This is a genomic window from Acidobacteriota bacterium, from assembly GCA_004299485.1.
Classification (GTDB): domain Bacteria; phylum Acidobacteriota; class Terriglobia; order Terriglobales; family SCQP01; genus SCQP01.
Map to the genome: position 1 here is coordinate 1 of SCQP01000012.1, position 56,512 is coordinate 56,512.

The 56,512-nt window shown below is 66.0% G+C and carries 53 protein-coding genes; 32 read left to right on the top strand and 21 right to left on the bottom strand.

Annotation, left to right across the window (positions count from 1 at the left end):
• Positions 1-417 precede the first annotated feature (417 nt).
• From EPN33_08095 to EPN33_08125, 7 genes are all read left to right on the top strand, one after another.
• The gene (locus tag EPN33_08095) at positions 418-1,164 is read left to right on the top strand and encodes a hypothetical protein (GenBank protein ID TAN22221.1); all 747 of its coding nucleotides are present in this window, start codon (positions 418-420) and stop codon (positions 1,162-1,164) included.
• On the top strand, positions 1,161-2,198 hold the full coding sequence (gene rfbB / locus EPN33_08100) for a dTDP-glucose 4,6-dehydratase (protein ID TAN22222.1): 1,038 nt from the start codon (positions 1,161-1,163) through the stop codon (positions 2,196-2,198). Before EPN33_08095 ends, rfbB begins: the two co-directional genes overlap by 4 nt.
• Positions 2,140-2,721, top strand: a complete 582-nt coding sequence (locus tag EPN33_08105) for a dTDP-4-dehydrorhamnose 3,5-epimerase (protein ID TAN22223.1) — start codon at positions 2,140-2,142, stop codon at positions 2,719-2,721. The genes rfbB and EPN33_08105 overlap by 59 nt, the downstream gene beginning before the upstream one ends.
• A 106-nt stretch (positions 2,722-2,827) precedes the next feature.
• On the top strand, positions 2,828-3,547 hold the full coding sequence (locus EPN33_08110) for a spore coat protein (GenBank protein TAN22224.1): 720 nt from the start codon (positions 2,828-2,830) through the stop codon (positions 3,545-3,547).
• Between the two features lie 15 nt (positions 3,548-3,562).
• Positions 3,563-4,993 (top strand): undecaprenyl-phosphate glucose phosphotransferase, encoded by a 1,431-nt coding sequence (locus EPN33_08115; GenBank protein ID TAN22225.1) that lies wholly within the window; start codon positions 3,563-3,565, stop codon positions 4,991-4,993.
• Positions 4,983-5,561, top strand: a complete 579-nt coding sequence (locus tag EPN33_08120; GenBank protein TAN22226.1) for an SIS domain-containing protein — start codon at positions 4,983-4,985, stop codon at positions 5,559-5,561. Before EPN33_08115 ends, EPN33_08120 begins: the two co-directional genes overlap by 11 nt.
• Entirely contained in the window at positions 5,512-6,399 is an 888-nt protein-coding gene (locus tag EPN33_08125; protein TAN22227.1) for an NAD(P)-dependent oxidoreductase, read from the top strand. The genes EPN33_08120 and EPN33_08125 overlap by 50 nt, the downstream gene beginning before the upstream one ends.
• Here the strand turns inward: EPN33_08125 and EPN33_08130 are convergent.
• Together EPN33_08130 and EPN33_08135 are read right to left on the bottom strand one after the other, a co-directional pair.
• The gene (locus EPN33_08130) at positions 6,396-7,112 is read right to left on the bottom strand and encodes a hypothetical protein (GenBank protein ID TAN22228.1); all 717 of its coding nucleotides are present in this window, start codon (positions 7,110-7,112) and stop codon (positions 6,396-6,398) included. The genes EPN33_08125 and EPN33_08130 overlap by 4 nt on opposite strands.
• Before the next feature lie 30 nt (positions 7,113-7,142).
• The gene (locus EPN33_08135) at positions 7,143-8,180 is read right to left on the bottom strand and encodes a kinase (protein TAN22229.1); all 1,038 of its coding nucleotides are present in this window, start codon (positions 8,178-8,180) and stop codon (positions 7,143-7,145) included.
• 205 nt (positions 8,181-8,385) lie between these two features.
• On the opposite strand from EPN33_08135, the gene dnaK reads away from it, so the two are divergent.
• Genes dnaK through EPN33_08155 form a run of 4 tightly spaced genes read left to right on the top strand, consistent with a single transcriptional unit; the run spans position 8,386 to position 12,497 of the window.
• Positions 8,386-10,332, top strand: a complete 1,947-nt coding sequence (gene dnaK / locus EPN33_08140) for a molecular chaperone DnaK (GenBank protein TAN22230.1) — start codon at positions 8,386-8,388, stop codon at positions 10,330-10,332.
• 12 nt (positions 10,333-10,344) lie between these two features.
• Positions 10,345-11,553 carry a J domain-containing protein gene (locus tag EPN33_08145; GenBank protein TAN22231.1) on the top strand — a complete coding sequence of 403 codons (1,209 nt, stop codon included), beginning with the start codon at positions 10,345-10,347 and terminating at the stop codon, positions 11,551-11,553.
• A gap of 8 nt (positions 11,554-11,561) precedes the next feature.
• Positions 11,562-11,969 carry a MerR family transcriptional regulator gene (locus tag EPN33_08150; protein TAN22232.1) on the top strand — a complete coding sequence of 136 codons (408 nt, stop codon included), beginning with the start codon at positions 11,562-11,564 and terminating at the stop codon, positions 11,967-11,969.
• Between the two features lie 12 nt (positions 11,970-11,981).
• Positions 11,982-12,497, top strand: coding sequence for a phosphatidylglycerophosphatase A (locus EPN33_08155; protein TAN22233.1), 516 nt, complete (start codon positions 11,982-11,984; stop codon positions 12,495-12,497).
• Between the two features lie 89 nt (positions 12,498-12,586).
• On the opposite strand, the gene EPN33_08160 is transcribed toward EPN33_08155, so the two are convergent.
• From EPN33_08160 to EPN33_08175, 4 genes are all read right to left on the bottom strand, one after another.
• On the bottom strand, positions 12,587-13,630 hold the full coding sequence (locus EPN33_08160; protein ID TAN22234.1) for a hypothetical protein: 1,044 nt from the start codon (positions 13,628-13,630) through the stop codon (positions 12,587-12,589).
• Positions 13,627-14,064 (bottom strand): ImmA/IrrE family metallo-endopeptidase, encoded by a 438-nt coding sequence (locus EPN33_08165; GenBank protein TAN22235.1) that lies wholly within the window; start codon positions 14,062-14,064, stop codon positions 13,627-13,629. The genes EPN33_08160 and EPN33_08165 overlap by 4 nt, the downstream gene beginning before the upstream one ends.
• 3 nt (positions 14,065-14,067) lie before the next feature.
• Entirely contained in the window at positions 14,068-14,433 is a 366-nt protein-coding gene (locus EPN33_08170; GenBank protein ID TAN22236.1) for a hypothetical protein, read from the bottom strand.
• Between the two features lie 130 nt (positions 14,434-14,563).
• Positions 14,564-15,868: a radical SAM protein gene (locus EPN33_08175; GenBank protein ID TAN22237.1), complete on the bottom strand. Its 1,305-nt coding sequence runs from the start codon at positions 15,866-15,868 to the stop codon at positions 14,564-14,566.
• A gap of 57 nt (positions 15,869-15,925) precedes the next feature.
• On the opposite strand from EPN33_08175, the gene EPN33_08180 reads away from it, so the two are divergent.
• Positions 15,926-16,702, top strand: a complete 777-nt coding sequence (locus EPN33_08180) for an SDR family oxidoreductase (protein ID TAN22238.1) — start codon at positions 15,926-15,928, stop codon at positions 16,700-16,702.
• 199 nt (positions 16,703-16,901) lie between these two features.
• On the opposite strand, the gene EPN33_08185 is transcribed toward EPN33_08180, so the two are convergent.
• Genes EPN33_08185 through EPN33_08200 form a run of 4 tightly spaced genes read right to left on the bottom strand, consistent with a single transcriptional unit; the run spans position 16,902 to position 18,297 of the window.
• On the bottom strand, positions 16,902-17,138 hold the full coding sequence (locus EPN33_08185; GenBank protein TAN22239.1) for a hypothetical protein: 237 nt from the start codon (positions 17,136-17,138) through the stop codon (positions 16,902-16,904).
• A complete protein-coding gene (locus EPN33_08190; protein TAN22240.1) occupies positions 17,135-17,440 on the bottom strand; it encodes a BrnT family toxin in 306 nt (101 codons plus the stop codon). The genes EPN33_08185 and EPN33_08190 overlap by 4 nt, the downstream gene beginning before the upstream one ends.
• A 17-nt stretch (positions 17,441-17,457) precedes the next feature.
• Positions 17,458-18,084 carry a hypothetical protein gene (locus EPN33_08195; GenBank protein ID TAN22241.1) on the bottom strand — a complete coding sequence of 209 codons (627 nt, stop codon included), beginning with the start codon at positions 18,082-18,084 and terminating at the stop codon, positions 17,458-17,460.
• A gap of 18 nt (positions 18,085-18,102) precedes the next feature.
• On the bottom strand, positions 18,103-18,297 hold the full coding sequence (locus tag EPN33_08200; protein TAN22242.1) for a hypothetical protein: 195 nt from the start codon (positions 18,295-18,297) through the stop codon (positions 18,103-18,105).
• A gap of 87 nt (positions 18,298-18,384) precedes the next feature.
• Here EPN33_08200 and EPN33_08205 point away from each other — a divergent pair, with 87 nt between their 5' ends.
• Genes EPN33_08205 through EPN33_08215 form a run of 3 tightly spaced genes read left to right on the top strand, consistent with a single transcriptional unit; the run spans position 18,385 to position 20,298 of the window.
• Positions 18,385-19,011 carry a hypothetical protein gene (locus EPN33_08205; protein ID TAN22243.1) on the top strand — a complete coding sequence of 209 codons (627 nt, stop codon included), beginning with the start codon at positions 18,385-18,387 and terminating at the stop codon, positions 19,009-19,011.
• 4 nt (positions 19,012-19,015) lie between these two features.
• Positions 19,016-19,600, top strand: a complete 585-nt coding sequence (locus EPN33_08210; GenBank protein ID TAN22244.1) for a hypothetical protein — start codon at positions 19,016-19,018, stop codon at positions 19,598-19,600.
• Positions 19,601-19,626: 26 nt separating this feature from the next.
• A complete protein-coding gene (locus EPN33_08215) occupies positions 19,627-20,298 on the top strand; it encodes a hypothetical protein (GenBank protein ID TAN22245.1) in 672 nt (223 codons plus the stop codon).
• 30 nt (positions 20,299-20,328) lie between these two features.
• On the opposite strand, the gene cax is transcribed toward EPN33_08215, so the two are convergent.
• A complete protein-coding gene (gene cax, locus EPN33_08220) occupies positions 20,329-21,549 on the bottom strand; it encodes a calcium/proton exchanger (protein TAN22246.1) in 1,221 nt (406 codons plus the stop codon).
• Between cax and EPN33_08225 the strand changes: the two genes are divergently transcribed.
• Complete coding sequence (locus tag EPN33_08225; GenBank protein ID TAN22247.1) at positions 21,472-22,125, top strand: hypothetical protein; 654 nt, start codon at positions 21,472-21,474, stop codon at positions 22,123-22,125. The genes cax and EPN33_08225 overlap by 78 nt on opposite strands.
• A gap of 71 nt (positions 22,126-22,196) precedes the next feature.
• Here EPN33_08225 and EPN33_08230 read toward each other — a convergent pair whose 3' ends face one another.
• Positions 22,197-23,480 carry a hypothetical protein gene (locus tag EPN33_08230; protein TAN22248.1) on the bottom strand — a complete coding sequence of 428 codons (1,284 nt, stop codon included), beginning with the start codon at positions 23,478-23,480 and terminating at the stop codon, positions 22,197-22,199.
• Here EPN33_08230 and folP point away from each other — a divergent pair.
• Positions 23,479-24,927: a dihydropteroate synthase gene (gene folP, locus EPN33_08235; protein TAN22249.1), complete on the top strand. Its 1,449-nt coding sequence runs from the start codon at positions 23,479-23,481 to the stop codon at positions 24,925-24,927. The genes EPN33_08230 and folP overlap by 2 nt on opposite strands.
• 34 nt (positions 24,928-24,961) lie before the next feature.
• Entirely contained in the window at positions 24,962-26,641 is a 1,680-nt protein-coding gene (locus EPN33_08240) for a S1 RNA-binding domain-containing protein (GenBank protein ID TAN22357.1), read from the top strand.
• A 423-nt stretch (positions 26,642-27,064) separates the two neighbouring features.
• Here EPN33_08240 and EPN33_08245 read toward each other — a convergent pair whose 3' ends face one another.
• Positions 27,065-27,766, bottom strand: a complete 702-nt coding sequence (locus EPN33_08245) for a DUF433 domain-containing protein (GenBank protein TAN22250.1) — start codon at positions 27,764-27,766, stop codon at positions 27,065-27,067.
• 310 nt (positions 27,767-28,076) lie between these two features.
• Between EPN33_08245 and EPN33_08250 the strand changes: the two genes are divergently transcribed.
• Positions 28,077-31,301, top strand: a complete 3,225-nt coding sequence (locus EPN33_08250; protein ID TAN22251.1) for a glycosyl hydrolase — start codon at positions 28,077-28,079, stop codon at positions 31,299-31,301.
• 45 nt (positions 31,302-31,346) lie between these two features.
• Here EPN33_08250 and EPN33_08255 read toward each other — a convergent pair whose 3' ends face one another.
• The 3 genes from EPN33_08255 to EPN33_08265 form a co-directional block, all read right to left on the bottom strand.
• Complete coding sequence (locus EPN33_08255) at positions 31,347-32,003, bottom strand: hypothetical protein (protein TAN22252.1); 657 nt, start codon at positions 32,001-32,003, stop codon at positions 31,347-31,349.
• On the bottom strand, positions 31,987-33,429 hold the full coding sequence (locus EPN33_08260) for an NAD(P)/FAD-dependent oxidoreductase (protein TAN22358.1): 1,443 nt from the start codon (positions 33,427-33,429) through the stop codon (positions 31,987-31,989). The genes EPN33_08255 and EPN33_08260 overlap by 17 nt, the downstream gene beginning before the upstream one ends.
• Before the next feature lie 175 nt (positions 33,430-33,604).
• Entirely contained in the window at positions 33,605-36,763 is a 3,159-nt protein-coding gene (locus EPN33_08265) for a hypothetical protein (protein TAN22253.1), read from the bottom strand.
• Positions 36,764-36,974: 211 nt separating this feature from the next.
• Here EPN33_08265 and EPN33_08270 point away from each other — a divergent pair, with 211 nt between their 5' ends.
• Entirely contained in the window at positions 36,975-37,646 is a 672-nt protein-coding gene (locus EPN33_08270; GenBank protein TAN22254.1) for a GntR family transcriptional regulator, read from the top strand.
• A gap of 109 nt (positions 37,647-37,755) precedes the next feature.
• On the opposite strand, the gene EPN33_08275 is transcribed toward EPN33_08270, so the two are convergent.
• Both EPN33_08275 and EPN33_08280 read right to left on the bottom strand, forming a co-directional pair.
• The gene (locus EPN33_08275; GenBank protein TAN22255.1) at positions 37,756-39,276 is read right to left on the bottom strand and encodes an aldehyde dehydrogenase (NADP(+)); all 1,521 of its coding nucleotides are present in this window, start codon (positions 39,274-39,276) and stop codon (positions 37,756-37,758) included.
• Entirely contained in the window at positions 39,276-40,184 is a 909-nt protein-coding gene (locus EPN33_08280) for a dihydrodipicolinate synthase family protein (GenBank protein ID TAN22256.1), read from the bottom strand. The genes EPN33_08275 and EPN33_08280 overlap by 1 nt, the downstream gene beginning before the upstream one ends.
• A 175-nt stretch (positions 40,185-40,359) precedes the next feature.
• Between EPN33_08280 and EPN33_08285 the strand changes: the two genes are divergently transcribed.
• From EPN33_08285 to EPN33_08315, 7 genes are all read left to right on the top strand, one after another.
• Positions 40,360-41,301 carry a hydroxyproline-2-epimerase gene (locus EPN33_08285; GenBank protein ID TAN22257.1) on the top strand — a complete coding sequence of 314 codons (942 nt, stop codon included), beginning with the start codon at positions 40,360-40,362 and terminating at the stop codon, positions 41,299-41,301.
• Between the two features lie 3 nt (positions 41,302-41,304).
• Positions 41,305-42,429 (top strand): FAD-binding oxidoreductase, encoded by a 1,125-nt coding sequence (locus EPN33_08290; GenBank protein ID TAN22258.1) that lies wholly within the window; start codon positions 41,305-41,307, stop codon positions 42,427-42,429.
• A complete protein-coding gene (locus EPN33_08295) occupies positions 42,413-43,876 on the top strand; it encodes an FAD-dependent oxidoreductase (GenBank protein ID TAN22259.1) in 1,464 nt (487 codons plus the stop codon). Before EPN33_08290 ends, EPN33_08295 begins: the two co-directional genes overlap by 17 nt.
• A gap of 165 nt (positions 43,877-44,041) precedes the next feature.
• On the top strand, positions 44,042-44,434 hold the full coding sequence (locus EPN33_08300; protein TAN22260.1) for a hypothetical protein: 393 nt from the start codon (positions 44,042-44,044) through the stop codon (positions 44,432-44,434).
• 93 nt (positions 44,435-44,527) lie between these two features.
• Complete coding sequence (locus EPN33_08305; protein TAN22261.1) at positions 44,528-44,914, top strand: hypothetical protein; 387 nt, start codon at positions 44,528-44,530, stop codon at positions 44,912-44,914.
• Between the two features lie 7 nt (positions 44,915-44,921).
• On the top strand, positions 44,922-45,170 hold the full coding sequence (locus EPN33_08310; GenBank protein ID TAN22262.1) for a hypothetical protein: 249 nt from the start codon (positions 44,922-44,924) through the stop codon (positions 45,168-45,170).
• Positions 45,167-45,736, top strand: coding sequence for a hypothetical protein (locus EPN33_08315; GenBank protein ID TAN22263.1), 570 nt, complete (start codon positions 45,167-45,169; stop codon positions 45,734-45,736). The genes EPN33_08310 and EPN33_08315 overlap by 4 nt, the downstream gene beginning before the upstream one ends.
• A 6-nt stretch (positions 45,737-45,742) precedes the next feature.
• On the opposite strand, the gene EPN33_08320 is transcribed toward EPN33_08315, so the two are convergent.
• The gene (locus EPN33_08320) at positions 45,743-48,115 is read right to left on the bottom strand and encodes an FtsX-like permease family protein (GenBank protein ID TAN22264.1); all 2,373 of its coding nucleotides are present in this window, start codon (positions 48,113-48,115) and stop codon (positions 45,743-45,745) included.
• A gap of 41 nt (positions 48,116-48,156) precedes the next feature.
• Here EPN33_08320 and EPN33_08325 point away from each other — a divergent pair, with 41 nt between their 5' ends.
• Genes EPN33_08325 through EPN33_08335 form a run of 3 tightly spaced genes read left to right on the top strand, consistent with a single transcriptional unit; the run spans position 48,157 to position 51,525 of the window.
• Complete coding sequence (locus tag EPN33_08325) at positions 48,157-50,802, top strand: serine/threonine protein kinase (GenBank protein TAN22265.1); 2,646 nt, start codon at positions 48,157-48,159, stop codon at positions 50,800-50,802.
• A 22-nt stretch (positions 50,803-50,824) separates the two neighbouring features.
• Entirely contained in the window at positions 50,825-51,100 is a 276-nt protein-coding gene (locus EPN33_08330) for a plasmid stabilization protein (protein ID TAN22266.1), read from the top strand.
• Positions 51,100-51,525, top strand: a complete 426-nt coding sequence (locus EPN33_08335) for a type II toxin-antitoxin system VapC family toxin (protein TAN22267.1) — start codon at positions 51,100-51,102, stop codon at positions 51,523-51,525. The genes EPN33_08330 and EPN33_08335 overlap by 1 nt, the downstream gene beginning before the upstream one ends.
• A 6-nt stretch (positions 51,526-51,531) precedes the next feature.
• Here the strand turns inward: EPN33_08335 and EPN33_08340 are convergent, their stop codons facing one another.
• Positions 51,532-54,702, bottom strand: coding sequence for a glycosyl hydrolase (locus EPN33_08340; GenBank protein ID TAN22268.1), 3,171 nt, complete (start codon positions 54,700-54,702; stop codon positions 51,532-51,534).
• Between the two features lie 389 nt (positions 54,703-55,091).
• On the opposite strand from EPN33_08340, the gene EPN33_08345 reads away from it, so the two are divergent.
• A complete protein-coding gene (locus tag EPN33_08345) occupies positions 55,092-55,394 on the top strand; it encodes a type II toxin-antitoxin system Phd/YefM family antitoxin (protein ID TAN22269.1) in 303 nt (100 codons plus the stop codon).
• The gene (locus EPN33_08350; protein ID TAN22270.1) at positions 55,318-55,680 is read left to right on the top strand and encodes a type II toxin-antitoxin system RelE/ParE family toxin; all 363 of its coding nucleotides are present in this window, start codon (positions 55,318-55,320) and stop codon (positions 55,678-55,680) included. The genes EPN33_08345 and EPN33_08350 overlap by 77 nt, the downstream gene beginning before the upstream one ends.
• Positions 55,681-55,747: 67 nt before the next feature.
• Here the strand turns inward: EPN33_08350 and EPN33_08355 are convergent, their stop codons facing one another.
• Entirely contained in the window at positions 55,748-56,245 is a 498-nt protein-coding gene (locus EPN33_08355; protein TAN22271.1) for a hypothetical protein, read from the bottom strand.
• Positions 56,246-56,512 lie beyond the last annotated feature (267 nt).

A 56,512-nucleotide genomic window follows, 5' to 3' on the forward strand; every position in this document is an offset into this window, starting at 1 on the left:
TACAACGATTGTGGGAAGAGGTCGCGACAGTGGCTCGCCGTCAAGAAGCTGTACAACCGTACGCCGGGACTGTTACGACCGCTGATCCTATATCCGATTGCCGGCGCGAAGCGCCTGAATTACATCCGCAAGCGGTCGGCAAGACGCGAGCAAGGCGCCGCAGAAGCGAAAATCGCACGGGGCATGTCCTGGTGGTACGACACTCGTGACTGGATCGGCGGTTATCCCTACGAGTTCGCCTCGCCGGCCGCCATCGAAGAGTTTTTGACCGGACGCGGATTCAGCATGCGCGAATTAGTCGCGCGCAATGGCAAGGGCTGCAACGAGTTTCTGTTTGTCAATACCGGATTGGCCGGAGTGCGGGGAGAATAGCGCGGGCAGGCCGGAATCAACGCTGTGGTTGGTGGAAGGGGGCGCATGCGTACCATCGGCAAGTACCACTCGCCGCCACCAAACTCTCCCATGTCCGACGTGCTCGAGCTGGATGCCGCCATACTGTGCGGAGGACTGGGCACGCGGCTGCGCGGGGCGCTGCCGGGGCTGCCCAAAAGTCTCGCACCCATCGCCGGCGAGCCGTTTCTGGACCGGCTGCTGGAGCAGCTTGCGAGCGCCGGCTGCCGGCAGGTGGTGTTGTGCACCGGCTATAAATCAGAGGAGATTGAGAGGCAGTATGGGCGGGCGGCGGGCGGATGCGAGATTGTGTTTTCGCCGGAGCCGGCACCGCTGGGGACGGGCGGGGCGCTGGGGCTGGCGCGGAAGCTCTTGCGTACCGATCCGGTGCTGGTGATGAACGGGGACAGCATTGTGCCGGGACTGGATTTTGCGGCTTTGCGGCGGGCGGCAGTGGGCGCGGCGGGGGCGCTGGTGGTCGTAGCGGCGGACGGGAGGGGCGATACCGGGGCGATCACGCTCGATGCTACTGGACGGGTGCGGGGATTTGCGGAAAAACCGGCAGCGGGAGTGACGGGGTACCAAAGCGCCGGGGTGTACCTGCTGACGCGGCGGCTGCTGGGGGAGATTCCCGAGGGCGAGGCGTCGTCGCTGGAACGGGATTGGTTTCCGCGCTGGGTTGGGGCGGGGCTTGCCGGCTATTTGCACGCCGGAGCGCTTATCGATATTGGGACGCCGGAGCGGTGGCAGCGGGCGCAGGAGGAGTTGCGATGAGGCGCTGGCTGGTGACAGGCGGCTGCGGGTTTATCGGGTCGCATTTTGTGCGATTGCTGCTGCGCGAACGGCCGGAGGCGGCGGTGCTGAACCTCGATGCGCTGACTTATGCCGGCAGGCCGGAGAATGTGGCGGATTGCGCTGGCGACGCACGCTACCGGTTTGTGCGGGCCGACATTGCCGAGCACGCGGCGGTGGCGAGCGCGTTTGCGGAGTTTCAGCCCGAGGTGGTGGTGCATTTCGCGGCGGAGAGCCATGTGGACCGGAGCATCCTGAACGCCGACGCGTTTTTGCGCGCCAACGTGCTGGGGACGCAGGTGTTGCTCGAGGCGGCGCGGCGCGGGGTCGTAGGGCGGTTTGTGCAGGTGTCGAGCGATGAGGTCTACGGCAGCATCGCGGCGCCGGGGCGGGCGAGCGAAGAGGCGGCTCTGGCGCCGAACTCGCCGTATGCGGCCTCGAAGGCGGCGGCGGACCTGCTGGCACGCGCGGCCATGCAGACCTACGGGCTGGCGGTGGTCATCACGCGCGGAAGCAATACCTACGGACCGAATCAGTACCCGGAAAAGCTGATTCCGCTAGCGATCACGAACGCGCTGGCGGGGCAGGCGATTCCGCTCTATGGCGATGGCGGGCAGGCACGCAGCTGGCTGCATGTCGAAGACCACTGCCGGGGAGTGCTGGCGGCGGCGGAGCGGGGCACGCCGGGAGGAATCTACAACCTGGGGAGCGAGGAAGAGACGACCAACCGGGCGCTGCTAGGGGAGTTACTGAAGCTTATGGGGCTGCCGCGGGAGTTGATCCAGAGGGTGGCGGACCGGCCGGGGCATGACCGGCGTTATGCGCTGGATAGCGGGCGGGCGCGGCGGGAACTGGGGTGGCAACCACGCTGGTCACTGGCCGAAGGCCTGCCGCAAACCCTAGAATGGTATGGCACGCACGCGGACTGGGTAGCTGCGGCGCGCGCGCAGGACTTTGATGCCTACTACCGCCGCCAATACGGATCCGCGTCGTCTGCGCCCACTGCCGGGGGCTGAGGGCGGACTGCGGCTGGCGGTCTGTGCGCGGGCGCAGCGGGATGTTGGGGTGGTCATTGCCGCGCCTGGCGGCGAGGGGCTGATTGCGGGCGTCGCCATCACCGAAGGCAAGCTCTGGCCGGATGACCGCGGGTTTTTTACCGAGCTATTTCGGCTGCCGGGCGGGGCCGGCGTGACGCAAGTTTCTGCGGCGCTGAGTTATCCACAGGTGGTGAAGGGGGTTCACTACCATCGCGTACAAACGGATTGCTGGGCGCCGGTGCGGGGCGAGTTTCAACTGGCATTGTTTGACCTGAGGTGCGATTCGCCCACGTTTGGCGCGGTGAACACGCTGTTTGCGGGGGAGTGGCGGCCGTGGCGCATCCGAATTCCTCCCGGCGTGGGGCATGGGTACAAGGTGCTGGGCAGCGAGCCGGGACTGATGGTGTACGCCACGGACCGGTACTACGATCCGGAAGATGAGGGCCGGATTGCGTTTGACGACAGCGGACTGAACTACGCCTGGGAGACCCAATACCGGTGATGTGGCTCGCCACTTATTTCGGGACGCTCGCTTTCGCTCGCTACTCCGTGCTGCGCTTGCCGGCAAGGCACGCCCACAAGCACGCAGATCGTGTCCGGGGTACCGCGTGCGGGGGGTGATTCTGGCGGGGGGGCTGGGAACGCGGCTGTACCCGCTCACGAAGGTGACGAACAAGCACCTGCTGCCAGTGTATGACCGGCCGATGATTTTTTATCCGCTAAAGACTTTAGTGACGGCGGGGATTACCGAGATTCTGCTGGTGACCGGCGGGCAACACGCCGGGGACTTTCTGCGATTGCTGGAAAACGGGGAGGAATTTGGTTGCTCGCTACGATATGCTTATCAGCACGGAGAGGGAGGCATTGCGGCGGCGCTGCGATTGGCGCGGGAGTTTGCCGCAGGCGAGAAACTGGCAGTGATTCTGGGCGACAACCTGTTTGAGCGCGGAATTGGCGACGGCTGCCGGGCGTTTGCGGCGCAGGCACAGGGAGCACGGCTGCTGCTGAAGCAGGTGCCGGACCCGGAGCGGTTCGGGGTGGCGACGCTGGAAGGCGGCCGCATCACGGGCATTGAGGAAAAGCCGGCGGCGGCGCGCTCGGACTGGGCGGTAACGGGCTGCTACTTTTACGACGGCACGGTGTTCGACAAGATTGACCGCTGCCGACCGTCGGGGCGGCAGGAACTGGAAATTACCGACGTGAATAACTTGTATCTGCAGGAAGGCACGCTGGAGCACTCCACGGTTGAGGGCTGGTGGACCGACGCGGGGACGTTTGCGTCGCTGCATCGGGCCTCGGCGCTGATCGAGGAGGCGTCGCGACGGTAAGGAGGCGATAGGGAGATGTCTGCCGCTGCCCCCCAAGTGGCGCCCGAGGCAAGCCGGCCGGCGCGGCCGAGGCGGAGCCGTGCGGCGGTGTGGATGCGGGTGGGGGGACAGATCCTCACGCCGGCGATTGTGTTTGGCAGTTTATGGCTGTCGGTGCAGCTGCGCGGGCTGGAATTTGGGCGCGGCTACGAGGCACTGGGGATTATTGCCTGCCTGGTATGCGTGCTGGTGTTTCAGGGGTTCGGCATCAGCCACGCGCGCTGGCGCACCGGGAGCCTGATGGATCTGGGGTCGCTGTCGCTGGCGTGGATCGTCTCCATCGCGATGTTGCTGGCGCTGGGCTACCTGACCAAGACCACCGATCAGTATTCGCGTATTGCGCTGACGACGTGGTTCGTGCTGGGGCTATTGCTGCTGTGCCTGCTGCACTTGTTGTTGTGGTCGTACTTTGGCTGGCTGCGGGAGCGCGGCATCGGGGCGGTTTCGGCGGTGATCGGGCCGCCGACGTCGGCGGCGCAGCGGCTGGCGGCGACGTTTCAGGCGGATGCGAGTCTGGGAGTGCAGCTTTGCGGCTATTTTGGGGAGCTCGGCCAGTGTGGAATCGAGGGCCTGCCGCGGCTGGGCGCGCTGCATGATCTGGCGGCCTACGTGCGGCTCAAGGGAGTCGATGCGGCCTATTTGTCGCTGGAACACTCCGGGGCGCAGCTACCGGATCTGATGCAAGCGTTGCAGGGCGGACGCACGTCGGTATTTCTGATCCCCAATGTCTTTGCGTTTGATTTGCTGCAATCCGAACTGCAGAGCGTGAACGGCATCCCGGTGCTGGCGGTGGGCGGCGCGGAGATGAGTCCGCTGGGAGGCGCCGTCAAGCGACTTATGGATCTGACGCTCTCCGGGCTGGCGCTGTTGGTGCTGTCGCCGCTGCTGTTGGTGATCGCGGCGGCGATCAAGCTGGACTCGCCCGGGCCCGTAATCTTCCGGCAGCGGCGCTACGGCATACACAGCGAAGAAATTGAGGTGTGGAAGTTCCGCTCGATGCGGACACTGGATAACGACCGGGGGGCGATCGCGCAAGCGGTGCGCGGCGACTGGCGGGTTACGCGCGTGGGCGCCTGGCTGCGGAAGACATCGCTGGATGAACTGCCGCAGTTTTGGAATGTGTTGCGCGGCGCCATGTCGCTGGTGGGCCCGCGGCCACACGCGGTAGCGCACAACGAGCTCTATCGGGACAAGCTGCGGGGATACATGCTGCGCCATCGGGCGCGGCCGGGCATGACCGGCTGGGCGCAGGTTAACGGCTGCCGGGGCGAGACCGACACGATCGAGAAGATGCAGCGGCGGCTGGATTATGATTTGGAGTACATCCGGCGGTGGTCGCCGGTGCTGGATGTGTGGATTTTGCTGCGCACGATCCCGGCGCTGCTGCTGAACCGCGATGTCTACTGAAGAACTGTTTCGCTCGAATTTTGCCGGATCGCAGGCGGTGGCGCAGGCCACGCTGGGGGCGTGCGGCGGGGCGCTGACGCGCGCGGCGGACGTGCTGGTCGCTTGCTACCGCGCGGGCGGGAAGGCGCTGTTTTGCGGCAACGGAGGGAGCGCGGCACAGGCGCAGCATCTGGCGGCGGAGTTTGTGGGGCGGTATTTGCGGGAGCGGCGGCCGCTGGCGGCGCTGGCGCTGCACAGCAACAGCTCGACGTTGACAGCGATTGGGAACGACTACGGCTACGAGCAGAGTTTTGCGCGGCCGGTGGAGGCGTTTGCGCGACGGGGTGACGTGATTGTGGGGCTGAGCACGTCGGGCAATTCACCGAATGTGGTGGAGGCGCTGCGGCGGGGGCGCGAATTGGACTGCACGGCGATTGCGCTGACGGGCGAGGGTGGCGGGAAGATGGCGGCGGAGGCAGACATTTTGATTGCGGTGCCGAGCCGGGAGACGCCGCGGATTCAGGAGTGCCATCTGCTGATTGGGCACTGCCTGTGCCAGGCGGTGGAAGAGGCGCTGTTTGGGCGCTGAATTTGCCGTCGTCGGCTCGCGGGGGCAGTTGGGGCAGGAGTTTCTGCGGGTGCTGGGGCGGCGGGCGGTGGGGCTGGAGCGTCGGCAGCTTGACGTTGCTGATGCCGAGGCGTGCGCGCGGGTGCTGGGGGAGCTAGGGCCGCGGGTGGTGATCAACTGCGCGGCGTTCAACCAGGTGGATTGGGCGGAGACGCGGCACGCGGCGGCGCTGGCAGCGAATGCCGAGGGGCCGGGACACTTGGCGGCGTTGGCGGCGGCGCGGGGTTTCCGATTGGTGCATTTCAGCACCGATTACGTATTTGGCGGGGATGGGTTGACGCGGCCGCGGACGGAAAATGATGCGCCCGCGCCGGTGAATTTTTACGGCTACAGCAAGCTGCTGGGCGAGGAGGCGGTGCTGCGGACGTGTCCCAGCGCGCTGGTGCTGCGGGTGGCGCATTTGTACGGTGGGCGGTCGCGGTCGCCGGGACGCGCCAGTTTGGTGGAGAGATTCGTGGAGCGGGCGCGGGCGGGCGAGGCGATTGCGGTGACGCGCGGGCAGTGGTTGAATCCGACTTCGGTGCGCGACATTGTGGCGGCGACACTGCGGCTGCTGCCCATGGGCGCGCACGGGCTGTTTCACCTGACCGGCGAAGGCGCCTGCGAGGCGGATACGTTCGCGCGGGAAGTGTGCCGGCGGGCGGGGCTGCGGCCGAAGCTGCGCTACGTCACGCACGATGAGCGGCCGGCGCGGCGAGCGGCGCACACGGTGCTGGCCAACGCGCGCTGGGCGGCGCTGGGGCTGGGGCCGCTGCCGGACTGGCGCACATCGCTTGCAGGCGGCGACGCAGCGCGCTAAGCGAGCCGCTGGAACGCGACTTGACGATAGAGCGGCGTCGACCCGAGAAGCGAGAAGCCGGCTCCGGTCCTGGCCACGAACTCGCTGAAGGCACGGAATTCGTGCTGGGGGCTGGAGAATTCATCCAGGTAGACATAGGTTCCCGGCTTGATCCAGGGATGCAGGACTCCGAGGATCAGCGCGGTGGAGGAGTACAGATCCGCATCGAGGTTGAGAACCAGCACGTCGTGAACGGGCGGCTCATACTGGGGCAGGGTGTCCTGGAACCGGCCCTTGAAAAACTTGACGCGCGGGTCGTCGACCTGCGGGATTTTGCCGTCCTGCGAGAAGGTTCCCTTCGGCATTGTTCCCCATTTTTCTGGCAGGCCTTCGAAGCTATCGAAGCCGTGCAAGTTGCTCGCCGGATTTCTGAGGAGGCGTGACCAGTAGCGCGTTGCGGCGCCTGCGGCCACGCCAAATTCCAAATACAGCACGTTCTGGTCGCGGACCGATTGGCCGATCTGTTCCCAGAGATCCTCCCTGACCTTCGCACCGTGCCCGGGGCCGAAATTGTTTTCACGTAACCAGCGGCCGACCTCCAAGTAACCAGTCACGTTTTGCAACTTGCGGGCAAAGCCGCCGGGGAGCCAGCGGCCGGTATGAATGAGTGAGCCGCGAAGGGGATCCAGCGGTGGCACGTCCACAAGACTAGCGGAAGCGCCCACGGAATAAATACCCCGCCGATGGGGGGGCCCGGGGCCGCGTCAGGCGGCGATGCGGTAGCTGCGGCGGAGGGGCTCGGCGGCGGGGACGAAGACGTCTTCGCTGGCGAGGACCAGCTCGCTGCCCTGGGCGGGAAACGAGAAGGGGACGTGCATGAGCGGCGCCATGCGCTCGTGGAACGCGGCGGCGCGTTCAGGCGGGACGAAGAAAAGGAAAAAACCGCCGCCACCGGCGCCGAGGAGCTTGCCGCCGAGGGCGCCGGCAGCACGGGCGCGGTCGTAGATGGCGTCCATGTCAGGGTTAGAGATGCGGTTGCTGAGGCGGCGCTTGCACATCCAGGCCTGATGCAGCAGGGCGCCGAATTCGGCCAGCGGCGCGTCGCCGCTGAGGAGGCGCTCGCCTTCCTCAACCATGGCCTGCATGGCCTGCAGCTCGGCGGTGCGGGCGGGAATGTTGGCGATCTGCTCGCCAGCAATCTCGGAGGCGGTGCGGGCGAAGCCGGTGAAGTAGAGGTGCAGATGCGCGCGCAGCGCGGCGAGGCGCTCGGGCGGGACGGCGACGGGCTCGAGCTGGAAGCGGCCGTCGGGATGGAAGCGAATCAACTGCAGGCCGCCGAAGGCGGCGGCGATCTGATCCTGAGCGCCGACGTTTTCGCCCAGCTCCTGCTGCTCGATGCGGATGGCGGCCCGCGCCAGCGCGGCGGGCTCGCGCGGCTGCTGGCAGAGGGCGTTGAGGGCGTGCAGCAGGCCGACGACGAAGGTGGAGCTGGTGCCGAGGCCGGTGCGCGCGGGCAGGTCGGCATCATGGTGGATTTCAACCCCGTCGGTGATGCCGAGCGAGCGCAGGCAGGCGCGCACGGCGGGGTGCTCGATGCGGGCGTTGTCGGGCACGTTTTCCACGCGGGTGTAGATAATCCGACTGTGGTGCTCGAAAAACGGCGGCAGGTAGCGGCAGGTGATGTAGCAGTACTTGTCGATCGCCGTGGTCAACACCGCGCCGCCGTGCTCGCGGTACCAGGCCGGATAGTCCGTGCCCCCGCCGAAAAAGGAAATGCGGAAGGGGGTGCGGGTGACGATCATGACAGACTCCTTCGGGCGGTCGTGAATGTGCTCTGAGCAGAGATGGCGGCCAGCTCGGATTGGGGCAGCCTGTCGAAATGGGGAATCTGCGGGACGGCAGTCAGCTTGTCAGCGCACGGGCAAGCGGAGATGTTGATAATGCCAGACTAAGATTTTGGTTGACAGCAACATACTCATCTTGTAGGCTGTGGGAGGCAGGCAAATCATGGCAAAGATTATCGGAATTGACCTTGGCACCACCAACAGCGTGGTTGCCGTCATGGAAAACGGCGAACCCAAAGTGATCGCCAACGCCGAAGGCGGGCGGACGACGCCGTCGGTGGTGGCGTTCACCAAGAATGGCGAGCGGCTGGTGGGCCAGGTGGCCAAGCGGCAGGCGATTACCAACCCGGATGGGACGGTGTATTCGATCAAGCGCTTCATGGGGCGGCGCTACAACGAAGTCAGCGAAGAGATGAAGATGGTGCCCTACAAGGTGGTGCAGCAGGGCGACCACGTGGCGGTGGAGGTGCAGGGGAAGACGTATACGCCGCCGGAGATTTCGGCGTTCATTCTGCAGAAGCTGAAACAGGCGGCGGACGATTACCTGGGCGAAAAAGTTACCGAAGCGGTGATCACCGTGCCGGCGTACTTTAACGACGCGCAGCGGCAGGCGACGAAGGACGCGGGGCGGATTGCGGGCCTGGACGTCAAGCGCATTGTGAACGAGCCGACGGCGGCGGCGCTGGCGTATGGCCTCGACAAGCAGAAGGAAGAGACCATCGCCATTTATGACTTTGGCGGCGGAACGTTCGACATTTCAATTCTGGAAGTGGGCGAGGGCGTGGTCGAGGTGAAATCGACCAACGGGGACACGCACCTGGGCGGCGACAACATCGACCAGCGGCTGGTGGACTGGCTGGTGGACGACTTCAAGAAAGACGAAGGCATCGACCTGCGCGGGCGCGGCAACGAGATGGCGCTGCAGCGGCTGAAGGACGCGGCGGAGAAGGCCAAGATGGAGCTGTCGACGACGATGGAGACGGAGATCAACCTGCCCTTCATCACCGCCGACGCCAGCGGGCCGAAACACCTGCTGAAAAAGCTGTCACGCTCGCAGTTTGAGCGCATGGTGGAAGAGATTTTGCAGCGCTCGGTGGCGCCCTGCCAGCAGGCGCTCAAAGACGCCGGCCTCACCGCGGACAAGATCAACGAAGTGGTGCTGGTGGGCGGCTCGACGCGCATTCCGCGGGTGCAGCAGATCGTGAAGGACCTGTTCCACAAGGAGCCGCACAAGGGCGTGAATCCGGACGAAGTGGTGGCGGTGGGGGCGGCGGTGCAGGCGGGCGTGCTGGCGGGCGAGGTGAAAGACCTGCTGCTGCTGGACGTGACGCCGCTGTCGCTGGGCATCGAGACTCTGGGCGGGGTGAACACGGTGCTGATCCAGCGCAACACCACGATTCCGACGCGGAAGAGCGAGACGTTTTCGACCGCGGCCGACAACCAGACGTCGGTTGAGGTACACGTGCTGCAAGGCGAGCGGCCGATGGCGGCGCAGAACCGGACGCTGGGGAAGTTCCATCTGGTGGGTCTGCCGGCGGCGCCGCGCGGGATTCCGCAAATTGAGGTGACGTTCGACATTGACGCCAACGGCATCGTGAACGTGAGCGCCAAGGATCTGGGCACGAGCAAGGAGCAGAAGATCACCATCACCAGCTCCAGCGGCTTGTCGAAGGACGAGATCGACCGCATGACCAAGGAGGCCGAGGCGCACTCGGACGAGGACAAGCAGCGGCGCGAAGAGGTGGAGGCGCGCAATCAGCTCGACAGCCTGGTGTACAACACCGACAAGATGCTGAAGGAGAACCGGGAGAAGGTTCCGGCGAGCGATGCGCAGGCGGTGGACGCGGCGCTGGCGGACGGGCGCAAGGCCCTGGAAGGCGGCGATACGGCGGCGATGGTGGCGGCCAAGGATGCGCTGACCGCGGCCACGCACAAGCTGGCGGAGGCGCTGTACAAGAACGCCAGCGCGCAGCCGGGCGGGCAGGCGCCGCCGAGCGAGCCGGAGCCGGGCGCGGGCGCGGCGCCGGGTACGGGCAATGGCGAGGCGAAGCCGGGGGACGTGATCGACGCCGAATATGTGGATGCCGACGGCGACGGCAAGAAGGGCTAACATTCCCTTAACGTGCCCACGGCCACCAAAGACTACTACGCCGTATTAGGAATCAAGCGGGGCGCCACGGCGGACGAGATCCGCAAGGCGTACCGGCGGCTGGCGCGCAAGCTGCACCCGGACGTCAACCCGGGCAACAAGACGGCGGAAGACCGCTTTAAGCAGGTACAGGAAGCCTACGACATCCTGAGCGACGCGAAGAAGCGGGATTTTTTCGACAAAACCGGTTTCTACAACGACCAGGCGTTTCAGCAGGGCGCGGACGTGTTTACGGGCGCGGCGCAGGGCGCGGCGGCCGGCGGTGCGCGCGGAGAAGGACGCTGGACGGGAGCGCCGCCGCCGGGATTTGATTTTTCCGGCTTCGATTTCTCGGGCTTTGAGCCGGGGGCGGCGGGCGCGGGGCGCAAGACGGCGGGCGGAGGGTCGTTCCGCGATATTTTTTCGAGCATCTTCAACCGCCAGGGCGCGCCCGCGGAGACGACCGGGAGCGATCTGGAGTATCAGGTGACGGTCGGGTTCTGGGATGCGATCCGGGGCTCGGTGCTGCGGCTGAATGTGCCGCGCCAGGACCGCTGCCCGCAGTGCAACGGCACGGGCACGGGCGGACGCGGGGGAGTGTGTCCGGAGTGCGGCGGTAAGGGGCAGGTTTCGCAGACCGTCAATGGGATGAAGTTCAACCTGCGCTGCGGCACCTGCGGCGGAACGGGCAAGGCGGGCGCGGCTTGTCCGCGCTGTCACGGCCAGGGCAGGGTGCAGCAGACCGAATCGCTGCAGGTGCAACTCAAGCCGGGCACGCGCGAAGGGGCGCGGCTGCGGATCCCGGGCAAGGGCAATTGGGGATCGGAAGGCAGCGGCGATCTGTACGTGATCGTGCGCATCAAGCCGCATGCGCTGTTCCAGCGGCAGGCGGACGACATTTACGTGAAGGTGCCGATCAGCATTACGGAGGCGGCGCTGGGGGCCAAGATCGGCGTGCCCACGATCGAGGGCAAGGCGCTGCTGAATATTCCGGCGGGGACGCAGTCGGGGCAGAAGTTCCGGATGCGCGAGCGCGGCGTCGCCAACGCGCAGCACGGCGAGGTGCGCGGGGATGAATACGTGGAAGTGCAGGTGGTGGTGCCGCACCTGCGCGACGAGCAGAGCCGCGAGCTGCTGCGCGAGTTCGCGCGGCTCAATCCCGAAGACGCGCGCGAGGCGGTTCTGAAGCAGGCGCAAGGGTAGGGGGCAGGATGGTCCGCAAAAAAGGCCGCGCTGCGTACATGATTTCCGCTGTCGCCGAGCAGTACGGCGTGCATCCGCAGACACTGCGGCTGTACGAGCGCGAAGGGCTGCTGAAGCCGTCACGCACGGAAGGCAACACGCGGCTGTACACGGAGGAGGACCTGCAGCGGCTGGAGGTGATTCTGTCGCTGACGCGCGACATGGGGGTGAATCTGGCGGGGGTTGAGGTGATCCTGAATCTGCGCGAGCGCATGCAGCAGATGCAGCAGCAGATGCAGGAGTTCGTGGACTTTGTGCAGCACGATCTGGTGAACCGCGGGATGGGTCTCGGCGGGACGAGCGAGGCGCTGGTGCCGGTGCGGCAGGGGCCGGGAGGCAGGGGTCAGGGGTCAGGGGCCAGGGGCCAGGGCCGCTAGGGCGGGTACATCATGGCGGTGCGGTCCAAGCCGTATGGGTTGAGCGTGCCGGTTGCCTTGCCGGAGCAGGGGACGGCGTGGGAGCGGGCGCAGCACTGGCTGGCGATTGGCGGCCCGATCGGACTGATTCCCTGGGTGCCGGCGACGATTGCCTCCGCCATCGTTGCGGCGGTGTGCTGGTGGCGGCCGCCGGCGTGGGCATTTATCGTGCCCGCCGTCATCGTGCTGTTCATCGCCGGCGGGTTTGCGGGGACGACGTCGGAGCGATTGCTGGGCGTCGAAGACCCGCGCAATGTGGTGCTCGACGAAATTGCCGGGCAGTTGCTGACGTTCGTCTTTGTACTGCCGACCAGCGCCGCGGCGGCGATTGCGGGCTTCGTGCTGTTCCGCATCTTCGATGTCATCAAGCCGCCGCCGGCACGCGCGGCCGAGCGGCTGCGCGGCGGCTGGGGGATCATGGCCGACGATCTGGTCGGGGGGCTGTATGCGGCGGTGATTCTGTGGCTGCTGGCGCGGGTGTTGCGCTAGGGTGGGAGCCGCGAGGCGGGCTATCGATCTGGGCTATCCGCCATCAGCGGCCAGCCATCAGCTCGACTGGTGCGGCGCCCGGCTCCTGGTCATGCGCGGGCCGCAGGCGTAAACAGGACGCGGCTGCTGAGGGGGATTTCGCGCAGCTTGGCTACCTGCCAGCCGGATTGCGACGCGAGCGCGGCGAAGGCGGAGGCGGTGCGGGGATGGGTGGCGGCGCCGCGGTCCTGCCGCAGCTTGCGCGAGAGGTCGTCGTCGCTGGTGAAGGTGCCGGCGACGGCAAGCACATTGCCGGCGCGCGCCAGCACCGCCAGATTCGCCGCGATCGTGGCATCGTCGCCGTACTCGAATAAGCCGCCTTCGGAGGAGGCAACCGTGATCGTGGCCGACGCGCGGGCTGACAAGGCTGATTGCAGCGATGCCGTGTCGCGCCAGTCGTAGGGGATGTGGCGAAACGAAATGGCCAGACCGGCGAGGGGTGCACCTGGCGCGCAGAGCGCGGCGAGGGCCGCGCGGCCGAAGGCGGGGCCGGCGTCGTCCTGATCGAAGACGTCGATGGCGATCGGGCGGTGCTCGAGTAGTGCGGGCGCGTGCTGGTGGAGGAGCAGAAGCGCATTCCAGGTGTCGGCGGCCGGGCCGCCGGCGATGTCCACAAACTGGAGCGGAGCCTGCGGGTTGGCCGCCAGCACCGGGCCGAGAACATCCGCCAGGTAGTGCGCCATATCGTGCAGGCGCAGTCGCATGGCGAGGAGCGACGGCCCCTGTGCGAAGTGACGGTCGAGGGGCTGGGCGTAGGTGGCGCCGAGCATGTCGGGACCGAGCTTCATGAGGTAGGTGCTCGTGCCGCTGACGAATGAGTTGCGCGACTCGAGCAAGCAGCGGCCCACGAGCGAGCGGCGCATCATGCGCTGGAACAGCAGGGAGCGCAGAAACCGGGGCAGGCGGCGAAAGGGACTGCGCTCGAGGAAGCGGGTAAAGCGCTCCTGCAGCTCGGCGTCGCTGAGGGCCGGTTCGGCGAAGGCGGGATGAGTGATGTCGATGACCGGCAGCTCGAGGCCGTCGGGCGTGAGTGCGTAGCAGACGCCAAGTTTCTTGTTGGCTTCGAGGCGCGCGGGGGCGGGCGGCGGCGTCACGGCTTCAGCCGCAGGCGCGCCAGATGGATTTCAACTGCTTTCGCGCTCACCGAGAATTGCTTGCTGAGCGGTTCGGCCGCATAAGAGTTGAAGGTGGGCGCGTCGACGCCTGCGCCGAGCCCCGCCGCGTGCTTAACCTGGGTTGAGTACGCAGCCTCGATTGCTTTGGGCGGCATGAGCACGCAGCCTGCGAAGTTGTTGGCGTCTGCTTCCCACGCGTCCAGGCTCTGCGTGGGCAAAGCCGCCAAAAACGCGCGGTACTCTTCGATCGACGACATGCGCTTTTCTGCGTAGACGTCCGCATGCAGCACGCGGTGCCCGATTTCGTGCGCCAGGGTAAAGCGATAGCGCTCCGAGTAGGTGCTCATCATGTAGTCATCTACATAAATTGCGGAAAAATCGCTCGCCAGAAACCCGTCCACGTAGGCAAGCATTGCTTAGCTGCTGCGAATCTTCTCGATCAGCGCATCCATGTGCTTGCCGTCCAGACCGTTGTTGCGAATGGTCCGGAACAGAAGCGGCAACCGGGCCACCACTTCCTCCTCTGAGGTCATATACGCAGGCATCGTACCAGCCCCGGCTGCCGCCAGGTCGAAGAACTCGTACCACTCCGGCGAGGCCTCTTTCAACCGAAGATCGGCTGCGTACTGCTCCAGCTTCGCCCGCGCGTCAGGCGGCGGCAGCAGCCCGCGCTCCAGTTTGCTGATATTGCCAGGATCGTAGCCATGCTGCACACAGAATTCGCGCAACCCCTCGCCGTTGCGCAGACGGCACTCTTTGAAAAAGCTGCCAAAGCTCTTCATGGCTGTCCCCCTCCCTTCTCCGGGGCCTCCGTTGTATTAGTATACAACGCGCGTACCACGGTGCGACCTAGTTCCCGCTTGACGTTAGTTATTCAGCGAGGCGAGCGAACTGCTCGCCGGTGGGTTCGGCTCAACAGAACCAGGGTTCGTCGAGGTAGGGGATGGTCGCGCGAACGGGCGCCGCGGCGGGGAGATGCACGCCGCCGACCAGGTTGGCGATTGCGGCGAAGATTTCGGGGCGGGGGCGCTGGGTTTTGGTGGCGTGGGCAACCGTGTCTTGCACAGCGGAGCAGAGATCGTCGGCGGTGGGGTCGAGCGGGCGCCAGAGGTAGCTGAGGGCGGCGGGGTCGAAGTCGCCGAGCCATTCGGCGGCGCCGGGCAGGTTGAGCATCAGCGAGCCTTGGGGGATCAACAGGCGGATGCCGAACTGGACGGGGGCGATCTGGGTGACGAGATCATGCGCGGCGAGGGCGTCGAGCATGGCGCGGAAGCTGGCGGGCGTCGTCCAGGGGGTGAAGCTGACGAAGGTGGGGTTGAGCGGGAGGCCGAGGCTGCGCGTCAGCTCCAGGGCGCGGAAGAAGTCGGCGGCGGTGTGGCCTTTGTCGAGCCGGGCGAGAACGGCGTCGTCAAACGACTCGACGGCGGTGGTGATGAGGGCGCAGCCGGCGTCGCGCAGGCGCGGCAACAGCGCGGCGTGCTGGAGCAGGTGCTCAACCTTGATGGTGGCGTCGAAGCTGAGGGTAGGAAATTCGCGGTGGAGGGCGTCGACGATGCGCAGGGCGTGGGTGGGACCGTTGAGGAAATCGGGGTCGCCGAAGGTGATGTGCTGGGCGCCGGCGGCGACTTGCTGGCGGATATCGGCGAGCACCACATCGGGCGCGACGATGCGGAAGCGGCCCTGGTAAATCGGCACGATGGGGCAGTGGCGGCAGTGATGCTTGCAGCCGCGCGAGGCTTCGGTGTAGCCGGCGATGCGGCGCGCGCCATCGGGCAGGTGCAGATGCGCATATTCACTGAGGGGCGGCAGATCGCGGCGGTCGGGCACAGCAAAGGTCAGGCGCGCAAGGCCGGGCGCGGGTTCGGTGGCGCCGGCGGCCAAGTCGGCCTCGAACTCCGGTCCGAGGATGGTGTCCACGCCGGCATCGCGCAGTAGACTGGCGTTCATGGGCGCGTAAAGGCCGAAAGCGACGATGCGCGCACGGGACGCAAGCTGACGCAGGCGCGGCAGAAGAGCCAGCACGAGGCGCGTGGCGGTGTGCATGGGCAGGTAGAGGCCGACGAGGTCCGCGGCCGCGAGGGCGTGCTCGTCGAGCTGCTGGCGCGAGAGGTCGGCGCAGGTGACGTCCCAGCCGGCGCGGCGGAGCCAGGCGGCGGGCGAGGCCAGGCCGAAGGGCTGGCGCCCCATCTCGTAGGTCCCGATCAGTACTGCCCGCATAGTCTCATGATAGCGAGCTGCCATTTTGTGCCATGCTGAATGGTTCTAGGAGGGGCGATGCGGATTGCGGTGGTGACGGGGGCGGCGCAGGGGATTGGACGCACAACGGCGGAGGTGCTGGCGGAGCGGGGCTATGCGCTGGCGCTGTTTGACCTGCAAGGGTCGGAGGCGACGGCCAAGGCGGTGCGCGGGATGGGGACGCCGGAGCCGCCGCTCGATGTCCGCGGCGATGTCAGCGACGCGGGTGCGGTTGCCGCGCTGGCGGCGGCGGTGCAGCAGCGCTGGGGACGCGCGGATGTGCTGGTCAATAACGCCGGCATCAGCTTTATTGAGCCGGCCGAGGATCTGGACGCGGCGCGGGCGCGGAAGGTGCTGGAAGTGAACCTGCTGGGGCCGATGCTGCTGTCGCAGGCCTTCGGGCGGATGATGCTGGCAGCGGCGAGCGGCAGCATCATCAACGTCGCCTCGGTCGCCGGGCTTAAGGGGATCGCGGACCGCAGCGTGTACAACGCCACCAAGCACGGCCTGATTGGCTATACGCGGACGCTGGCGGTGGAGTGGGGCGGGCGCGGCGTGCGCGTCAATGCGGTCTGCCCGGGATGGGTCAAGACGGACATGGACGACACGGCGCAGGCGTCGGGACTGTATTCCGACAGCGACATCACCAACCACGTGCCCATGGGCCGCTTCGCGCTGCCGGAAGACGTCGCGCGCGCGATCGCGTTTCTGGCTGACCCGGTGGAGAGCAGCTTCATCAATGGCGTGGCGCTGCCGGTGGACGGCGGATGGACGGCGGATGGAAGCTGGCAGAAGTTGCGCCTGTCGAAGCGGTAGCGAGTTTCGTGGCACAGCCACCTTTTGCTGGAGCCGCCCTCCCACTGCCACCCCAAGCCGCCTGCGGCTTGGGGGCCCAGGCGCTGGTCGGGCTGTGGCTGGGCTTCGCTCCCCGGCAAACGCCCGCAGGTGCTCATGGCGTCTCCAAGTTGCCGCGAATTGACTGGCGCGGGGCCTGGCGTGGCTGCGGCCACCGCGTTCAGCGGACGCGCTGGGAGGCGCGAATCTCTCGTTGTAGGATGGCGGTCACAAACTCTGAGAGCGTGACGCCGCTAGCGGTGGCCTGAGCGGCGAGGAGGTCCCAAACCTCCTTGTCGACGGAAATCGGCAAGAGCACACGTTTTTCCGCGGGGATGTAGTGCAGCCCGCGCGTGCCACGGCGGAAGTCGATCTCGCCTGGCATTTCGCCGGCATGCTCGGATTTTCCCTGGCTCATAAGCGCTCTTCGTACTGTTCGCGTTCGGCTCGGCTCGCCCGCCGAGCCGATATCAGTCTAATCCTAATTATCGCCGGCTCTTGCGCCGTCCAGGAGTAGGCGACGGCGAGGAGCGCGCCGTTGCGGGCCATGCCGAGGGAAAACCACCGCTCCTCGGTCGCGCTGTGCTCGAGATCTGCGGTGGTCAAAAGATGGGGGTCGTGAAAAATGGAAGCGGCCATAGCGAGTGAAACGCCGTGCTTGCGGCGGTTGCGGGCCGCTTTCGCCTCGTCCCACTCGAATGTAAACGTCTGCACCGGCATGCCTGGCTATGCACGGGTTAGCGGCGCCGGTCGAAGTGGGGAAGGATGAGCATGGCGAGGAAGAGGAGGGCGAGGACGTAGAGGCCGACTTCGGGGTGGACGCCGACGGAGGATTGTAACTGGGGCGGAAGTTTGAGCGAGAGGCCACGGAGAAGGCCGGATAGGCCGTGCTGGAGGTGGGCGAGGAGGCGGGTGATTTCGGCCTGGGCGGCGCGGGTGAGGAGCCAGCTTACGACGATGGCGTAGGCGCAGGAGAGCAGGCCGATTAGGGCGTCGAGCCAATAGAGCCAGCCGAGGCGCAGGGCGAGCCAGAGAAAGCTAAGAAGGGCGCAAAGACCGGCGATCACAGCGGCGGTTGGAATCAGAGCTGCCAGGGTGATGGCGCGTTCGAGACGTGGAGAGGGTTGACCGCCTCCGAACTCACGATTGAGCTGCTGCGCCTGGTGGATGATTTCGCGCAGGGAGGGGCGGCCGGGCCGGCGCGGTGCGGTGGCAAGATGCACGGCCTCTGTGGCGAGCTGGGCGACGGTCCACTTACGCGGGGTGGTGAGGGGCGATTGGGCGGTGAGCGCGGGCAAAAAGATGATCGCCAGAAGCGCGAGGATTGACGCAGACCATTGACTGGCGTGGCGCAGAGCCCTCATAGGGCCATAGGATAAAGCCTAACTGCTCCTTTGGAGATTGCGGAGCTTGATCACTTCGGTGCGGGTGCGATCGAGCACGGCCATGGCTTCCTGGAGTTTGCGCTCGGCATCCTGACGGCGCTGGATGGAATAGACGTGGCGCGCGAGCTCGATTTGCAGCGCTTCCACTTTCCGGTAGGCAGACCGGTAGGCACGTTCCTGAGGTGATTCCACGCTGAAGCTCTCCCGGTGGCACAGCCACCTCTTGTTGGTGAATTGGATGCAGAAATCTCCATTTGGGACAGCCGCTAGACTAATGGGATGAGTGATCGGATTCGGCTCAGCCTATGGTTCGAGAGCCAGACGAAGGCACAAATGCTGCCGCGGCTGGCGCTGGCGGCGGAAACGCTGCCGCAGGAGGCCGTCGAGCGCGGGGTGCAGCAGTTTGCCGTCACCGCGATGGACTGGAACGAAGCACCGTTAGTCGATGAACGAGCCCAGCCGGGCGTGGTGATAAGCGAGGCGCTGGAGGCGATGCGCGAATTTGCGCAAGACGATTGCGCCTGCGAAATCGAGATGATGTGGTCGTTATGGACATATGGTGGGGGCAAATGGAACCAAAGCCCGCAGGCGCTGCGTCTGACCAGTATGGGCGCCGCATTCGGAGACGCGAACCTACGGGATGACGGGGATTTAACTGTCGATTTCGGCATGGACGAGGCTTTTCTCGCCGAGCTGGCGCCTTGGAACCGCGAAACCCGACAACACTTGCAGGCCAACATTGTGCAGTTGCTGGTCTACTGCCGGCGGCTGGAAGAAATGCTCAAGCCGATGCAACGGCGGTTGTGGTCAGAGGATGAAGAGGGCGACTGGACGGAAAAGCTGAAGCAGCGGTTGGAGATGGCCTCGTCGGAAGCCGGAGAAGGGTCGGAAAGGCTTGTCCAATAAGTTTGTGGCACAGCCACCTTTGGCGGTGTTTTCGTGTGTGGCTTTACTAGCCATGCTGGTGTGCAGCGCACGCGCGCAGGATCCGGCGGACAGCTACGATCATCCGGCGGGGAACGTCAATGAGCTCACGCTGGCGGGACTGCGGCCGGGGCAGAGCAGGATTGCACAGGCCGAGGCGCTGTGGGGCAAACAATGGCATCATCCGTCGCGCGATGAGGATGATGTTTACGTCTGGTGCGACGCGCGCAGCCACCTCCAGCTCAGTCTTGAAGCCACCCGCGAAGGCCTGATCCGCGTAGTGACGGTAAGCCGCATGCGACCGGCGCCGGCGGCAGGCGGCTGCACCGCCGTGCTTGGGGATGGAGCGGCGAAAACCGGGCGCGGCGTGCGGCTGGGCGATTCGCCGCAGCGGCTCAAACACGTGTATGGCAAGCCATTCTTCACCGGCCCTTCCAGTTGGAGGGGCCGGGATGTGAACATGGTCGTCTTCAACTTTTCCTGGGCGGGGACGAGCAAGCCCCAGATTCTGGAATCCTCGTTTGCGGGCGGCAAGCTGGTGAAGATGACGCTTTCCGCCGAGTATTACTAGTGGCCACCGCCGCCAGCATCTGAGTAATCGTGCTGCCCACAGGGAATGGCTGGCTAGCCGGGCTTTTTTACTTTTTCGTGGGCCTGGGCGCGCCCGGACTGTTTCTGCTGGGGGTGCTGGATTCCAGCTTTCTGACGCTGCCGTTTGCCAACGACATCGCGGTGATCGTGCTGGTGTCGCTGCACCACGAGCGCCTGCTGCAGTACGTGATTGCGGCAACGGCGGGCTCGGTCGCGGGCTGCTGGATCATGTTCTGCATCGGGGAAAAGGGCGGGGAGAGCTTTATCCGCTCGCACATGTCGCCGCAGCGGTTCGAACGGCTGCACGCCGCGATCGGGAAAAAGGGGCCGGTGCTGCTGGCCATGCCGGCGCTGATACCGCCGCCGTTTCCCTTCACCGCGTTCGTGCTGGGGGCGGGGGCGCTGGAGGTGAAACGCACGCCGTTTTTCCTGATGCTGACGGCGATGCGCCTTGCGCGCTTTTTGGCCGAGGGCATCGCGGCGATCTATTTTGGCCGGGGCATCGTGAAGTGGCTGGATACGCCGGGCTTCCACCTGTTCATTCAGATCCTGATGGGGATCGCCATTCTGGCGAGTGCGTACTCAATTCTCCGGCTGGTGAAGGCGTCGCGGACACGGCCGATCACCGATCCGCAGCGGCAGATCGAAGAGGGAAAAGGGAAGAGGGAAAAGGGGTAAGGGAAAAGGGGGGAGGGAAAAGGGGAGGCGTTATAAGGGGACGAAATAGAAGCCGACGACCAGGATGATGTAGACGGCGACGAGCTGCGAGCCTTCGAGCCAGTTGGTTTCGCCATCGGCGGCGATCATGCCCACCATCACCGTCGACAACACCACCGCCACCACCTCGATGCCGGTGAAGACCAGGGTCATGGGATGGCCGAGCAGCAGCGAAATGAAGACCAGCGCGGGGGCCAGCAGGAGGGCGATTTGCAGGCTGGAACCGGCTCCGATGGCCATGGCGAGATCCATGTCGTTGTGCAAGGCGGCGATGACGGCGACACCGTGCTCGGCGGCGTTGCCGATGAGCGCAAACACAACTCCGCCCCAAAACAAATCAGTGCCGTGGAAGGCCGCTTGTGCGATATGAAGCTCGTGCACCAGCAATTCGCTGAGCAGCGCGATCAGGATGACGGCCGCGAGCAACTGCACGGCAACGCCGCCGCGGCGGCCGGAGGCCTGGACGCGGCCGGTGCGGCGCGCCAGCCGCAACTGGAAACACAGGCTGATGCCGTAGAGCACGATCAGCACGCCGGCGGTCCAGAGGCTGAGGTGTTCGATGCCGGCGGCGGCGCCGGGCGCGCCGCCCACACTCCAGGCAAAGACAGCAGGCACGACCAGGCCCACGGCGGCGAGGAAGAGCATGGTGGCATTGCTGGCGGCGATGGATTTGTTCACCGTCTGGCGCTCGAACCTCAGACCGCCAAACAGCATCGCGAGGCCGAGCACCAGCAGCAGGTTGCTGATGATGCTGCCGGTGAGGGAGGCTTTGACGATTTCGAGCAGACCGGCACGCAGCGCCACGATGGCCAGGATGAGTTCACTGGCGTTGCCCAGAGTGGATTGCAGGATGCCTGCGGCGAGCGGTCCCAGGCGCTCGGCCAGCAGATCGGTGGCGGCGCCGAGCACGGCAGCGAGAGGAATCAGCCCCAGTGCGGAGAGAATGAAAATCCACAGCGGGCTGCCGCCCGCGAGCGCCAGCACAACGGCCGCCACGACGGCCAGCAGCAACAGGTCCAGCAGCCGCGAACCAGTGAGGATGATGTTGCTTTTGCTCACACCAGCATTCACGGTACACTGAAAATAATTTTTGGTGGTAGCCGCCTGATGACCTGTCGCCTTTTGCCCTCCCTCTTGCTGCTTGCCGGACTGCTGAGTCCTGCGGGTGCGCAACTGCCGTTTTTCCGGCACGACAATGCTTCCGGTTTCCACAGCTACGGAAAAATCACCTCCTTTCTGCTGAACTCGCCGCTGTCGTCACCGCCGCTGGCCTCGCTAGAGCAGTTTCCGCTGAAGGATTTCACCTACGTCCTCTATCCCACGGCAGCTTCGGGCGCAGACGGGATGATCCCGGGCAATACGGTGACGGGCGAGCCGGTGATGATCACGGTGCAGAACGGCCTCTACGATCACCACCAGGACACCGACCACCCGCTGGAATTTCAGGTCATCAAGGATCAGACGGCGAAGCTGCCGCACGCGCCGGGCAAACAGGGTCTGCTGGTGTATAGCGTGCTCTATACCGGGGCGAAGCTTGCCAACTGCACCGGCATTGTACAGGTGCTGGAGATGAAGAAGGGCAAGCTGCTGCTGGCGGATCAGTTCAGTTACGATTGCCGCGGCGGCGCGGGAGCGGAATGGAACGCCGAGAAGCGCCAGCTCACCCTGCGCGCGGCGCGCTACTCATTTGGTGACAAGCCGTGCTGCCCCAGCCGCTATGACAGCGTTGTGTTCAAGCTGGACGGGCGGTCGATCGGGACGGGGGACAAGGTGATTGGGGATCAGTGAGGGCAGGGGGATAAGGGAAAAGGGATAAGGGAAGAGGGAATCAGCGGCCGTGCCCTCTTCCCTCTTCCCTTTTAGTTCGCCGGTTTCGGGAGCTCGAGAGGGTGGTCGAGGCGGACGGCGATGGTTTCGCCGGCGCGGAGGGTGATGTCCTTTTTGTGAGAGATGAGGACGCCGGCGGTGCCGACCGCGGCGCCGGCAATGGCGCCGCGCGCCAGGCCGCCGTAGCCGCCGAAAATGCCGCCCAATACGGCACCGATGGCGGCACCGGTGCCTGCTTTTTTGGCGGTATCGGCGCCCTGGCCGTTGACCGTGCCTTCCTGGCCATTCACCGTTTGCGCGCTGTTGCCGACGCCGTTGGTCGTGGCGTTCAGCGGAATGGGGGCCTGGCCGGGAACGATGAGGTTGTTGTACTGCAATTGCAATTGGGCGTGGCCGCTGAGCTTGCCGCCGCGCTGGACGGATTGCACGATACCGGAAATCTTTGAGCCCGCGGGAATCGCCGCCACCGCACCGACCCAGACGGGGACGGTGGTGGTGAGGGTGAAGGCTTCGCCGGCGTACGCGTCCTTGGTGTCGAGCTCTTTGTCGAGCTGGGTCCGGATGACGGTGCCCTGGGCGACTAGAATGCCGTTGTCATAAACGCCGCTGGGGCGGGTGGCGGCATCGGTGGCGCTTAGGGGAAGATCATTCGCGCCAGCCGCCGCTGCGGGCGCCGCCGTGGTGCGGGCGCCGATGGCGGAGTTGTAGAGGTGGTGGTTGAAGCCGTCATCGTAGCCTTGGGTGAATCCGCGACGGAAGGCGGTCTGGTAATCGGTGCTGCTGCCGAGGGAGGCGGTGTAACCGACGAGGCCTTGCTTGTATTCGTTGCTGGCGGTGGAATTGTAGACGGCGTTGGAGTTGGCGTCGGATTGGCCGATGTTGTAGCCCTCGCGGTAGCCGCTGGCTTTAGCGTTCGTGGCTTCGGGTGGCTGCCCTGCTTCGCGCGGTGCGCTACGCAGGGCGCCAGCGCCGCGCGGCGGCGCTGGCGGCGGGGCGAGGAGGGCGCGCTCGCGGCCGTTGTAGCCGTCGAAGTAGCCATCGGAAAAGCCATTCTGGAAGCGGGTGCGGTAGGTTTGTCTGGAGCCGTAGGCCGCGGTGTAGCCTGCGGAGCCGTCTTCGTAGGCGGTGAATTTGCGGGCGTTGGCGCCGGCGCCGGCGGCCTTATCCTTTACCCCCAGAGCATAGGCGGCGTTGTAGCCGGCGGCATAGGCGGTGTCAACGCCGGTGTTGGTTTGCGCGGCCAGTGCCACCGTCATGGCTGCCGACACGATCAGTGCCAGGATGGGCGCCCCAGTATGCAATATCCTCTCCCGCATGCGAGTACCTCCTAGATCTTTCGACGCTGCACCCCGGGCCGGGGTTTCGGCTGGGATAATTGAAGTTGTGAACTATCTTAGGCCGAATCGGGCGTGGCGCTGCGGTGAACGGATTTATACGCTGGGCGCGCGGACGTGGGTGATGGCGATTGTCAACCTCACGCCGGATTCATTTTATGCCGCCAGCCGGCTGGCGCCGGGCGAGCCGGAGGCGGTGGTGCGGCGCTGCAGCGAGGCGCTGGAGGCGGGCGCGGACATTGTGGAATTGGGCGCGGAATCGACCCGGCCGGGATCGAGGCCCTTGAGCTCCGAAGAAGAACAGGCGCGCCTGCTGCCAGCGCTCGTCGCGGTGCGGCGGGCGCTGCCCGAGGCGCTGCTTTCGGTGGATACGCGGCATGCGAAAACGGCGGCGGCGGCGCTCGACGCGGGCGCAGACATTATCAATGACGTAGTCGGCGGCGGCGACCGGGAAATGCTGCCGCGGCTGGCGCGCACCCGGTGCGGCATAGTGCTGATGCATGCGCGCGGGGAGTTTGCCACGATGCAAAAGCTGCCGCGGCTGGAGGATCCGCTGGCGACGGTCGCGGCGGGACTGGCCGCGATTGCAAAGCGGGCGGCCGATGCTGGAATCGGGGGAGAGCGCGTCATGCTCGACCCTGGGTTTGGTTTTGGGAAGAACCTGGACGAGAACTTTCCGCTGCTGGCGGGACTCGACCGGCTGCACGCACTCGGGCACGCGCTGCTGGTGGGGGTTTCGCGGAAATCCTTCCTGCAACGCGCGCGGGAATCGGGGCCGGAAACGCGGTTGGCGGCGAGTCTGGCGGCGGCGACGGCGGCGGTGCTCGCGGGCGCGCATATGCTGCGGGTGCATGATGTCCCGGCCACGGTGGAAGCGGCGCGGATTGCCGACCGGGTGTTGATCACGATCCGGCGGGCGGCGACGAGGGACGTAGAGGCGATTGCGGCGCTGCTGGGAGCCAGCGCGCACGAACATGGAGGCGAGCTGACCGGACCGTTCCGGGAGTCGCGGGTGGCGAAATGGGTTGCGGGTTCCTTGCCGGTTCTCGTCGCGGAACAAGCAGGCGAGTTACAAGGCGTGCTGGTGACCAGCGAGCCGCACGCGCGCAGCTCACGCGCCGTGGCGGCGATGCTGGCGGCTTATCCGGCGCGCGACGGAGCTTACGTGTATGGGCCGGTTTGTCTGGCGGCGGGCGCGCGCGGGCACGGCATCGCCGCGGCACTCTACACCGAAGTCCAGCGGCTGCTGCCGGGCCGCGAGGCCATACTGTTCATCCGCGAGGACAATGCGCGCTCGCTGCGGGCGCACGAAAAGCTGGGGATGGGGCGCGTGGCCGGGTTTCAGTATGACGGCGCGGGGTTTGCGGTGTTCAGCGACATTGACTCGACTGAGGGGCGCGGGGCCGGGCGGGGACGCAAACCGTTGTAAAATGAGCCTCAGCCTGCCCGAGGATTTCCCGTTCATGTCGGATTCCGCTTTTTCCCAACCTGAAAGCCCTGCTGTCGCCACCGATAGCGCCTCCTTTGCCCAGCTTCTGGCGCAGTTCGATAAAGAAAACGAATCGGCGGGACCGGCCATCGGCGAGCGCCGCACCGGCCACGTGGTGAACCTGCGCGAGGACGTGGCCCTGGTGGACATTGGCGCCAAGGCGGAGGGCGTATTGCCGCTGGATGTCTGGCGCGAGCAGGGGCCGGGCGGCGAGCTGACACCGGGCGTGGCGATTGAGGTCGTGGTCGAAGGGCGCGACCCGGAGGGCAGCTTCAAGCTCAGCCCGTTTTCGCCGGACCGGCCGCGCTCGCTGGCGGATGCGCGAGTGGCATTCGCCGAAGGGCGGGTGCTGCGGGGCAAGGTGACGGGCGTGGTCAAGGGCGGACTGACGGTGGATGTCGGACTGCATGGGTTTATCCCGCAATCGAAAAGCGGGGTGCGCAATCCCGATGACATGCACAAGCTGGTGGGGCAGGAAGTGTTTTGCCGCATCACGCGGGAGCCGGAAGAGAAGCGGCTGGTGCTCGACCGGCGCAGTCTGCTCGAGGAACAGCAGGCGACGCAGCAGCAGCAGACGCTGGAGCGGATTCAGCAAGGCGACGAGCTGCCGGGGACAGTGACGAGCCTGGCGACGTACGGCGCGTTTGTGGATATCGGCGGCGTCGATGCCCTGCTGCACGTCTCCGACATGAGCTGGACGCGGGTGGCCGAGCCGGCGCAGGCACTGACGCTGGGGCAGGCGCTGACGGTGAAGGTGCTGAAGATCGACCGCGAGAAGAAGCGCATCTCGGTGGGGCTGAAGCAGCTCTCGCCCGATCCGTGGGCGGGCGTGCCGGAGCGGTATCCCGAGGGCACGCGCGTGCGCGGGGTGGTAACGCGGACGGCGGATTTTGGGGCGTTCGTCGAGCTCGAGCCGGGCATTGAGGGGCTGGTGCATATCAGCGAAATGTCCTGGTCGCGGCGCGTGCACAAGCCCACCGATGTGGTGCAAGTGGGCGAGATGGTGGAGACCGTGGTGCTGGGCGTGCACCGCAAAGAACGGCGGATTTCACTGGGGCTGAAGCAGGCGCTGGGCGATCCGTGGGCCGAGGCGGAGACCAAATTCAAGGTCGGCACGGTGGTCGAGGGCAAGGTGCGCAATCTGCAGCAGTTCGGCGCGTTTCTGGAAATTGCCGAAGGCGTGGACGGCATGGTACACATCGGCGACATCAGCAACGAACGCCTGCAGCACCCCAGCGCGGTGCTCAAGGTGGGCGACGTGGTGCGGGCGCAGGTGCTGGAACTCGATCTGCCGCAGCGGCGGCTGCGGCTGGGGATGAAGCAGCTCATCCCCACACCGTTTGAAGAGTTTGTAAACGCGCACCAGGTGGGCGATGAACTGACGGCGCGGGTGGTGAAGGCGTATCCGGGGCGCGTGCAGGTGGATGAGGGTATTGAAGCCGCGTGCCCAACTGCCGCGGCGCCGGTGCGCGTGATCGAGGAAGGCTCGCTCGCCGCCAAGCTGGCCGCCGTCTGGAAGCCGGCGCAGGCCGCGGCGGCCAAGGCGGCTGCGGAAGAACCCAAAGGCGTGCAGCTCAAAAACGGCGAGGTAAGGAAGTTCCGGATCACGCGGCTGGAGGCCGAGCGGCACCAGATTGAGGTCGAGCCGGTTTAGGGCATACGGACCCGCGGTTACCGGAGCGAGCAGAAATTCAGTTTCGCGGCGCGGCTGAAGGTAGCAAACCAAGGTCGTTCGTGGTTCCGAAACTCCCGAAGAATTCTGGATTTCAGGTTGATGATGGCTGCGACCCACTCGTCCGGGTTCGGCACGGTGTTATGGGCGGTCGAAAGGATCGCTACATCGGTGCGGATTATGTGCTGGCGGTGGCGGTTCCGCATCTCGTGGTCGGCCGTAACGAGGAGCCATCCGTGTCGAGCGCAGAACGCGATTACGTCCGTGTCCGGCACGTTCCGCAGGGCCTTGTCCGACTCGTCTCTAAACCAGTGATGGAATCGCTGAACGGTGAACCCGGCGGTTGACAGCCTGCGTGCGATTGATTCGGAAGACAACCCTTCGTCGAGAAATAGAACGCATTCCTCATGCCGTTTTTTGATGTATTTGGAAATGGGTCAGCGCCTGGCGGACGATTTCCGCGTTGAGACCATACTCGCTAGCGATGTCTGTCGTGTCCCTGCCGGACCGACGCATCCCTGCCAGCGTACTGACCGGGATTCGTGTATCGACCACAACAAGTCTGCCTGACATGATATTCGGGCTGATTGAAACCGGCCGCGTTTGAGAGTCCCTGGCAGCATATCTCCACGGGTAGATAAACTCCCCGCTTACGATCCTTTGTGAAAACAAGTCCGCGACTTCTGCGAATATCGTCTGCCCCGGATGCGAACCGATGGAGACAACCTCGCGGGGGTGCGTGCCTCGGGCCTGCTTGTGGTAGACCAGATCGTTCATGCACACCTTGATCGCATCGTCACGGCGGAGCGGGTGCGTCGTTCGGAATTTACGCCTGGCGTAAGTCATAACGCGGCGCAGGTACTGAAGCGCAAAGCCGTACTTTGTCCGGAGCAAGTGAACGCGGTACGCCTCTTCAAGGTCTCGGTAGGAGAGCAGGCGAATGGTCCCGATGATCGCGGAGGGAATGAGAACAGGGGCACGGCCGCCGTACCAGTCAAACATCGTGCGGGTTGGGATCGCCAACGTCTGAGCAGCTTCCGGAATGGTGTACGTAGGAAACTCTTCCAACCGCTGGCGAGGCTGGCGGACAGGTTTGTCTTTTAGCATTCCTTGTGGTCGGCGTGTAGCACGGCACCGATTCGCCGCCGCGCACGCTGGACCAGTGCCACCCCCCTCCTCGCCCCAGTGTAACCGGAGATGGCCTCGTTCGGCGAAAGAGCCGAGTGTATCGCTGTCCGGGTTCTCAAGTGGCTCGCCACTTTTTGCCCTGGTCGCTCCCGATGGTCGCTTGGAGTGCGGGCTTCGATTGCCGGCAGGGTCCGACCGCTGGCGCTCAGGGCTCCTCCAAGCTGCCGCCAAGTGGTGAACCCTCCGGATTGACTACGGCCCGCGACGGGCCACGTTGGGATTTCCAAACATGACGAGGCAATTCGGGATTGACGGTGGCGCGGAGCAGGTCGTAGTGTTACGTATGCGCCAAGGTGGGAGCCTCGTCATGAAAAACTTTTCATTCCGGAAAATGCGGTTTTGGATTGCGGTCGGCGGCTGCGGGTTGGTGGCCGCGCTCGCGCTGGGAGCGGGGGCGCAGACCGTGCCGGTCGCGCAGCTTACGCGGGCGTTGCGGTGGCGGAGCGTGGGGCCGTACGTCGGCGGACGCGCGACCGCGGTGGCGGGCATCGCGAGCGAGCCGAACGTGTATTACGTGGGCACGGCGGGGGGCGGCATCTGGGAGACGAGGGATGCGGGACGGCAGTGGGAGAATATCTCCGACCGCTACTTCAAGACCGGCAATATCGGGGCGCTGGCGGTGGCGCCGTCGAAGCCCAGCATTATTTACGCCGGCGCGGGCGACTCGGGCGACCGCAACACGGTACTGACGGCGGGCGCGGGGCGGGGCGGGGTGTACAAGTCCCGCGACGGCGGCACGACCTGGACGCAGATGGGGCTGGCGGATACGGGCGTCATAAGCTGGATCGTTGTCGATCCGCACAATCCGGACGTGGTCTATGCAGCGGCATTCGGGCGTGTGTTTGCGCCGGATACGGAGCGGGGCGTTTACAAGTCGACCGACGGCGGCACGACCTGGAAAAAAGTTTTGTATGTGAACGACCACACGGCGGCGGAGAGTCTGGCGATCGATCCGCAGAACCCGCAGATTGTTTACGCCACCATGTGGCAGGTGTGGCGGCGGGCGTGGGCGCTCTCGAGCGGCGGCCCGGGCAGCGGGATTTACAAGACCACCGACGGGGGCGCGCACTGGAGCAACATCACGCGCAGCCCGGGACTGCCGAAGGGCATTCTCGGCAAGGTGGATATCGCGCTGGCGCCGAGTGCGCCGAACGTGCTGTACACCGTGATTCAGGCGGACTACAAGCCGGGACTGCCGGGCGGGCTTTTCCGGTCGGAGAATGGCGGCCAGAGCTGGACGCTGATGAACGACAGCCTGGAGGTTTCTCAGCGCGCCTACTATTACGGGCGCGTGTACGTGGACCCGCAGGACGCGAACACGGTGTATGTACCCAATGTGGGCGTGTTTGTGTCGCACGACGGCGGCAAGACGCTGATTTCGCTGCACCCGCCGCATGGTGACAACCACGTTTTCTGGATCAACCCCGACCATCCGCAGGATCTGATCGAGGGCAACGACGGCGGGGCGACGGTGTCGCTCGACGGCGGCAAGACGTGGAGCTCGGAAGACAACCAGCCCACGGGGCAGTTCTACCACGCGAACCTGGACGAGCAGTTCCCTTTTCATATTTACGGCGCGCAGCAGGATGAGGGATCGTCGGAAGCACCGAGCGCGGAAGCGGGCGGGCTGATTCCGGCGGTGTGGACGCGGCTGGCGGGCGGAGAGGAGTGCTGGGTGGTGCCGGTGCCGGAAAAGCCGTGGATCACTTATTCCTGCGGCTACTTCAGCATCAACTCGAGAGAGAACCGGCGCACCGGCGAGGTGAGCGAGGTCAGTCCCTGGCCGGACGACAAGAACGGCTCGGCGGGCAACCAGATGAAGTATCGCTGGGGCTGGAATCATCACGCCGAGACGACGTCGCCGACCAATCCGAAACTGTTCGTGCTGGGCGCGAACGTGCTGTTCGAGACGAGCGACGAGGGCGATACCTGGAAGCAGATCAGCCCCGATCTGACGCGCAACGACCAGAGCAAACAGGACCGCTCGGGCGGACCGATCAGCAAGGACCAGACGGGCGAGGAGATGTACGACACCATTTCGGCGGTGGCGTTCTCGCCGCTGAGCGACCAGGTCATCTGGGCGGGCTCGGACGACGGGCTGGTGCACGTGACCACCGACGGCGGGGCGCACTGGAGCGGGGTGCGGCCGCCGGAGCTGCCGACGTGGGCGATCATCACCAGCATCGAGCCATCACATTCGGAGGCGGGCGCGGCGTATCTTTCGGCTAGCCGGTACATGTGGGACGACTGGAAACCCTACGTCTTCAAGACCACTGATTTTGGCAAGCACTGGACAGCGATCACCAACGGCCTGCCCAGCGATGAATACGTCAACAGCGTGCGCCAGGACCCGAACGATCCGGACTTGCTGCTTGCCGGCACGGCACGGACGGTGTACATGAGTCTCAATGGCGGCGGGCAGTGGATGCCGCTGGGGCTCAACCTGCCGCCGGTACGGGTGAACGACATCGAGATTCAGCCGCAGCAGCACGCGGTGGTGCTGGCAACGTTCGGGCGCGCGTTCTGGGTGCTGGACGATCTGCAATTTTTGGAGCAGTTGCGCGGCGCCAAGGCGGAGCGCGATGCGGCGTATCTGTTCCGGCCGCAGCAGGCGTGGCTGGTGAAACGCAGCAGCTTCGCGTTTGGCCGGGCAAGGGTGGGCGGACAGAATCTGGCGGCGGGCGCGACGGTGTTTTTTCATTTGCCGGCGAACTATAATGCCGCCACGCCGGTGAAGCTGACCTTCAGCAACGCCGCGGGCGCGGTGATTGCGAGCGTCCCGCTGCCGGAGAAGCCGGCGCGAGGGCGCTTTGGCCGGGTGCGCCGGGCGGCGAAGCTGCGGCCGGGGATGAACCGGTTCCAGTGGAACCTGCGCTATCCGGACGCCACCGACGTAAATGGCATCTTGTGGTCGGTCAACGGGGCGTCGGAACCGGTGGGACCGGAAGTTGTGCCGGGAACGTACTATGTGCAGTTGTCGTACGGCGATTCGCAGACGCCGAAGCAGCCGCTGGTGGTGAAGCTGGACCCGCGCCTCAGCACGACGCAGGCGCAACTGGAGCAGCGCTTCGCGCTGATGATGCGGATTTACGACGCCGAGAATCAGCTCGACGGCACGCTGAACCAGGCGCTGGAGGTGCAGCGGCAGCTTGCCAAGGCAGTGGCGGCAGATCCGGGAGCCACGCGGGCGGCGCTGCAGGCGAGCTACGACGGGCTGAGCAAACAGATCGGTGAGCTGGTGGATCTGCGGATTCAGTCGAGCGAAGGCGGGCTGATGTTCCGCGCCATGCTGCACGCCTGGCTGACCAACATCGGCAAGCAGGTGGACCAGCAGTTCCGGGCGCCGACGCCGGGGATGGCGCAGGTTGCGGACCTGTACATTCAGCAGGCGGACGCGGGCGTGGCGGGATTGAAGGCGGAGCTGGCGAAGGCGAAGACGGCGCTGGGGAACTAGCTCGTAGCTCGTAGCTGGTAGGAAGGCTCGGGCGCGCCTCGGACCTCACGAGCCCGGCACGGTGAGGCCGGTGACTTCCTGGTGCTGGCGGTAGATGACGGCTGGGCTGACTTCGCCTACGGCGTCGACGTTGACGGTGTAGGCGCCGGGCGGCAGGAAGACGGTGAAGGGCAGCTCGCCGGTGGATTGCTGGTTGGTGAGCTCCTGGTGGGTGTAGCGGAGCGAGAAAGCTTTGTGGGTGTCGTTGGCGACGGCGACGACGATCACCGTCAGGCCGAGAGTCTGGCCGCTGTTGTTGCGGACCTCGATGGCGCCCTTGAGATCCTGGCCGCTGACCTGCGGCTTCTGAGTCCATTTCAGCGTCAGCGGGGCGCTGGCACTGGAGGGTAGCAGGCGGGTTTCTTCGAGCGGCGGCTGGCTGGAATCGGCGACGGCAATTAGCACCGAATAAGGCTCGCTAGTGCGGGGCAGGCCCGCGATGACACCGGTCTGCGGGTTCAGGCTGAGGCCTTCGGGGAGTGTGCCCTGCGCGATGCGCCAGGTGTAGGGCAGGCTGCCGCCGGTGGCCAGAAGCTGAGCCTTATAGGGTTGATTTTGCCGGGGGCGCGGGAGGTGCGTGGTCAGGATCTGGAACGGTTGCTGGGCCGCGAGGGCGGCGGCCAGGAGGACGAACAGGGCGGCGGATTTACGACAGGTCCGCAAGGGCCCTCCTGGCGGCTTGGGCGCCGCACAGGCCGTGGACGCCGCCGCCGGGCGGCGTTGAAGCCGAGCACAAGTAGACGCCGGGAATGGGGGTGCTGTAGCCGCGGCGGGTGGGCCGGAACAGGATTTGGCCGAGCGAGTTGCGGCCGCCGCCAATGTCGCCACCCAGCAGGTTGGCATTGTACAGCTCGAGCGTGGCGGGCAGGCGGACGCTGCGCGCCAAGATTAGTTTGCTGAAGCCTGGGGCGAAGCGCTCCATCTGGGCTTCGATGCGGGCGGCCATTTCGGCGCCGCCGTCGGCCGGGGCATAGCCGTTGGGCACGTGGCAGTAGGCCCAGCCGGTGTGCCGGCCCTCGGGGGCGCGCGAAGCGTCGAACAGACTGGGCTGGCTGACCAGCACGAAGGGCTGCTCGGAGACCTGGGGATAATCGCGGGCGCAGGAGCGGCCTTCCGAAGAGGCGATTTCCTGCAACGTGCCACCGACGTGCACGGTGCCGGCGGCGCAGCACTCGGCTGCGGTCCAGGGAATGGGCCCGCGGAGCGCCCAGTCGAGCTTGACGACGCCGGGGCCGGGACGGAACTGTTGCAGCTTGCGCGCGTAGCTCGCGGGCAGGCGCTTGCCGCAGAGCACGACCAGCGCGCGGGGCGAGACGTCGCAGAAGATGGCCCGCGCGGCGGGCAGATCGGCGAGCGAGGCGATGCGCTGGCCGGTGATGATTTCGCCGCCGAGGGATTTGAGGTAGGCGGCCATGGCGTCGGCGATGGCCTGCGAGCCGCCACGCGCGATGGGCCAGCCGCCGCGATGGGCCGCGGCGGCGAGAATCAGCGCGATGGCGGCGCTGCCGCGCTCTTCCAGCGGAATCATGGAATGGGCGGCGAGGCCGGCGAAGAGCGCGCGGGCGGGTGCGGAGAGAAAGATTTTTTCGGCGAGCGAGCGGGCAGGCTTCATGGCGCGAAGGCCGAAGCGTGCCAACGGCATCTTCTGCGCGGGCCAGTGGAGGGGACGAAATGCTCCGGCCTCGATCGCCGACCAATCTTTCACCACGGGCGCGATCAGGCGGCGATAGTTAGGCTCATCCTGTTCGCCCAGGCGCTCGGCGGTACGCTCGCCATTGCGCTCAACCAGAACCGCGGTGCCGTCGTCGAGCGGATGCGCCAGGGCGAGCGGGGGGTGAATCCATTCCAGGCCGTATTCCTCGAGCGGCAAGGACGGCAGAAACGAGGTCGAGACTGCCATGGGGTGGACGGCCGAGCAGACGTCGTGGTGAAAGCCGGGCAGCGTGAGCTCCGCGGTGCGGGCGCCGCCGCCGATTTCCGGCTCAGCTTCATAGACCGTGACGCTGCCGCCCGCCTGCGCCCAAACGATGGCTGCGGCGAGACCGTTGGGGCCGGAGCCGACCACAATTGCATGGCGCGAGGCGTGCATTGCCTGTGCATCGTCTGCGGTTTCGGTGAGCACGGATGCGGAAATTTCGGGTTTCATCCGCAGCCACCCTCGGCCGAAAGGATCAATGCACACCGGCTGATTGGTGTGAACCCATTTAGGTTGTGCGATTTGGCTCGCTTTTGCACAGAGTTTTCCGCTCTACGACTACTGTTTTTTACTTTTGATTTAGAGACTCTAAGCCGCAGTGTTGGGGTGTGAGTTTGGGTTGTGGCACAGCCACCTGTTTGGGAAGTTCGTTCCATGAAGCGACGGCGCTATTGTACTGGGAGCAGAGGCCGTGGACGGTTTCGGTGACTTCGGCGCCGGGAGCGGCGTCGGCTTGGGTTACGCCGGAGAGCAGGCGGGCCTGGCGAAGATTGAGATGGCCGAAGGTCTTTTTGAGAGCATCGACCGATTGATCTGGAGAGGCGGCGGAGGCGGCCTGGTAGGCGTGGGTGCTGAGTTGAAGGCCGTCGGCAAGGCTTTGGGCGACGGCGAGCTGGTGGACGAGATCGGCTTGTGTAACGTTGGCGAGGCGAGGATCGAGCTTTACCGTGAGCGGTTCGGTGTAGCGTTGACCGGCGACGGTGAGAACGAGCTTGTAGATGCCGGGGACGACCATGGGGCCTTGGGGCTCGTGCCAGGGTGTGTTGTGCGGGATGGCGTGGTCGGCCAGGGTGTACTCGAAGTAGTCGCGCTGAAAGCCGAAGTAGGTGAAGAGAATGTGCGGCGGGTCGGGGTAGCGCAGGTTCCAGACGAAGCGGTTGATACCGGCATGGTTGGGTAGCAGGGTTGGAGGGGCGAGCCAGTAGCCGGCGACGTTGACCACGTAGGGTGGCTCGCCACTTATTGCCCTGGTCGCTCCCGCTGGTCGCTTGGAGTGCGGGCTTCGATTGCCGGCAGGGTCCGCCCGCTGGCGCTCAGGGCTCCTCCAAGCTGCTGCCAGAGTCTTGTCGGGGCCAACGCTGGAGTAGGAGTTAATCAGATGGCCTTGGGAGTCGTAAATCTGGAGAGTTAAGGGCTGGACGGCGGGCGACTTCAGGTAGTAGTCGATGATGGCGCCGTCGGGGGGATTTTTGGAATGCGGTTCGTCGGGGTTGAGTGGGGTGTCGGTGTAGTCATCCCATTGGAGGCGGATGGCGGGTGAGGGACGGAATAGATGCGCGGTCGACCGCGCTACGTTTGGCGACAGTTGTCGTAGCGAGGCGATGTCGTCGAGCGACCAGAGGCCGCGGCCGTAGGTGGAAATGACTAAATGATTGTGACGAAGCTGGAGGTCGGTGACGCGGGAGGCGGGCAGGTTTAGCTGGAGCGACTGCCAATTGCTACTATTGTCGAAATATGCGAATACTCCCGCATCGGCGGCGGCGAAAAGTAGGTTGTGATTGGTTGCATCCTGGCGGATAGCGTTGACGCGACCGGGAATGGTTGCGGAAATCGGCCGCCAATTACTACCATTGTCACTTGTGTAATAGGCCGTACCGCTGGCGACCACGAAGGCGACACCTGCTTTGCGCTGGCCGGGCTCGATCATGGTGATGTAGCCCTTAAAGCCTTTGGGTGTAACGTCGTGCCAAATACGACCATTGTCGGTTGTGAGCTGGATGAGGCCGTTTGAAGTACCGACCCAGATCGCGTTGGGGTTGACGGGCGAGGGGGCGATGGCGGTGATGGCGCCTTTGCCGGAGGTCAGATCGGGGCTGATAGCCTTCCAGTGATCACCGGCGTCGCTGGTGGCGAGCACGTACTGGGTGCCGAGCAGCAGCGTATGGAGATCACCAGGCAGGAAGACCATGGGCATGAAGCGGGCTTCACGGTATTTGGGGTTGCGCTCGAAGACGTGGACGGACTGGCCGGTGACGTGGTCGGTGCGGATGACGCTGCCGAACCAGCCGGTGGCGAAGACGATGTTGGGATGCAAGGGGTCGGGGGTGATGACGGCGCTTTCGAAGCCGTTGGTGGTCCACCAGTCGCGGTAGGTGATCTGGCCATCGTTGGCGCGGATGGGAACGGCGACGGTACCGCTGTCCTGCTGGGAGGCGTAGAGGTGGAAGGGGAACTGGTCGTCGGTTGAGACGTTGTACATCTGGCCGGTGGGCTGGTTATACCAGGTGGACCAGGTGCGGCCGGCGTTGAGGCTGATCTCGGTGCCCTGGTCGACGGCCAGGGCCATGCGGCGGGAGCCGGTGGGGTCGATCCACATGGCGTTGAAGTCGTCGCCGCTGGGGGCGCCCTGGAAGGCTTGCCAAGTGGCGCCGGCGTCGGTGGAGCGATAGACGGCGGTTTCCATGGCGTAGAGGACGTTGGCGTCTGCGGGATCGACGTAGATGTGAAAGAACTGGCCGCCGCCGACCAGACGGGGGTCGTTTGACGCCAGACGCCAGTGGGCGCCGGCGTCATCGGAACGGAACACACCTTGCGCCATGTAGGCGTAGACGCGCTGGCCGTGGGTGCCGGGTGCGACGGCGAGCGAAACGCGGCCGCGGGCATCGGGCGGGAGGCCGGTGCCGGCGACGGCACTCCAGGTGCGGCCGGCGTCGGTGGAGCGATAGATGGGCAGGGTGGCGATGCGGGCGCTGGGGAACAGGCCGGCGCGGCCGGTGTGAAAGGCGGCGTAAATTGTAGCCGGCGCATCGGGGGCGGATTCCAGTGCGACCGCTTCGCCGCCGACGGTTTTGGCGCTGAGGGCGAGCGTCCAGGTGTTGCCGCCGTCACTGGAGCGGGAGATGCCTTCGCTCGACGCCGCGAGGACGAGTTGCGTATTGTGCGGATCGAGCCAGACTTTGAAGACGGGATGGCCGCGCAGGGCGACCAGCGCCAAGTGGGCGCCGGCGTCGATTGATTGGCGCGGGGCCTGGCGTGGCGCAGCCACGCCACCCGCTTGACGCTCGGCCGGGCCGGGGGCCGCGCGAGCCCCAGCCCGGCCTTCGCGGAGGCTCGCCACTTTTTGCCCTGGTCGCTCCCGATGGTCGCTTGGAGTGCGGGCTTCGATTGCCGGCAGGGTCCGCCCGCTGGCGCTCAGGGCTCCTCCAAGCTGCCGCCAGGTGTAGCGATACAGGCCCTCCGGGCCGGCGCTGCCGAGGGAGCGGTCGACGGCGACGTAGAGCAAGTTGGGGCCAGCGGCGGCGAGGGCGCCGATGCCGGTGAGGCGCTCGGGGTCCGTAATGTTGCGCCAGGTGCGACCGGCATCGTCGGTTTTCCAGACGCCGCTGGAATCGGTGCCCATGTAGAAGACTGCCGGACGGTCAGTCAGGCCGACGACCGCGGTGGCTTTGCCGCCGCGCCAGGGGCCGAGGAGGCGCCAGCGGAGGCTGGAAAAAAGAGAGGGGTTCACTATTGATTGGGGCGGGGCCGGGCGTGGCTGCGCCACGCCACCCGCTAGACGCTCGGCCGGGCCGAGGGCCCCGGGAGCCCCAGCCCGGCCTGCGCGTTGGGCTGCGAGTGAGGTCGCGGCGAGGGTCAGAAATAAGGCAAGCGGTGCGATACGCCTCATGAAGAAATCCCTTTAGACTTTTGCTTTAGTCTTTTGCTTTACACTAGGCCACATGGCAGACGGCCCGATTCAACGGCAGTCGCTGGCGTCGGCGGTGGCCGACAAGCTGCGCGACAAGATTATCCTAGGCGAATTGCAGGAAGGCGAACAATTGCGCCAGGATGTGATTGCGGCCGAACTGCAGGTCAGCCGGATTCCGGTGCGGGAGGCGTTCCGGGAGCTGCTGGCGGAGGGGCTGATCAACATCACGCCGAACCGGGGGGCGGTGGTGTCGGCGCTGCAGCCTTCCGAAGTCGAAGAGCTGTTCCATATGCGCGCGGTGCTGGAGCGGGAGGTGCTGCGGGCGTCGATTCCGCGGCTGACGGAGGAGGAGCTGGCCGCCGCGGCAGCGATTCACGAACGCTTCCGGCAGGAAGTGATGGTGACCGGCGGGGTCAGCGCGTGGGGACGATTGAACAGCCAGTTTCACGCCGCGCTGTACGCGGGGGCGACGATGCCGCAGTTCAAGTCCGTGCTGCGGACCATTAACAACAATGGCGACCGCTATACGCGGCTGCAGTTGTTTCTCACCGAAGGCCGCGAGCGTGCGGTGAGCGAGCATCAGCGGCTGCTGGATTTGAGCCGGGCGCGCGACGTCGAGGCCGCGTGTGAGCTGCTGGTGGCGCATGTGCGGCACGCGGGGGAATCGCTGCGGACGCTGCTGGAGTCGAGAAGGAAGACGTGAAGAAAAGTTGTCAGTCATCAGTTGTCAGTTTTCAGTCGTGCGAGGCGGCCGATGCGGTATCGGCGGGCGTGCCCGCCAGAACTGATAACTGAAGACTGAGAACTGACGACTAATCCCGCGAGGGGTTGCCGTCTTTGAGGCGCCAGATGCGCAAGGGGTTGGCGTCCTTCAGCTCGTCGGGGAGGGCGAAGGCGGGCATGTCCTGGTAGCAGACGGGACGGACGAAACGCACGATGGCGCGGGTGCCGACCGAGCTTTGGGGGAGCGAGGACGCGGGGTAAGGGCCGCCGTGGACCATGGCGGAGGTGACGGCGACGCCGGTGGGGAAACCGTTGATGACGAGACGGCCGACGCGGGCGGTTAAGACTTCGATGAGGCCGGAGTTTTCGCGGAGATCGTCGTCGGTAGCGTGCAGCGTGGCGGTGAGATGGCCGCCGAGGGAGCGGGCGACGCGCAGGAGATCGTCTTTGCCGCCGTGGCGGACGGCGAGGGTGGCGGGGCCGAACAATTCTTCGCCCAGGTGCGGCTGCTGCAGGAGTTGGTCAGCGGTGGTTTCGAACAGCCAGGCGGAGAGGGCGGCGTTGGCCGGGTGCGCCAGAGTTTTCACGTGGGTACTTGCGGCGCGGGCCGCGGCGCCGGAGCGGAAGCTGCGGGCGATGGACTCGGTGAGGAGCGTGAACGCCGGGGCGGCGGCCATTTGCTCGGCGGTGGTCTGCAGGAAAGCATCGCCCGCCGGGGTTTGCGGCACAAGCACCAGGCCGGGCTTGGTGCAGAACTGGCCGGCGCCGAGGGTGACGGATTGCACCAGGCCGGCGGCGAGCGAGGCGGCGCGCTCGGCGAGGGCGTGGGGCAGAATGAAGACGGGATTGACGCTGCCCATTTCGGCGTAGACCGGAATTGGTTCGGGGCGCGCGGCGGCGAGATCCATCAGTTTGCGGCCGCCCTGGAGGGAGCCGGTAAAGCCGACGGCACGGATGGCGGGGTGCTGGACGAGGGCGGCGCCGACGGCGATGCCGGAATCGAACAGCAGCGAGAACACGCCTTCGGGCATCTTGGTCTGGGCGGCGGCGGCGCGGATGGCATCGGCTACGAGGGCGCTGGTGCCAGGATGGGCGGGATGGGCTTTGACGATGACGGGATTACCGCCGGCTAAGGCCGAGGTGGTATCGCCGCCGGCGACGGAAAATGCCAGGGGGAAATTGCTGGACCCAAAAACGGCGACGGGGCCGAGGGGGTGGAGCATACTGCGGAGGTCGGGCTTGCGAGGCGCGCTGGGATGCTCAACCGCAGTATCCAGGCGCGCATCCACCCACGAGCCTTCTTCAATCAGCTCCGCGAACATCCGTAATTGCGCCGTGGTGCGGGCGGATTCGCCCTGCAGGCGCGCGGCGGGCAGCGCCGTCTCGAGCCCGGCACGGGCGACGATCTGGGGGGCGGCGGCCTCGATGTGCGCGGCAATGGCGCGCAGAAAAGCGCCACGCTCGCGGCCGCTGCAGCGCGCATAGACGGGCGCTGCGGCCGCGGCGCCCGCTGCGGCGCGCTCGAGGTCGGCCGCACTGGCGGAGTGAAACACCGGATCGAGCCACTCGCCGGTAGCAGGATTGCGGGCTTGAAAGCTTTCCGCCGCCATTAAGCTTTGCCCGCCATCGCCGCGGGCCGCTCGGCGAGCACGGCGCGGATGGTTTTCAGCGCGGCATCACGCTCAGCGCCGGCCAGCTCCAGGCGCGGGGGCCGCACGCGTTCGCTGCCCAGGCCCGCTTCCTGCTGGATGAGCTTGATGAGCTGCACGAATTTGGGCACGGTATCCATGCGCAGCAGCGGCAGCAGCCAGCGATAGAGCTCGACGGCTTCTTCGCCGGCGCCATGATGCGCGGCGCGATACATGGCGACGGTCTCTTCCGGCAGGGCGTTGGTGACGCCGGCGATCCAGCCTACCGCGCCCATGGCGGTGCCTTCGAGGACACAATCATCGACGCCGACCAGGACCTGGAGGCGGTCGCCGCAAAGGGCGCGAATGGCGGTAACGCGGCGGGCGTCGGTGCTCGACTCCTTGACGGCTTCGAGGTTCGCGTGCTCGCTCGCCAGCTCGGCGATCTGCTCGGGCAGGAAATCGGTGCCGTAGGCGACCGGGTTGTTGTAGAGCATGCAGGGCAGCGGGGTGGCGTTGAGAATAGCGCTCATGTGCGCCTTGGTTTCGCGCCAGTCGCCGAGGTAGACATACGGCGGCAACGCCATCAGCGCCGGACAACCGAGCCGCTCGGCATCACGCGCGAGCGCGACGGCTTCGGCGGTGCTCAGCGCCGGGATGCCCGCGACCAGCGGCGCCTTGCCCTGGAGGGCGTGAAGAAAGGTGCTTAGAATGGCGCGCTTTTCTTCTGGCGTCAGCGTCGCCGCCTCGCCCAGCGAGCCCAGCGCCACGATACCGGTACAGCCGGCGGCGATCAGGCGGCGAGCGTGGGATTCCAGAAATTTGTGATCCACCCCCAAGTGGGTATCGAAGCAGGTTGTGATTGCCGGTAGTACACCGCTCCAATTCATATGACGTTCTCCCTTGTGCCCTCATCGCGGCTACGCCGCGCGTCCCGCTAATGCACGCGCCACGCCGGGGTCCCATAGCCCCGGCCGTCGCTGCGCTAGCGCCGCAACTGTATACAATATACCAGTTCAGCCTTCGCGGTACAGTAAGCTAGGTAACAAATAGGAAATTAGCACCGTGCCCACAATCTCCATTCTTGATTCCCATACGGAAGGTGAACCCACACGCCTGGTGCTGGCCGGAGGCCCGGACTTGGGCTCGGGCTCGTTGGCCGAGCGATTGGCACGCTTCCGCGGCGATTATGACGCTTTTCGTTCCACGGTGGTGAATGAACCGCGCGGCTCGGACGTGATCGTGGGCGCGTTGTTATGTGAGCCGCAAGACCCGGGATGCGCAGCGGGCGTAATCTTTTTTAATAATGTCGGCTATTTGGGCATGTGTGGGCATGGAACCATCGGGCTGATCGCGTCGCTGGCCTACCTGGGGCGGATCAAGCCGGGGCAGCACCGGGTGGAAACGCCGGTGGGCGAGGTGCAGACGACGCTGCACGCCAGCGGCGAGGTGACGGTGGCGAATGTGGCGAGCTACCGGCACCGTGCGGGGGTACGGATTGAGGTGCCGGGGTATGGAACGGTGACCGGCGATGTCGCCTGGGGCGGGAATTGGTTCTTTCTGGTGACCGAACACACGCACAAGTTTGCGCTGGAGCTGACGAATGTGGACGAGCTGACGGCCTATACCTGGGCAATCCGGCAGGCGCTACCTGGGGCGGGAGTGACGGGCAAGGACGGCGCGGAGATTGATCACATCGAGTTGTACGGAACGTCGGCGCGGGGGGCGAACAGCAAAAATTTCGTCCTTTGTCCGGGCCGCGCCTATGACCGGTCTCCCTGCGGGACCGGAACCAGCGCCAAAATGGCGTGTCTGTATGCCGATGGCAAGCTGGCGCCGGGCCAAACGTGGCGGCAGGCGGGCATTTTGGACACGGAATTCCGGGGTTCGATTGAAATCCGTCACGGCGTGCTCTATCCTTCAATTACGGGCCGCGCCTGGGTGACCGCACGGGCAGAGCTGCTGCGCGAGCCTGGGGATCCATTCGGCGACGGCATTCGAAGTTAAAACATGGCCAAAGGGGTAGTGATCGTAGTCGGGGCAGGCATTGTGGGAGCGGCCTGTGCCGATGCCTGCGCCCGCGCCGGTTACGAAGTGACGGTCTGCGAAGCGGCGGGCATTGGCGGTGGGGCAACGGCGGCGGGGATGGGGCATCTGGTGGTGATGGATGACTCGGAGGCGCAGTTTGCGCTGACGGACCGCTCGCAACGGCTGTGGCGGACGCTGGCGCCGAAGCTGCCGGCAGCGGCCGAATTTGCGTCGAGCGGAACCATCTGGGTGGCGGCGGACGCGGAGGAGATGACCGCGGTTGAACAGAAGCATGCCTACTATGGCGAGCGCGGCATTGAGACAACGATTCTGGATGCGGCGGCGCTGGCCCGTGAAGAACCGAACCTGCGGGGCGGTCTCGCCGGGGGCTTGCTGGTTGCCAGCGACTGCGTCGTATATCCGCCGGTGGCGGCGGAGTTTCTGCTCGAACGTTCGGGCGCGACGATCAAAATGGGCGAGCCAGTGGTGGCGCTGGGCCAGGGTGAAGTGCGCTTTCGCAGCGGGGCGGCGCTGCAGGCCGACGTTATCGTGAATGCCGCGGGGATGGCGGCGGGCCGGCTGACGCCGGGGCTGCCGATCCGCGCGCGCAAAGGACATTTGCTGATTACCGACCGCTATCCCGGCTGGGTGCGGCATCAATTGGTGGAGCTGGGCTACCTCAAGAGCGCGCATTCGCAGGATGGCGACTCAGTAGCGTTCAACGCGCAGCCGCGGCCGACGGGGCAGGTTCTGATTGGGTCGTCGCGGCAATTTGGGGTAACCGATGCGGCCGTGGACCGGGCGATGCTGGCACGGATGCTGCGGCGCGCGGAGCAATACATGCCGGCACTGGCGGGGCTGAGTGCGATCCGCACCTGGACGGGCGTGCGCGCGGCGACGCCCGATGGCCTGCCGCTCATCGGGCCTGCACGCGAGGATGCCACGGTGCTGGTCGCCTCAGGCCACGAGGGCTTGGGCATCACCACGGCGCTGGTGACGGGCGAGCTGATCGCGGCCATTCTCACCGGCGGGGCGTCGGCGATTCCGCCCGAGCCGTATTTGCCCACGCGCTTTCAGGAGACAGAAGCTTATGGTCATCACGGTTGACGGCCAGCCGGTCGAGGTGCAGCGGGGCGTGAGCGTGGCCGCGGCGGTGTCGGCGGCCAAAGGGTACACGCGACGTTCGGTTTGTGGGGAAGCGCGCGGGCCGCTGTGCGGCATGGGGATTTGCTTCGAGTGCCGGGTGACGATCGATGGGCACGCGCAGCAGCGGAGCTGCCAGATTCCCGCGGCGGCGGGGATGCAGATTGCGACTGAGGTTGTAATCGAGCGGCCGGCGGCGAGCGTGGGACACGGGCGGCGCGCGGCGGATGTGGTGGTGGTGGGCGCGGGGCCGGCGGGATTGGCGGCGGCGACGGCGGTGGTGCGTGGCGGGCAGCGGGCGATTCTGATTGACGACAATCCCGCGGTGGGCGGGCAGATTTGGCGCGCGGGGGGCGTGCCGGTGGCGCCGAGCATTGAGCTGCACTGCCAGACGCGGGTGGTCGATCAGCCGGCGCCGGGCGTGCTGCGGGCGGAAAACCCGGATGGCATTATAGATTTCAGTTACCGCAAGCTCGTGCTCGCCACGGGTGCGCGCGAGCGGTTTCTGCCGTTTCCGGGCTGGACGTTGCCGCGTGTGCTGGGCGCGGGCGGTCTGCAAGCGATGGTGAAAGCGGGCCTGCCGATTGCGGGCAAGCGCGTCGTGGTCGCCGGCACCGGTCCGCTGCTGCCGCTGGTGGCGGCATACTTGCGGCAGCACGGCGCCAAAATCATTGCTATCGCCGAGCAGCAGCAGGCGCCTCTCCTGATGAAATTTCTTTCGGCGCTGCCGCCGAAAAAGATCCTCGAGCTGATGAAAATGGCGCCGGCGCTGGCGGGCGTGCCGGTGTGGAGCTCGACCTGGCCGGCAGAGGCGTACGCCGGCGGCGTTACGCTGAACCGCTGGGGCAAGCTGAAGAAGATCGCCTGTGACTACGTGGCGTGCGGGTTTCATCTCATTCCGAACACGGAACTGGCGCGGATGCTGGGTTGCGCGATGCAGAACGGCTGCGTGGTGGTGAACGAGCGGCAGGAGACCAACGTCGCCGATGTGTACTGCGCCGGCGAGCCGACGGGCGTGGGTGGCGTGGAGCTGGCCGAAGCCGAAGGCGCGATCGCGGGCACCGCGGCGGCGGGACAGGGGCCAAGTAAAAAGTTGCTGAAGCAGAGGGAGCGCTATCGGCGCTTTGCCGACCGGCTGGACGAAGTCTGCGCGCTGCGGCCGGAGCTGCGCGATCTTCCGCGGGCCGATACCGTTGTCTGCCGCTGCGAAGACGTGACCTATGGGCAGCTCACCGCGCAGCCGGATACGCGCGCGGCGAAGTTGCTGACGCGCTGCGGCATGGGTCCGTGCCAGGCGCGGGTGTGCGGGCCGGCGTGCGAGTTTTTGCTGGGGTGGTCAGCGCCCGCGGTGCGGCCGCCGGTGTTTCCGGCGCGGGTGGCGGCGTTCAGTGCGAGCGCGAGCCGGGAGTAGGGCGCGGGCGGCTATTCTGACGGCAAGCATGGCCGAGAAACGCGAGCACCTCAAGAACGCGCCCATCGAGGAGGCAATCATCGAGTTCAGGGTGCGGCCGCGGGAGGGCCTGCCTCGGCCCAGACGGCGGGCAGCAGCTACGCGGCCGATGAACTGGCGTCGCTGTTGTGCAACGCCCTGGTGCATTGGGCGCCGACGGCCAGTCTCGGCGCGACGCTGCAGGAGCTCGAGGAAGCTCGCACCGACGCTTCAGTTCCCGATTGGTCTGACGACGGCGACGAGCCTATGTCTGCCGCCGGATATGCTCAAGCGCGGCGGCTAGTCACCGCCCTGTTGCCGTGGGGACCACGGCCCGATATTTCGACGGAACCTAATGGCGAGCCCGCGTTTGACTGGAACTTCGGACCGGACCGCTGGCTGGTAGCCAGCATTGACGGCGTCGGGCGAATCAATTTTGCGAGCCGGCAGGGCTTGGAGCGGCTCGGCGGCACGACCTATTTCTTCGGCTCAGCGCCTTCGCGCATCGTTTCGATCCTTGCCGAACTGCAGCGTGCGTAGCGTGCCCCCTGGGAGCTCGGCGCGGCTGGTCTCGCTACCCGCTATCTGCACCACGCGAAGCAGTTGCGGTCGCCGGTGCCACACCGGGAATTCATGCCGCGCAAGGGCGAGGTTTCGGTGGCTCACATTTTCGGCCTGGCCGAGGAGGAGGTCTGGGCTGTCGGCCAGCACACGTTGAGCGTGAGCACGGGCCGCACCCAGGTGCGCGGTCGTGCCGACCTACCGGTTGCTGCCGTCCGGGGTGTCAGCTTGCGTGCGGCGCGCGACGACGTCGGGTTCGAGCGACATAGCGCCATCACCGGCTGGCCCGGCGGTGATGATGCCGATGTGCGCCATAAAGAACTCGCCAAGGAGCTGGCGATGGTTGCGAAGCTCGTTATCCGATATCGGCGACCAGAGCGTTGGCCTCATGAATTTCGGCGGCGTGCTGGCAGTTCCAATCTCGGAGGTACCGATGCGACGCGGATCAAGTGCCTATAATGCAGCTATGCTGTCGCGCGATACGAGCCCGGAGATGGAGCAGCGCCAGATTGAGCGCTGGCGGCAGATGACGGCGGCGGAAAAGCTGCGGCTGGTGGGCATGCTGCGCGCGAGCGTGCTGCAGCTTGCGGGCACCGGCGTGCGAATGCGGTTTCCGGAGGCGGGGGAGCGGGAAGTGTTTTTGCGGGTGGCTGAGCTGGCGCTGGGCCCGGCGCTGGCGCGCAAGGCCTATCCGGAGATCGACTGGCCGGCATGAACGCACAGGCCGACGATACGCCGCGGATCGCGGTGCAAGTGGCCGCCGCGCTGGAGGCGAGCGGAATCCGGTACGTCATTGGGGGCTCGGTGGCGAGCTCGATCGCGGGGGAACCACGTTCGACGCTGGATATCGACATCGCGGTCGAGCTAAGCGAGTCGGCGCTCGTGCGGCTGACCGCCGCGCTCGGGCCGGATTTTTACTTGGATGGCGATGCCGCCCGGGCAGCGCTGCGGGCAAGGATCAGCTTCAACGCCATTCACATTGCCACCAGCGTCAAAGTCGATTTTTTTGCGATTCGCACTGCCTTTGAGCGGTTGCAGGCGGAGCGGCGGCAGCGGGTGCGGCTGACCAGCCCGGACGGATATGCGTACGTCTGTACGCCCGAGGACATCCTGCTGCAGAAGCTGCTGTGGTATCGGGCAGGGGGAGAGATTTCGGATCGGCAGTGGCGAGATGTTCTGGGGATTGTACGCGTGCAAGGTGCTCGGCTGGACCGCGGGTATCTGGGCGCACAGGCGGGCGAGGCCGGGGTGGGCGATCTGCTGGAGCGAGCGCTCGCTTGAGTGGTCTCACTCGTGGCGGAGGGCTTCCACGGGGTTGACGCGGGCGGCGCGGCGGGCGGGGAGCCAGGCGGCGAGGAGAGCCACCGCGAGCAGGATGGCAATGCCGATGGCGAGGCTGGCGGGGTCGCCGGGGGAGACGTGGTAGAGGAGGGTGGCGAGCGAGCGGCCAGCGGCGTAGGCGGCGGCGCCGCCCACGATGGCGCCGATGACGGCCCAGCGCAGGGCGCGGCCGATGACCAGCGACGTGACGCCGGCGCGGGAGGAGCCCAGGGCAAGGCGGACGCCCATTTCCTGGGTGCGCTGGCTGACCCAGTAGCTGACGGTGCCGTAGATGCCAATGGCGGCGAGCGCGAGGGCGAGCAGGGCGGCGAGCTCGAGCACGAGCTCGAGGAAGCGCTGACTCGAGATTTCGCCTTGCATGATGCCGGTCATGGTCTGGGGGGTGAAAACAGCGTTGGGTGCGAGTGCGGCGACCAGGTGGCGTAGCGGTGGGGTGAGCGCGGCGGGATCGCCGTGGGCGCGGAGCACCAGGCTGTAGCCGCTCTGGGGGAACTGCACGCGCGAGAAGTAGGCGCGGCCAGCGGCGGAAAGCGGACCAGAATTGTCTTCGTGGACGTCGTGGGCGATGCCGATCACCGTCCAGGGGCCCTTGCGACCCGCCCAGTGCAGATTGAACTGCTTGCCGAGCGCGTTCTGGTCTGGCCACCACTGCGAGGCCAGCCGATGGCTCACGATGACGGCGCCGGGCGCATTCGCGGTGTCCGTGGCGGCGAAGGCGCGGCCGTGCAGCAGCGGGATCTGCATGGTGCGGAGATAACCGGGGGAAATCATCGCCAACTGCATTTGCCGGTCGTGGCCGTCGAGCAGGGCGGTCGTAAACATGGTTCCGGTATAGGGCAGAATGCTGGCGAGCGCGGCGGATTCGACGCCGGGCAGGGCGCGGGCGCGGTCGAGCATCTGCGTATACAGCAGGTTCGAGGCGGCGTTGCTGGAAGCGGTGAACTGCTTCTGAGGGAGCATGACCTGGGCGGTGAGCAAGTGATTGGGGTTGAAGCCGGAGGGGCGTGCTTCGAGCTGCATGACGGTGCGAATGAGCAAGGCCGAAGAGACGGCGAGCACCAGGGCGAGGGCGACTTCAAAGGCAATCACGCTGCCGCGCAGGCGGCGGGGTGCGAGGGCGGATTGCTGCGAGGCGGCGAGGCTGTGGGCGGCGCGCCAGGCGGGGAGGAGGCTGCACAGCAGACCGGCGGCGATGCTGATGAGGGCGGCAAACAGAAGCGGGGCGGGCGAACCGGAGGGCGCGGAGGTCGACATCCAATAGGGCAGGTGGAGACCGGCCGTGGCATGCAGGGCGGCCCAGGCAATCCACCAGGCGAGCACGCCCCCGGCGGTGCCGAGCGCCAGGCCTTCAAAGAGAATTTGGCGCAGGAGGCGGGCGCGGGAAGCCCCGAGGGCAAGGCGGATAGCGAACTCCTGCCCGCGAACGGTGACACGGGCGAGCAGGACGCTGGCGACGTTGACGCAGGCCAACCACAGGAGGAGCAGCGCGGCGCCTTCGAGTAGTTTCGGGACCGCGCCGAGGTCGCGGTTCGCCGCCGCGAGGCTGGTCACGTCAAACGACAGCGGGCCCAGGTTGCTGCGCAACCGGGGATATTGCTGCGACAAGCGCGCCGCGAGCGCTGAGGCTTGCTGGGTGGCGGCGGCGGGCGTGATGCCCGGGCGGAGGCGTCCGATGGCGCCATACCTGCCGGCGAACATGCGTGTATCGGGCGGGAGCGGCAGAAAAATATCAAGGCGGTTGCCGCCGCCGAGGAAGCTTGAAAAATCGGGCGAGACGACACCGACGATGCGGTGCGGGATGCCGTTGTAAGCGAGGGTCTGGCCAAGGGCGGAGGCGGCGCCGAAACGCTGACGGGCAAAGGGAGCGCTGACGATCATGACGGGCTCGGCGCCTTTACGGGTGTCGGCAGCGTTGAAGGCGCGGCCCTGGCTGGGGCCGATGCTGAGCGCGCGAAATAGGCTGGGCGCGGCCTGCAGCACGCTTTCTTTTTTCGCGGGGCCATGGCCGGTGATGACGCCGATGTCCCAGGAATAAAGGCCGACGCCGGCGAGGGTTGGGCTATGATCGGCGAGTTGCCGCATGGCAGGCTGCGATACGTTCAGGCCGTGCATTTGTGTGCCGTAGGCGCCGGTGATGGTGACCAACTGGTCGCTGTGGGGATACGGCAGCGGTTGCCAGAGCGCTGCGTACAGAGCGTTGAAGATGGCGAAGCTGACGCCGAGGCCGATGGCCAGGGTGAGCAGCGCGGCCAGGCTGACGGCGGGAGCGCGCCTGAGGCTGCGCCAGCTCTCGCGGAACATGCGGGCTTCTATCTGCATGGCGACTCCCTGCGGCTGGTTTTCCCTGCTATTGTAGGGCGATGCCGCTCGCAAACGGAATCGTGGCGGGACCGTACCGCATCGAGAGCCTCATTGGGACGGGAGGCATGGGGGAAGTGTATCGGGCCGAGGATACACGGCTGAAGCGGGCGGTGGCGCTGAAGCTGCTGCCCGCAGGGGTTGCGGACGACGCCAACCGGCTGGCGCGGTTTGAGCAGGAAGCGCGGGCGGTGGCGGCGCTGAACCATCCCAATATTCTGGCGATTTACGATTTTGGCGCGTACGAAGGACAGCCGTATCTGGTGGCCGAGCTGCTGGAGGGACAGTCGCTGCGGCAACGGCTGCAGTCTGGGCGCATCGGGCCGCGGAAGGTGGCGGAGTACGGCGCGGCGATTGCGCATGGGCTGGCGGTGGCGCATGCGCATGGATTCGTGCACCGCGACATCAAGCCGGAAAACATCTTTATTACCAAAGATGACCGGGTCAAGATTCTGGATTTTGGTTTGGCCAAGGCGGGAGCGGGGGTGAGCGCGCTGGCCGATCCGGAGGCGCCGACGATTGCCGCGGCGACGACGCCGGGCGCGGTGCTCGGAACGGTGGGTTACATGGCGCCGGAGCAGGCGCGGGGCGAGGCGACCGACGCGCGGTCGGATATTTTCAGCCTGGGGACGGTGCTGTATGAAATGGCCAGCGGGCGGCGGGCGTTTAAGCGGGCTACCGGCGTCGAGACGCTGACGGCGATTCTCAATGATGAGCCGCCGGAGCTGGGGAGCTCGGATCGCGAGTTGCCGCCGGCGCTGACGCGGATTATTGAACGCTGTCTGGAGAAGGCGCCGGAGCGGCGGTTGCAGAGCGCGCAGGATTTGGCATTTGCGCTGGAGAACGCGACGGAGCAGGGGTCAGGGATCCGGGACCAGGGGGCGGGGGAAAGGGAAGAGGGAAAAGGGAAACGGGAAGAGGGAAAAGGGAAAAGGGGACGGGGGCGGCGGTGGGTTTGGTGGGTGACGCCGGCGGCGGTGGTGATTGCGGCGGCGGCGACGTGGTGGTTTGCGCGCGGAGGGGGGAACGCGGCGCCGATGCAGTTTACGCAGCTCACCTTCCGGCAGGGGACGATCAACAACGCGCGCTACGAGCCAGGCGGCGGGGTGATGTACTCGGCGGCGTGGGATGGGGGGGCGCCGGAGATTTTTGAGCTGCGCGCGGGCGATGAGCGGCCGCGGGCGCTGGGCGTGCCGGGAGCGCTGGCAGATGTCTCGAGCACGGGGCAACTGGCGGTGATCCAGAACTGCACGCCCACATTTTTTACGGGCTGCCAGGGCACGCTGGCGCTGGCTTCGGGCGGAGCGGCGCGGCCGGTGGCGAACGATGCGTTTGCAGCGGCGTTTTCGCCCGCGGGGCAGTTGGCGGTGGTGCGTCAAGCCGGGGTGCGGGTGCAACTGGAATACCCGCTCGGCCACATCCTGTGGCAGGCGCCGCTGGGAGCGTTTATCGGGCCTGTGCGGTTTTCTCCCGATGGGCGGTCGATTGCCTTCCTGTTTTATCCCAACATTAGTGCCGATGGCGGAGGTGTAGAGGTCATTGCGGCAGCGGGAGGCCAGCCGCGGGTGCTGGCGCAGGGGTTTGCGTCGGTGGAGGGGTTGAGCTGGGAGGCGAATGGCCGCGCGGTAGAGGTGGCCGGGACGCGGCATGAGGATTCGGCCAATGCCATTCAGGAAATCACTCTCGCGGGAAAGGATCGCGTCGTCCAGCGCTACCCGTCGTCCATTCAATTGTTGGATCTGGAGCCAGGCGGAAAGATGCTGCTCGCGCGCGATGATTGGCGCGAGCAGATGCTGGGGCACTTTCCGGGGGATGCGGGCGTTCGTGATCTGACGTGGCAGGACTGGAGCACCGTGGACGCGATTACGCCCGACGGCAAGCAGGTGGTGTTTTGCGAATGCGGAGTGGGTGGCGGACCAGCGCTTTCTGCCTACATTCGTCCCACCGACGGCGGGCCGGCGGTGCGGCTGGGCGATGGATCGCCGCAGAGCGTGTCGCCGGACGGAAAGTACGTTCTGGCAGCCCTATTGGGAGGAGCGAACGCCAAGTTCGAGCTGCTGCCCACCGGTGTGGGTGCGATGACGACGGTGCCTTCCCAAGAGTTTCGACTGTTGACAGGGTTCTTCGTGCCCGGCAGGCGAGGCGTGATCCTGATCGGCCTGAAGAATGGCCAGGCACGGGCTTACTTGCAGCGACTGAAGAATGACCAACTCGATGGCGAGCCGGAAGTGTTCAGCGGCTCGGTGTTCCAGGGGGCGCCACCGGCGCCGGGCGGCGTGGGCGTTCCCATGAAAAGCGCGGCCGACCACAAGTGGTATATGTACCCGCTGCCGGGATCGGCGGGTGGGAGCGCACCGCGGTTGTTGCCCTGGAGTTTGGCGACGGGCGAGCGGGCGGTAGGCTGGTCGGCTGACGGGCGCAAGTTGTACGTGCAGGTCAACCACGGGATTACGGCGACGATTGTGGCGCTGGACAGCGCCACGGGCAAGCGCACGCCGGTGCTGAGCGTGACGCCGGCGGATCCAGCAGGGGTGACGAAGGCCCCCAAGGTGGAGATCACACCGGATGGCCGCTACTACGCCTACAGCGTCTCCCGCTTAAAGTCGTCGCTGATCGAAGCGCAGCCGGCGGGCGCGCGGCGCCGGTGATATCATTGATGTCATCGGTATTATGGCGACGGCAAAGAAGAAATCGGCGAGCATTCTGGTGCGCGGGCTGGCGCCAGAGGTAAAGCGGAAGCTGCGGGTGCGCGCGGCCGAGCATGGGCGATCGCTCGAGGCCGAGGCACGGGCGGTGCTGGCCGATTCGGTGGGCGCGGGCAGCGAGCCGAAGGAGCATTTTTTCGATTGGATGCACCGACATTTCGCCAAGTACGGGGGCATCGAGCTCGAGATTCCGCCGCGCACTGCCTGGCGTCCGCCGCCGACCTTCGAGCCGGACAAATAGTGCTGCTGCTCGACACCAACATGCTTTCCGCTCTCATGCAGCCGGTGCTGCCGGTTGAGGTGCTGCGTTTACGTGAAATCTTTGCGCGCGAACGGGTGGTGACCGGGGCAGTGTGCGAGGCGGAGGTGCTGGCTGGGATTGCCGCTATGCCGGAGGGGCGGCGCCGGCAAGCGCTGGAACGGGACGCGCGATTGTTGTTTGAGCGCAGGCTCGCCGGGGACGTGCTGCCCTTCGACCGCGCCGCGGCGGCCGAATATGCCGTTTTATTTGGGCAGTGCCGGCGGGCTGGGACACCGATCGAGGCCCCCGATATGATGATTGCCGCCATCGCGCGCGTGCACGGAGCGACGGTGGTGACGCGCAACGCGCGTCACTTCGAGCCGTGCGGGGTGGACATTCTTGATCCCTGGGAGGGGCAGGGATAGCGCGTTTCAGCGGCGGGCGGGCGGGTCCGCGCGGGGTGGCGTGACGCCGAGGGCGGGGATGTGGGCCTGGCGCATGAGGTCGTTGAGGTGAGCGACGTCGGTCGAGAGCAGGGAGCGCCACTGGGAGGAGAGCTGGTCGAGCTGGGTGCGGTACTGCGCGGCCAGCGCCACATCGGCCGCGGTGGGGGCGGTGTCGCCGTCTTCTACGCCGCCTTCCAGATACGACAACTGGCTGCTGAGCATGTTGCCGTAGTTGAGCTGATCTTCGTCGGCGGTGGATTCGAGCGATACCAGCTTGCCTTCGAGGGCGGTCATTTTCGTGCCGATATCCTTGGCGGCGGTGGTGATACCGCTGACGGCGGGGCTGGGATCGGCGGCCAGGCGCGTGCCCAGGAGCTTCAGTTGCGCGTCGAGGGAGCGCATCTCGAGGACCGTCGAGTGATCGAGGGTGATGAGCTTGCAGAGGCCGGTGGCCAGATTGAACTGGGCTTCGAGATCGGCCATGGACGTGTGGACGCGCGGATCGGGGACGACGGTGATGGGAGCGGTGTAGGTCTGGCCATCAACCGTGAGGCGCGTTTCGTAATGGCCGGGCAGAGCGAGGACGCCGACCGGCGGGCCGTTGTCATACACGGCGTGGGGCAGCGCCGTCGGCGTCTGATAGCGGAGGTTCCAGACGAAGCGGTTCAGGCCGGCTTTTTTGGGAAGCCGTGCCGGCGGCGGGCCGAAGCCGGGCGTTGGCGGATGGGGCGGATGAGCCGGAGGCTTGCTGGAGTAGGTGCGAATCACGGTGCCTTTCGCATCGAGGATTTCCAGCGAAATGTTGCCTGACGGCGCCGCGTGCAGCTCGTAGTCGAGGATGACGCCGGCGGGAGGGTTGGCGCCGGAGGTGGGATTGCGTCCGAAAAATCCGCTGCCGCCGTGGAAGCGGTAGGCGGGAGGGGGATTGAACAGATGCACGGGCGCGGTGAGCGCGGCATCCGACATTTGGCGCAGTGGGTTGAGGTCGTCAAGAATCCAGAAGGCGCGGCCGTGGGTGGCGACAACGAGGTCGTCATCGTGAATGGCCAGGTCGCGGATCGAGACGGTGGGCATGTTCAGCTTCAGCGATTGCCATTGATCGCCATCGTTGAAGGAGACGTAGACGCCGGTCTCGGTGGCGGCGTAGAGCAGGCCCTGGCGTTTGGGATCTTCGCGCACGGCGTGGACGTAGGAACCGTCGGGGATGCCGTTGACGATCTTCGTCCAGGTGGCGCCGAAGTCGCGGGTGCGGTAGATGTAGGGCGCGAGATCGTCGTTCTTGTTGCGGTTCACGGCGGCGTAGGCGGTGCCGGCGGCGAAGGGCGAAGCTTCGATGAGGCTGATTTTGGACCAAGCTGGCAGGCCCGGCGGTGTTACGTCGGTCCAATGCGCGCCGGCATCGCGCGTGATGTGGATGAGGCCGTCGTCGCTGCCGGCCCAAATCAGACCGTGCTGGATGGATGAAGGCGCGATGGTGAAGATGGTGTCGTAGAACTCGACGCTGGTGCTGTCGTGCTGGAGCGGGCCGCCCGGGATCTGCTGTTTACTTTTGTCGTTGCGGGTGAGATCGGGGCTGATGGCCGTCCAATGCTGGCCGTTATCAGTCGAGCGGAACAGCACCTGCGCGCCAATGTAGAGGGTGTTGGGCGCGAGCGGATCGAAGACGATGGGCGCGGTCCATTGAAAGCGGTATTTTTGGTCGGCCGCGGCGGAGCCATCCATGAGTACCGGGTCGGGCGTGACCAGGTGCGCCTGATCGGTGGCCTTATCCCAGCGGGTGATGATGCCGTAGTTGCCACCGGCGTAGACGATCTGACCCTTGGGTTCGGGCGCGACGTAGCCGCTCTCGCCGCCGCCGACCTGATACCAGTCGCCGGGGCCGATGGCGCCGTGATTGGTGGCGCTGGCGATGGCGACGGTGGTGTTGTCCTGCTGGGCGCCGTAGACGTAGTAGAGCAGTTGATTATCAGTCGCGACGTGATAGAACTGGGCGGTGGGCTGGTTGTTCTGGGTCGACCAGGTGGTGCCGCCGTCGGTGCTGATGGTGGCGCCGCCGTCGTTGCCCTCGATCATCCAGCGGGAGTTGGCGGGATTGATCCAGAAGCCGTGGCAATCGCCGTGGCCGGCATGCACGGTCTGCCAGGTTTTGCCCTGGTCGGTGGAGCGGTAGGTGGAGGTGTTCAGGATCCAGATGGTGTTGGCGTCGTGAGGGTCGGCAAAGACGTGGATGTAGTAGAAGGCGCGCTCGAGGAAGCGATGGTCGCCGGTGATGAAGTGCCAGGTGGCGCCGGTATCGTTGGACTCGTAGAGGCCGGAGCCCTTGTGGGCGACGATGAGGGCATAGACGCGATTGGGATCAGCGGCCGAGACGGCGACGCCGATCTTGCCGAGAATGCCGGAGGGCAGGCCGTGGCCCTCGAGATGCTTCCAGGTGGCGCCGTCGTCGGTGGACTTGTATAGGCCGCTGCCGGGGCCACCGCCGATGAAGGTCCAGGGCTTGCGCACCTGTTGATACATGGCGGCGAAGAGGACGTGCGGGTTGTTGCCGTCGAAGGTCAGATCGACGGCGCCGGTTTGGTCGTTGACGTAGAGGACCTTCTGCCAGGTTTTGCCGCCGTCAAGCGAGCGGAAGATGCCGCGCTCGGCGTTGGGGCCGAAGGCGTGGCCTTCGGCGGCAACGAAGACGCGGTTGGGGTCGTGCGGATCGATGAGCACGCGGGCGATGTGGCGCGAGTCGTCGAGGCCGATATGGGTCCAGGTAGCGCCGCCGTCGAGAGACTTATACATGCCATTGCCGTAGGAGATGTCGCCGCGGAAGCATTCTTCGCCGGTGCCGACGTAGACGATGTTGGGATCGGAGGGGGCGACGGCGATGGCGCCGATCGAAGACACGGGCTCATGGTCGAAGATGGGGCGCCAGGACTGGCCTGCATTGTCGGTTTTCCAGACGCCTCCGCCGGCGGCGCCGAAGTACCATTCGCTCGGGTTGCCGATGACGCCGGTGACGGCTTCGGCGCGGCCGCCGCGAAAGGGACCGATGAGGCGGTACTTCATGCCCGCCAGGCTATCTTTTTGGAGGGCTTGTCCGCCCAGAACGCCAGCCACCAGTACGAAAGCGAGCAGAGCGCCCGCGCACTTCGTTGCTAACCGCCGCATGAGTTTGCCTCCGGCCACCGCACCCGGAAAGCTCTGCAGAACAAGGTGAGTGGCGGGGCCGATGGTACTTCGGGGCAGCCGGAGAAGTCAAGGACTGGGGCGCGGGGGTGCGCCATCGGGGCGTTGGGCGTGCTGGCGGCGAGGTAGGATGAGGACATGGTGGTCCTGGTGCTGACGATGGTGGCGCTGTTCGTCACAAAATCGTGGTGGCCGCTGTGGGTGGCGTGCGGCTATTACGCAACCGTGATGATTTGGGGTCTCGCTTTGAGCCGCAGCGCGGAGCGGAAGCGAGCGCGCGAGTATCGCGAGCTCTATGCCAGCTTCCGCCGCTAGTTGAAGGATGGCGAGGGTCTGGCGGCGGTGCGTGCTAGCATCGGAGGGGGTGAGCGATGGCGAAGCGGAGAGTGCAATTGCGCGAGGATCAGGATTCGCTGACGGCGTTCCGGCGGAACTCGGCGGAGTATTTGAAGCGGCTGCGGCGGACGAAGCGGCCGCTAGTGCTAACGGTGAACGGGAAAGTAGCGGCGGTGGTTCAGGACGCGGCGGAATATCAGCGGCTGCGGGATCTGGCCGCGGAGGCGGACGTGGCGGAGGGGATATGGCAAGGCCGCGAGGATGTGGCGCAGGGGCGGGTGCGGGACGCGCGCGAATTCTTCGCGGAGTTCGAAGCCGAGCATGGCTTACGCCGTTAAGCTGGCGGAGCGGGCCAAACAGGACCTGCGGCGGATTTACCGCCAGATCGGCGCGGGGGAATCGGCGGCGGCAGAGCGGTGGTACTGGGGCCTGCGGGATGCGGTGCTGAGTCTGGAGGAGTTTCCGGAGCGGTGTGCGCAGGCGCCGGAAGGTGACGGGTTGCGGCAACTCGTGTATGGGCACGGCCGAGGCCGCTATCGTGTTCTGTTCGAGCTTCGCGACACGACCGTCCTCGTAATGCATATCCGGCACGGCGCGCGGGAGTGGCCGGAAGGCGCGGGTTAGATCTGCGGTTTCGGTCGAGCCAGTACGGAGCCGATTTCGGGCGGCGTGGCAGCGCGAGGGACGGCCGTTAGGGGCGGGTTTGGAGGTCGGGCTTGTGCTTTTTGGTGAAGCGGTCGGCGCGGTCGTAGAGGGAACCGGCGAAGCGCTCGGCTTTGTACTGGATTGAGGCGACGGGGCTTTCGCCGGGGCCGGGTTCGATGCGAATGAGGCCGATGCGTCCCATGCCGCCGGGGTTAAGCAGGGCGAGAGGCGGAACGGGGAGTTCGACGCCGGGTTCGGCCACCAGCGCGAGCCAGGTATAGTTGGCGGGGGTGGTGAGCAGGAGCTTGCGCGCTTGCACCAGATCGTTGTGGGTGTAAACGGCCTTGACCTCAACCGCGTGAACGTCGCCGGAGCCAGCGCGGTCGATGGCGAGGACGTCGAGAGTGCGCTTGGGCTGCCAGGCGGCGTCGAAATAGATATTGGGAACGATTAAAAATCGGCGCAACCATTCGGCGATTGCCGCCTTTGCACGGCGCTCTTCGTGCTTGGGCGAGTGCAGCCGCTTTTTCTCCTCCACGGTCATTAAGGCGCTCATGTTCATGGCAGCAAGGCAGCGCTGAGATCAAAGGCGTTGTTGACCCAAGCGTAAAATCTCTCTGCCTGATTGTAGGCCAGATCAATTTCGTCTGGTGCGACCACGCGTTCGCCGTATTCCCAGTCGGTTTTGTTGCGTACGAGCTTCTCGAGATGGGCAACGCCGCTGGCTTTGGCCTGACCGCAAAGGGTGCGGAGTGCGGAGGCGGCCTCTGGCTCGATAGTAAGCGTCGGCCCTGTCCCGGTACAGCGTCCA

Excerpts from the sequence above, each read along its gene's own strand:
- EPN33_08355 (TAN22271.1), bottom strand. The coding sequence starts at position 56,245 with ATGACCGTGGAGGAGAAAAAGCGGCTGCACTCGCCCAAGCACGAAGAG.
- EPN33_08295 (TAN22259.1), top strand. The coding sequence starts at position 42,413 with ATGGTCATCACGGTTGACGGCCAGCCGGTCGAGGTGCAGCGGGGCGTG.
- EPN33_08305 (TAN22261.1), top strand. The coding sequence starts at position 44,528 with ATGCCGCGCAAGGGCGAGGTTTCGGTGGCTCACATTTTCGGCCTGGCC.
- rfbB (TAN22222.1), top strand. The coding sequence starts at position 1,161 with ATGAGGCGCTGGCTGGTGACAGGCGGCTGCGGGTTTATCGGGTCGCAT.
- folP (TAN22249.1), top strand. The coding sequence starts at position 23,479 with ATGCGAGTACCTCCTAGATCTTTCGACGCTGCACCCCGGGCCGGGGTT.
- EPN33_08280 (TAN22256.1), bottom strand. The coding sequence starts at position 40,184 with ATGAATTGGAGCGGTGTACTACCGGCAATCACAACCTGCTTCGATACC.
- EPN33_08190 (TAN22240.1), bottom strand. The coding sequence starts at position 17,440 with ATGCCGGTGCAGACGTTTACATTCGAGTGGGACGAGGCGAAAGCGGCC.
- EPN33_08260 (TAN22358.1), bottom strand. The coding sequence starts at position 33,429 with ATGCACGCCTCGCGCCATGCAATTGTGGTCGGCTCCGGCCCCAACGGT.
- EPN33_08185 (TAN22239.1), bottom strand. The coding sequence starts at position 17,138 with ATGAGCCAGGGAAAATCCGAGCATGCCGGCGAAATGCCAGGCGAGATC.
- EPN33_08155 (TAN22233.1), top strand. The coding sequence starts at position 11,982 with ATGGCGGTGCGGTCCAAGCCGTATGGGTTGAGCGTGCCGGTTGCCTTG.
- EPN33_08350 (TAN22270.1), top strand. The coding sequence starts at position 55,318 with ATGTGGCGCAGGGGCGGGTGCGGGACGCGCGCGAATTCTTCGCGGAGT.
- EPN33_08170 (TAN22236.1), bottom strand. The coding sequence starts at position 14,433 with ATGAAGAGCTTTGGCAGCTTTTTCAAAGAGTGCCGTCTGCGCAACGGC.
- EPN33_08175 (TAN22237.1), bottom strand. The coding sequence starts at position 15,868 with ATGCGGGCAGTACTGATCGGGACCTACGAGATGGGGCGCCAGCCCTTC.
- EPN33_08340 (TAN22268.1), bottom strand. The coding sequence starts at position 54,702 with ATGCGGCGGTTAGCAACGAAGTGCGCGGGCGCTCTGCTCGCTTTCGTA.
- EPN33_08230 (TAN22248.1), bottom strand. The coding sequence starts at position 23,480 with ATGCGGGAGAGGATATTGCATACTGGGGCGCCCATCCTGGCACTGATC.
- EPN33_08320 (TAN22264.1), bottom strand. The coding sequence starts at position 48,115 with ATGCAGATAGAAGCCCGCATGTTCCGCGAGAGCTGGCGCAGCCTCAGG.
- EPN33_08290 (TAN22258.1), top strand. The coding sequence starts at position 41,305 with ATGGCCAAAGGGGTAGTGATCGTAGTCGGGGCAGGCATTGTGGGAGCG.
- EPN33_08325 (TAN22265.1), top strand. The coding sequence starts at position 48,157 with ATGCCGCTCGCAAACGGAATCGTGGCGGGACCGTACCGCATCGAGAGC.
- EPN33_08205 (TAN22243.1), top strand. The coding sequence starts at position 18,385 with ATGAGTGATCGGATTCGGCTCAGCCTATGGTTCGAGAGCCAGACGAAG.
- EPN33_08270 (TAN22254.1), top strand. The coding sequence starts at position 36,975 with ATGGCAGACGGCCCGATTCAACGGCAGTCGCTGGCGTCGGCGGTGGCC.
- EPN33_08150 (TAN22232.1), top strand. The coding sequence starts at position 11,562 with ATGGTCCGCAAAAAAGGCCGCGCTGCGTACATGATTTCCGCTGTCGCC.
- EPN33_08245 (TAN22250.1), bottom strand. The coding sequence starts at position 27,766 with ATGCTAAAAGACAAACCTGTCCGCCAGCCTCGCCAGCGGTTGGAAGAG.
- EPN33_08275 (TAN22255.1), bottom strand. The coding sequence starts at position 39,276 with ATGGCGGCGGAAAGCTTTCAAGCCCGCAATCCTGCTACCGGCGAGTGG.
- EPN33_08315 (TAN22263.1), top strand. The coding sequence starts at position 45,167 with ATGAACGCACAGGCCGACGATACGCCGCGGATCGCGGTGCAAGTGGCC.
- EPN33_08310 (TAN22262.1), top strand. The coding sequence starts at position 44,922 with ATGCTGTCGCGCGATACGAGCCCGGAGATGGAGCAGCGCCAGATTGAG.
- EPN33_08330 (TAN22266.1), top strand. The coding sequence starts at position 50,825 with ATGGCGACGGCAAAGAAGAAATCGGCGAGCATTCTGGTGCGCGGGCTG.
- EPN33_08120 (TAN22226.1), top strand. The coding sequence starts at position 4,983 with ATGTCTACTGAAGAACTGTTTCGCTCGAATTTTGCCGGATCGCAGGCG.
- dnaK (TAN22230.1), top strand. The coding sequence starts at position 8,386 with ATGGCAAAGATTATCGGAATTGACCTTGGCACCACCAACAGCGTGGTT.
- EPN33_08095 (TAN22221.1), top strand. The coding sequence starts at position 418 with ATGCGTACCATCGGCAAGTACCACTCGCCGCCACCAAACTCTCCCATG.
- EPN33_08135 (TAN22229.1), bottom strand. The coding sequence starts at position 8,180 with ATGATCGTCACCCGCACCCCCTTCCGCATTTCCTTTTTCGGCGGGGGC.
- EPN33_08105 (TAN22223.1), top strand. The coding sequence starts at position 2,140 with ATGCCTACTACCGCCGCCAATACGGATCCGCGTCGTCTGCGCCCACTG.
- EPN33_08115 (TAN22225.1), top strand. The coding sequence starts at position 3,563 with ATGTCTGCCGCTGCCCCCCAAGTGGCGCCCGAGGCAAGCCGGCCGGCG.
- EPN33_08165 (TAN22235.1), bottom strand. The coding sequence starts at position 14,064 with ATGCTTGCCTACGTGGACGGGTTTCTGGCGAGCGATTTTTCCGCAATT.
- EPN33_08345 (TAN22269.1), top strand. The coding sequence starts at position 55,092 with ATGGCGAAGCGGAGAGTGCAATTGCGCGAGGATCAGGATTCGCTGACG.
- EPN33_08195 (TAN22241.1), bottom strand. The coding sequence starts at position 18,084 with ATGAGGGCTCTGCGCCACGCCAGTCAATGGTCTGCGTCAATCCTCGCG.
- EPN33_08180 (TAN22238.1), top strand. The coding sequence starts at position 15,926 with ATGCGGATTGCGGTGGTGACGGGGGCGGCGCAGGGGATTGGACGCACA.
- EPN33_08250 (TAN22251.1), top strand. The coding sequence starts at position 28,077 with ATGACGAGGCAATTCGGGATTGACGGTGGCGCGGAGCAGGTCGTAGTG.
- EPN33_08240 (TAN22357.1), top strand. The coding sequence starts at position 24,962 with ATGTCGGATTCCGCTTTTTCCCAACCTGAAAGCCCTGCTGTCGCCACC.